45 protein-coding genes are annotated in these 44,179 nt (G+C 65.7%); 22 read left to right on the top strand and 23 right to left on the bottom strand.

All coding sequences use genetic code 11. The annotated features are described in order from the left end of the window. The 3 genes from AAGI46_01880 to AAGI46_01870 all read right to left on the bottom strand — a co-directional run. On the bottom strand, positions 1 to 880 hold an 880-nt coding region (locus AAGI46_01880), incomplete at its 3' end, for a M56 family metallopeptidase (protein MEM1010951.1). Beyond that, a complete protein-coding gene (locus AAGI46_01875) occupies positions 877 to 1,296 on the bottom strand; it encodes a BlaI/MecI/CopY family transcriptional regulator (GenBank protein ID MEM1010950.1) in 420 nt (139 codons plus the stop codon). The genes AAGI46_01875 and AAGI46_01880, both read right to left, overlap by 4 nt. 59 nt (positions 1,297 to 1,355) lie before the next feature. After that, positions 1,356 to 2,411: a substrate-binding domain-containing protein gene (locus tag AAGI46_01870; GenBank protein MEM1010949.1), complete on the bottom strand. Its 1,056-nt coding sequence runs from the start codon at positions 2,409 to 2,411 to the stop codon at positions 1,356 to 1,358. 123 nt (positions 2,412 to 2,534) lie between these two features. Here AAGI46_01870 and AAGI46_01865 point away from each other — a divergent pair, with 123 nt between their 5' ends. Next, a complete protein-coding gene (locus AAGI46_01865; GenBank protein MEM1010948.1) occupies positions 2,535 to 3,506 on the top strand; it encodes a prepilin-type N-terminal cleavage/methylation domain-containing protein in 972 nt (323 codons plus the stop codon). A 50-nt stretch (positions 3,507 to 3,556) separates the two neighbouring features. Here AAGI46_01865 and AAGI46_01860 read toward each other — a convergent pair whose 3' ends face one another. From AAGI46_01860 to miaA, 6 genes are all read right to left on the bottom strand, one after another. Next, the gene (locus AAGI46_01860) at positions 3,557 to 4,957 is read right to left on the bottom strand and encodes a PEP-CTERM sorting domain-containing protein (GenBank protein ID MEM1010947.1); all 1,401 of its coding nucleotides are present in this window, start codon (positions 4,955 to 4,957) and stop codon (positions 3,557 to 3,559) included. A 26-nt stretch (positions 4,958 to 4,983) separates the two neighbouring features. Then, entirely contained in the window at positions 4,984 to 5,745 is a 762-nt protein-coding gene (locus AAGI46_01855) for an alpha/beta hydrolase fold domain-containing protein (GenBank protein ID MEM1010946.1), read from the bottom strand. Positions 5,746 to 5,835: 90 nt separating this feature from the next. Continuing rightward, positions 5,836 to 7,110, bottom strand: coding sequence for a hypothetical protein (locus AAGI46_01850; GenBank protein MEM1010945.1), 1,275 nt, complete (start codon positions 7,108 to 7,110; stop codon positions 5,836 to 5,838). 36 nt (positions 7,111 to 7,146) lie between these two features. Beyond that, positions 7,147 to 7,851, bottom strand: a complete 705-nt coding sequence (locus AAGI46_01845; protein MEM1010944.1) for a hypothetical protein — start codon at positions 7,849 to 7,851, stop codon at positions 7,147 to 7,149. Between the two features lie 99 nt (positions 7,852 to 7,950). Beyond that, a complete protein-coding gene (locus AAGI46_01840) occupies positions 7,951 to 8,694 on the bottom strand; it encodes a hypothetical protein (GenBank protein MEM1010943.1) in 744 nt (247 codons plus the stop codon). Positions 8,695 to 8,759: 65 nt separating this feature from the next. Beyond that, on the bottom strand, positions 8,760 to 9,671 hold the full coding sequence (gene miaA, locus AAGI46_01835) for a tRNA (adenosine(37)-N6)-dimethylallyltransferase MiaA (GenBank protein ID MEM1010942.1): 912 nt from the start codon (positions 9,669 to 9,671) through the stop codon (positions 8,760 to 8,762). A gap of 191 nt (positions 9,672 to 9,862) precedes the next feature. Here miaA and AAGI46_01830 point away from each other — a divergent pair, with 191 nt between their 5' ends. Beyond that, positions 9,863 to 10,315, top strand: coding sequence for an Hsp20/alpha crystallin family protein (locus tag AAGI46_01830; GenBank protein MEM1010941.1), 453 nt, complete (start codon positions 9,863 to 9,865; stop codon positions 10,313 to 10,315). Between the two features lie 21 nt (positions 10,316 to 10,336). On the opposite strand, the gene queG is transcribed toward AAGI46_01830, so the two are convergent. From queG to AAGI46_01810, 4 genes are all read right to left on the bottom strand, one after another. Beyond that, entirely contained in the window at positions 10,337 to 11,332 is a 996-nt protein-coding gene (gene queG / locus AAGI46_01825) for a tRNA epoxyqueuosine(34) reductase QueG (protein ID MEM1010940.1), read from the bottom strand. Further along, complete coding sequence (locus AAGI46_01820; protein MEM1010939.1) at positions 11,329 to 11,574, bottom strand: DnaJ family domain-containing protein; 246 nt, start codon at positions 11,572 to 11,574, stop codon at positions 11,329 to 11,331. The genes queG and AAGI46_01820 overlap by 4 nt, the downstream gene beginning before the upstream one ends. Positions 11,575 to 11,593: 19 nt before the next feature. Next, on the bottom strand, positions 11,594 to 13,027 hold the full coding sequence (locus tag AAGI46_01815) for an MATE family efflux transporter (protein MEM1010938.1): 1,434 nt from the start codon (positions 13,025 to 13,027) through the stop codon (positions 11,594 to 11,596). 90 nt (positions 13,028 to 13,117) lie between these two features. After that, complete coding sequence (locus AAGI46_01810; protein MEM1010937.1) at positions 13,118 to 14,653, bottom strand: hypothetical protein; 1,536 nt, start codon at positions 14,651 to 14,653, stop codon at positions 13,118 to 13,120. A 365-nt stretch (positions 14,654 to 15,018) separates the two neighbouring features. On the opposite strand from AAGI46_01810, the gene AAGI46_01805 reads away from it, so the two are divergent. From AAGI46_01805 to AAGI46_01780, 6 genes are all read left to right on the top strand, one after another. Further along, a complete protein-coding gene (locus AAGI46_01805; protein MEM1010936.1) occupies positions 15,019 to 16,425 on the top strand; it encodes an RtcB family protein in 1,407 nt (468 codons plus the stop codon). A gap of 157 nt (positions 16,426 to 16,582) precedes the next feature. Continuing rightward, positions 16,583 to 16,987: a hypothetical protein gene (locus tag AAGI46_01800; protein MEM1010935.1), complete on the top strand. Its 405-nt coding sequence runs from the start codon at positions 16,583 to 16,585 to the stop codon at positions 16,985 to 16,987. Beyond that, positions 16,984 to 18,672, top strand: coding sequence for a circadian clock protein KaiC (gene kaiC / locus AAGI46_01795; protein ID MEM1010934.1), 1,689 nt, complete (start codon positions 16,984 to 16,986; stop codon positions 18,670 to 18,672). The genes AAGI46_01800 and kaiC overlap by 4 nt, the downstream gene beginning before the upstream one ends. Before the next feature lie 34 nt (positions 18,673 to 18,706). Then, complete coding sequence (locus tag AAGI46_01790) at positions 18,707 to 20,275, top strand: ATP-binding protein (GenBank protein ID MEM1010933.1); 1,569 nt, start codon at positions 18,707 to 18,709, stop codon at positions 20,273 to 20,275. Positions 20,276 to 20,367: 92 nt separating this feature from the next. Beyond that, the gene (locus tag AAGI46_01785) at positions 20,368 to 21,234 is read left to right on the top strand and encodes a hypothetical protein (protein ID MEM1010932.1); all 867 of its coding nucleotides are present in this window, start codon (positions 20,368 to 20,370) and stop codon (positions 21,232 to 21,234) included. Positions 21,235 to 21,305: 71 nt separating this feature from the next. After that, the gene (locus tag AAGI46_01780) at positions 21,306 to 23,054 is read left to right on the top strand and encodes an NAD-binding protein (GenBank protein ID MEM1010931.1); all 1,749 of its coding nucleotides are present in this window, start codon (positions 21,306 to 21,308) and stop codon (positions 23,052 to 23,054) included. Between the two features lie 10 nt (positions 23,055 to 23,064). On the opposite strand, the gene AAGI46_01775 is transcribed toward AAGI46_01780, so the two are convergent. Beyond that, positions 23,065 to 23,589, bottom strand: coding sequence for a flavodoxin (locus AAGI46_01775; protein ID MEM1010930.1), 525 nt, complete (start codon positions 23,587 to 23,589; stop codon positions 23,065 to 23,067). A 190-nt stretch (positions 23,590 to 23,779) separates the two neighbouring features. Here AAGI46_01775 and AAGI46_01770 point away from each other — a divergent pair, with 190 nt between their 5' ends. Genes AAGI46_01770 through AAGI46_01735 form a run of 8 tightly spaced genes read left to right on the top strand, consistent with a single transcriptional unit; the run spans position 23,780 to position 30,365 of the window. Further along, a complete protein-coding gene (locus AAGI46_01770) occupies positions 23,780 to 24,475 on the top strand; it encodes an ATP-dependent Clp protease proteolytic subunit (protein MEM1010929.1) in 696 nt (231 codons plus the stop codon). Beyond that, positions 24,476 to 24,646: a hypothetical protein gene (locus AAGI46_01765; GenBank protein ID MEM1010928.1), complete on the top strand. Its 171-nt coding sequence runs from the start codon at positions 24,476 to 24,478 to the stop codon at positions 24,644 to 24,646. After that, complete coding sequence (locus AAGI46_01760; GenBank protein ID MEM1010927.1) at positions 24,643 to 25,299, top strand: ATP-dependent Clp protease proteolytic subunit; 657 nt, start codon at positions 24,643 to 24,645, stop codon at positions 25,297 to 25,299. Before AAGI46_01765 ends, AAGI46_01760 begins: the two co-directional genes overlap by 4 nt. Beyond that, complete coding sequence (locus AAGI46_01755) at positions 25,299 to 25,877, top strand: hypothetical protein (GenBank protein MEM1010926.1); 579 nt, start codon at positions 25,299 to 25,301, stop codon at positions 25,875 to 25,877. Before AAGI46_01760 ends, AAGI46_01755 begins: the two co-directional genes overlap by 1 nt. Further along, positions 25,878 to 27,050 (top strand): anhydro-N-acetylmuramic acid kinase, encoded by a 1,173-nt coding sequence (locus AAGI46_01750; protein ID MEM1010925.1) that lies wholly within the window; start codon positions 25,878 to 25,880, stop codon positions 27,048 to 27,050. Beyond that, positions 27,032 to 27,946 carry an N-acetylmuramic acid 6-phosphate etherase gene (gene murQ / locus AAGI46_01745; protein ID MEM1010924.1) on the top strand — a complete coding sequence of 305 codons (915 nt, stop codon included), beginning with the start codon at positions 27,032 to 27,034 and terminating at the stop codon, positions 27,944 to 27,946. Before AAGI46_01750 ends, murQ begins: the two co-directional genes overlap by 19 nt. Continuing rightward, positions 27,943 to 29,433 carry a hypothetical protein gene (locus tag AAGI46_01740; GenBank protein ID MEM1010923.1) on the top strand — a complete coding sequence of 497 codons (1,491 nt, stop codon included), beginning with the start codon at positions 27,943 to 27,945 and terminating at the stop codon, positions 29,431 to 29,433. Before murQ ends, AAGI46_01740 begins: the two co-directional genes overlap by 4 nt. After that, entirely contained in the window at positions 29,430 to 30,365 is a 936-nt protein-coding gene (locus AAGI46_01735; GenBank protein ID MEM1010922.1) for a glycoside hydrolase family 3 N-terminal domain-containing protein, read from the top strand. The genes AAGI46_01740 and AAGI46_01735 overlap by 4 nt, the downstream gene beginning before the upstream one ends. Before the next feature lie 16 nt (positions 30,366 to 30,381). Here AAGI46_01735 and AAGI46_01730 read toward each other — a convergent pair whose 3' ends face one another. Together AAGI46_01730 and AAGI46_01725 are read right to left on the bottom strand one after the other, a co-directional pair. Next, the gene (locus AAGI46_01730) at positions 30,382 to 31,734 is read right to left on the bottom strand and encodes a FlxA-like family protein (GenBank protein ID MEM1010921.1); all 1,353 of its coding nucleotides are present in this window, start codon (positions 31,732 to 31,734) and stop codon (positions 30,382 to 30,384) included. Between the two features lie 286 nt (positions 31,735 to 32,020). After that, positions 32,021 to 32,887, bottom strand: coding sequence for a DUF4394 domain-containing protein (locus AAGI46_01725; GenBank protein ID MEM1010920.1), 867 nt, complete (start codon positions 32,885 to 32,887; stop codon positions 32,021 to 32,023). A 106-nt stretch (positions 32,888 to 32,993) separates the two neighbouring features. Between AAGI46_01725 and AAGI46_01720 the strand changes: the two genes are divergently transcribed. Continuing rightward, a complete protein-coding gene (locus tag AAGI46_01720; protein ID MEM1010919.1) occupies positions 32,994 to 33,674 on the top strand; it encodes a sigma-70 family RNA polymerase sigma factor in 681 nt (226 codons plus the stop codon). Continuing rightward, a complete protein-coding gene (locus AAGI46_01715) occupies positions 33,671 to 34,726 on the top strand; it encodes an anti-sigma factor (protein ID MEM1010918.1) in 1,056 nt (351 codons plus the stop codon). Before AAGI46_01720 ends, AAGI46_01715 begins: the two co-directional genes overlap by 4 nt. Positions 34,727 to 34,733: 7 nt before the next feature. Here AAGI46_01715 and AAGI46_01710 read toward each other — a convergent pair whose 3' ends face one another. The 3 genes from AAGI46_01710 to AAGI46_01700 form a co-directional block, all read right to left on the bottom strand. Further along, positions 34,734 to 35,309 carry a CIA30 family protein gene (locus AAGI46_01710; GenBank protein ID MEM1010917.1) on the bottom strand — a complete coding sequence of 192 codons (576 nt, stop codon included), beginning with the start codon at positions 35,307 to 35,309 and terminating at the stop codon, positions 34,734 to 34,736. Between the two features lie 74 nt (positions 35,310 to 35,383). Continuing rightward, positions 35,384 to 35,788, bottom strand: a complete 405-nt coding sequence (locus tag AAGI46_01705) for a type II toxin-antitoxin system death-on-curing family toxin (GenBank protein ID MEM1010916.1) — start codon at positions 35,786 to 35,788, stop codon at positions 35,384 to 35,386. 13 nt (positions 35,789 to 35,801) lie between these two features. Beyond that, positions 35,802 to 36,032: an AbrB/MazE/SpoVT family DNA-binding domain-containing protein gene (locus tag AAGI46_01700; GenBank protein ID MEM1010915.1), complete on the bottom strand. Its 231-nt coding sequence runs from the start codon at positions 36,030 to 36,032 to the stop codon at positions 35,802 to 35,804. Positions 36,033 to 36,100: 68 nt separating this feature from the next. On the opposite strand from AAGI46_01700, the gene sucC reads away from it, so the two are divergent. Genes sucC through AAGI46_01685 form a run of 3 tightly spaced genes read left to right on the top strand, consistent with a single transcriptional unit; the run spans position 36,101 to position 37,842 of the window. Then, entirely contained in the window at positions 36,101 to 37,291 is a 1,191-nt protein-coding gene (sucC, locus tag AAGI46_01695) for an ADP-forming succinate--CoA ligase subunit beta (GenBank protein MEM1010914.1), read from the top strand. Positions 37,292 to 37,316: 25 nt separating this feature from the next. Then, positions 37,317 to 37,595 (top strand): hypothetical protein, encoded by a 279-nt coding sequence (locus tag AAGI46_01690; GenBank protein ID MEM1010913.1) that lies wholly within the window; start codon positions 37,317 to 37,319, stop codon positions 37,593 to 37,595. Next, positions 37,552 to 37,842 carry a Txe/YoeB family addiction module toxin gene (locus tag AAGI46_01685; protein ID MEM1010912.1) on the top strand — a complete coding sequence of 97 codons (291 nt, stop codon included), beginning with the start codon at positions 37,552 to 37,554 and terminating at the stop codon, positions 37,840 to 37,842. The genes AAGI46_01690 and AAGI46_01685 overlap by 44 nt, the downstream gene beginning before the upstream one ends. 51 nt (positions 37,843 to 37,893) lie before the next feature. Here AAGI46_01685 and AAGI46_01680 read toward each other — a convergent pair whose 3' ends face one another. The 3 genes from AAGI46_01680 to AAGI46_01670 all read right to left on the bottom strand — a co-directional run bounded on the left by AAGI46_01680 (position 37,894) and on the right by AAGI46_01670 (position 40,958). Then, positions 37,894 to 38,955, bottom strand: a complete 1,062-nt coding sequence (locus AAGI46_01680) for a hypothetical protein (protein ID MEM1010911.1) — start codon at positions 38,953 to 38,955, stop codon at positions 37,894 to 37,896. Between the two features lie 71 nt (positions 38,956 to 39,026). Next, a complete protein-coding gene (locus AAGI46_01675) occupies positions 39,027 to 40,433 on the bottom strand; it encodes a hypothetical protein (protein MEM1010910.1) in 1,407 nt (468 codons plus the stop codon). Positions 40,434 to 40,580: 147 nt separating this feature from the next. Beyond that, positions 40,581 to 40,958: a hypothetical protein gene (locus AAGI46_01670; GenBank protein MEM1010909.1), complete on the bottom strand. Its 378-nt coding sequence runs from the start codon at positions 40,956 to 40,958 to the stop codon at positions 40,581 to 40,583. A 167-nt stretch (positions 40,959 to 41,125) separates the two neighbouring features. Between AAGI46_01670 and AAGI46_01665 the strand changes: the two genes are divergently transcribed. Then, on the top strand, positions 41,126 to 42,934 hold the full coding sequence (locus AAGI46_01665) for an iron ABC transporter permease (GenBank protein ID MEM1010908.1): 1,809 nt from the start codon (positions 41,126 to 41,128) through the stop codon (positions 42,932 to 42,934). 159 nt (positions 42,935 to 43,093) lie between these two features. Here the strand turns inward: AAGI46_01665 and AAGI46_01660 are convergent, their stop codons facing one another. Next, positions 43,094 to 43,972: a CHAD domain-containing protein gene (locus tag AAGI46_01660; protein MEM1010907.1), complete on the bottom strand. Its 879-nt coding sequence runs from the start codon at positions 43,970 to 43,972 to the stop codon at positions 43,094 to 43,096. Positions 43,973 to 44,179 lie beyond the last annotated feature (207 nt).

Raw genomic sequence — 44,179 nt, 5'->3', positions numbered from 1 at the left:
GTGAAGCCAGACGCAACCGCTGTCGGCGGTAGGTGGGGGGTGTCGATGCGTCGGTGGCGCGGAGCGTCATCGGGTCGCAAGCGAGTTCCTGATCGGCCGACACGTGCTTGGCCGCGAGCCAGACGAGCGGGTTGAACCAGTGTGCCGCACGCAGGCACGCGAAGGCCAAACGTTGCCACGCGTCGCCACGTCGGACGTGCGCGAGCTCGTGGCGAAGCGTCAGCCGAAGCTCTCTGTCCGACATCAGCTCGGCAGCGTCTGGCAGCAGGATGGCGGATCGGCCGAGCAGCGCTGGCCAAAGCGCCGGCGCGGCAAGGTCGCCCGCACGCCGCAACGTCGGCCGCCGAACGCCGATCGCTTGCGACTCGGACGCAAGCACGTCGATCGTGTGTCCGTCGACGATGACGGGCATCTGCCGAACCCGCCGACGAAAACGCAGGACACGCAGAACGCCCCGGAACGCAATCGCCATCGCCCCGATGAGCCAGAGGCCGATCACGATCGCCGAGAGCGGCAACTTGTTCGATGGGTCGGTCGATGGTCGCGCATTAGCCTGGCTGACTGTCGCGTCGAACCGTTCGACGCCGAACACTGGCAAAGGCTCGGCCTCGCGGACATCGACCTGAACGTCAGCAGGAATCGTGGCAATGGGCGTCGGCAATGTCACCGCCGTCGTCTCTTCGGGCGTCGGCAGCACAGCCACCTGCACCGTCACGGGCAGCGCCAGACGAAGGGCGACGAGCCACCACAGCCAGCCTCGCAATCTCGGCGACAGGCGTGGGCCGAGCAGTCGGCTTGCGACCACAATCGCAACGGCCATCAGGCCGCCTTGCCACGACGCGTGAAGCAGTCCGAGCATCGAGGCGTCGACGTCGATCATGACGAGCCTCCCTTGGCACGACGTTCCGCCGACGCGAGCGCGTCGCGAAGCTGGTCGATCTGGTCCTTGGACAGGTCCGCCTGCTCGACAAGGTGCAACGCCCCCGCCGCCGTGTCGCCGGCGAAGATGCGATCGACGAACGACTTGGCGGCGCGTCGTCGTGCCTGCGTGGGCGAGAGCTTGGCCTGGTAGAGGAACCGACGACGGTCCGACGGGTCGGCCGACGCCTCGACGGCTTCCTTTTCGACGAGTCGGCCCAGCAGCGTCTTGACCGTGGCGATCGCCCAGCCCTGCGCCGGCCGAACTTCCGCGGCCACGGCTTGAGCCGTCGCGACGGTGTCGTCCAGACGCCACAGGGCCGAGAGCACGCGCCACTCGGCGTCGCTGATCGTCGGTTCGTCTTGCGAAGCCGTCATCGATTACACTTGTAAACGATCGGGCCATCGCCTGTCAAGCGACGCTGCCGATTGGCGTGCTAGTCGAGCGACACGACCGACTCGCCTTCGAGCAGATTCGGCGTCTCGGGCTCCAGCAGGAACGGCCCTTCCCAAGCATCGCCACTGGCAAACCAGTCGAAGCAGCGCTGCAGCGCAGGCCGCAGATCGGGCATGTCCAGGCCTGTCACGGCAGGCGTCATGTAGCGCGCCGGCGGCTCGATATTGACCGCCGCCACCGACACGTCCTTCCCGACGACGACGCCCGACTCCCATAGCGCTCGCGACGCACCGACGGCCGCAGGGAACGTCATGCCGATGAACGCCGACGGCAGCGTCTGCCCGCCAGCAACGCGACGACGCACGATCTCGCAGGCGATCGGCATCGGGTCGGCAAAGTCGTGAACCGGCTCGTCGAACAGCTCGACATCCAGGCCGTGCTCGTCGGCAAAGTCGTGCCAGAGGCTCAGTCGGCGCAGGATTTCGGGCGTGTGGTCCTCGGTGCTGATGCAGCCGATGTGCCAGTGTCCCGCGCGGACGAGCCGGTCGAAGACGAGGCGAATGTGGTCGTCGGGGAAGAGTCGGATCGACGCGATCGACTCGTCGCTGAGATCGGCATCGAGCAGGGCGGTTTGGCCGGCCTTGAGACGCGACAGCGTCTGGGTGCCGATGGGCTCGGTGCTCGGTATGACGATGGCGCCGCCGTCAAACTCGAGGGCATCGCGGACGATCGGGTCGTCCCAGTGGACGAACTGGACGGGCCGAAGCGTGAGCCCGCTGGCTTCGGCGGCCGCTGCGACGACGTATCGAAGCCGAAGCAGGTGAGGCGACGCCGCAGACGGGTAGAGCAGCGCGACGGCCGAGCTGGCGGTGCCGGCGGCGCGATCGGGGCTGACGTCGAGCGAACCGTTGGGCCGACGAATGAGGACGCCGCGTTCCAGGAGCATGGAGACGGCTTTTCGGGCCGTCATGTGACTCACGCCCGCGTCCTCGGCGATGCGTCGCTCGCCGGGAATGTCGTTGAGGAGGTAGTCGCCTGCCTCGATGCGACGCTCGATCAGCTCGGCGACGCGGGTAAAGACGGGCGGTCGGGGCACGCCCAGACCCTACTGCGGTCGATTTTCCGCTCTGGCTTTTTCAGTTGACGGCCTGAGATTCTCGAAGTAGGTTTCTGTAACAAGATTGTTCCATCTTACCCGTCGCCTTCCTGCGGAGGACCCATGGTCGACTCGAAACTCACCGGACACGCTCGCCGACACAACGGCTTCACGCTCGTGGAGCTGCTGGTGGTCATCGGCATCATCGCCCTGCTGGTCAGCATCCTGCTGCCAACGCTGTCGCGGGCCAGAGGGTCGGCCAACACCGTCGTCTGCCTGTCGAATCAGCGGCAGATCGGCACGGCGATGATCATGTACACCCAGGCCCACGGCGGCCGGCTGCCGATCAAGTTCTGGAACGGTGACACCAGCCCCAACGGCGAAGGCGCGACCGACTGGGCATGGCTCATTTTGCCCTACTTCTCCAAGGACACCGGCGACACTTACGCCTCCACCGCCAACGGTGGCGGGCCGAAGGAACTGTGGGACATCTACACCGACACCGACACCATCCTCGGCGAGGGCGTCAACGGCAACGACATCATCACCTACGGCGTTCACCCGCAGCTCTTTCGATTCGCACCGGGCCCGCTGGAGCCCAATCAGACGTACAACCCCGCCTTTGCCCAGCCGGGCCAGTCGGATGACGGCAGCAAGCCGTACCTGCTGAGCCGCGTGCCTCGACCGACGGAGATGATGTTGCTGGCCGATGCCGTCCAGATCGGCTCGCTGCTCGGGCCCAACGGGTGGGCGTCATACCAGGACCTTTGGCTTCTGCAGGGCAATGGCACCAGCTACAGCCAGAACTGGGCCACCCTCGAGACCGCGTACAACACGTACATCGAAGGCCCCGACGCCGGATTCAACCGCGACTACGCCACCACAGCCGAGATGCTCGCTGACTCCGGCCCAGACGGGAACGCGGCGTCGATGATTCGCTACCGCCACAACAACAACACCCGCGCCAACCTCCTCTTCGCCGACGGCCACGCCGGTGGCATCCAGTGGCGTCAGCCTGGGCTCGGTGGCAGCGAACTGAAGTTCGAGAACTTCGTGCTGGACGACGTGCGGCAGGGTCTGCTGTTCCGCCAGTAAAGACCGGGCAGTTGTGATTGCTTCGGTAGCCGCGGGTCGATGATCCGCGGCTACTTTCGTCGACGCAGAGCCACGCAGCCAGCGGCGAGGACGAGCAGGCTGCTAGTCGGCTCCGGCACAGTTGAGGACCAGGCATCGAGTGCGGCCGCGTCACCGCCGAAGTTCGCACGGAGCAATCCAAAGTCCTGCAGGTCGACAACGCCGTCGGCATTGAAGTCGCCTCGGCTGTAGTCCGCGACGAAGAGCCCAAAGTTGCTTCGCAGGTTGCCGAAGTCGGCGAGGTCGACCACCCCGTCGCGATTCGCATCGCCGGGGAGGCCGACAGCGGCGTCGAGGGCTTGCCGCGCGGCGATCAGGTCGAACGCCGACAGGGCAGTCGACGCGTCGTCGAGCAGCACCGCGACCTCCGGGCGATCGCCGAACGCCACACGCAAGCTGTAGAGCTCGAACGCCATCGCCAGCGCATCCTCGCCCAAGTCAACGCCGGTGAACTGCTGAACTTCGCTGAGGAAGTCGTAGCCGAACTCGACGGTCGGCTCGAACATGGTGCCCTCACCAAAGTCGTTGAAGGTCGCCAGCTGCACGAGATCGACGTCGTCGCCCGCCAGGTCGATGACGTCGAACGTCGCCGCAAGCGTGTCACGCGAGACGGGAATGTCGAAGCCGATGATGTCGCCGACGCCGCCCTCGGCGTAGAAGTCGTTGAAGCCCGCGTAGGCGACGCCCGCCGCAGTCCCGAGCGTCCGGGCGATGTCGTTCAGGAAGGTCTGTTGCTGCTGGAGGTGATCGTCGAGCGATTCGTCCTCGAAGATCCACGCAAACTCGCCGTCTGACAACGGGCCGACGTCCGGCGATTGGTACCAGAGCGGCAATGTCGTAATCGGCTCGCCGGCTGTCGGCAAGATCGACGACCACGCGGCCGGGTCTTCCATGCCGATCGGACCGAAGATCATCAACAGCGGATCGTCGCCCGGCCCGACGCGGAGGTAGTGCGGCTGGTTGAAGTAGTTCTGCCGAAGATAGTTGATGTTCGCCTGAACGTCGGCCGGCGAGCGGGCAAAGCGATCTTCCAGCACCACGCCGACGTCGAGCCCGAACTGAGCCGCCTTGTCGAAGATCGCGTTCGAGTTGGCCAGCAGCGAAGCGATGTCACCGTTGGAGCCGGCGACGCCGTACCAGTCGAGCAGAAGACCCTCGGCACCGGACAGCTTGGTCAGGAGCAGGTGGTACTCCAGCACGTTCGGATCGCCCGACGCGTAAGGCCCGATCTTCGGGTAGTAGTGGGAGGCGATGTCGCGTCGCCCTTGAGCGTCGACCTGGCTGGGGTCGCGATTGAGGAACTGCCAGTGGTAGCCCCACTCGCCGCCGTTGCTGGCGGGCGTTTCGAACCAGGGCATGTAGTGGAAGTAGACCGGCGGCCGGGCGATTGCCGTCGGAGTGGCGACGACCACGGCGCATGCAGCGATGGCAAACCGCCTCACTGCTCGCCGTCCTCAAGCACCAGTCGTCGCATGAGGAAGAGCGCCGGCTGCGTCATCTGCCCGTGGTTGAAGCCGTCGAGCTCGTAGATCGTCGTGTCCTTGTGGCCGACGACTTGCATCATGCGCCACATGTACGCGTTTTCCTCGTATCGGCCGAAGAGTTCGACGTCGCGATCGCCGGTGATGAGGACGAGCGTGGGCGCGTCAGGCTTGACGTGGAACAGCGGCGACATGTCGTCGATGACCGGCTGCGTGCCGGTGACGCCTTGCTCTTTGCGGACGGTGAAGTGCGTGATCATCTGCCCGCTGAGCGAGATGATGCCGGCCAGGTCGCTGGGCGACTTGTCGTGCGCGGCGAGCCAGCGATCGTCGAGGCCGACCATGGTCGCGAGGTAGCCGCCGGCGGAGGCACCGGTGATGTAGACGCGATCCGGATCGCCGCCGAGGGCTTCGATGTTGTCCAGCACCCACGCCGTCGCTGCAGCAGCGTCTTCGAGGTAGGCGGGAGCCTCTGCCTTGGGATTGAGCCGGTAATCAGCGGCGACGATGGCCATGCCGCTCTTGCGGAGCTCGCCGGGGATGAACCGCTCGCCCGCGGTCAGGCCACCCGCGTGGAACCAGATGACGGTCGGAAACGCCTCGCCCCCTTCGGGCCGGTAGACGTCGAGCCGGCAGCGTTCCTCGGCGTAGTCGTCGGGCGCGTCGTCGCCCCAGTAGCCGATGTCGCGGTCGATGGTGTACGTGACGTCGGCAGACACGGATTGGGCTAGGAACAGCTGGCACGCCAGAAGCGCAACCCACGGCAGGGACCAGAGGCGATGGCTCATCGGATGGATACGGGTCGAGGCTCAGTCGGTGTCGAGTCGGTCCAACGCTGCGCGCGCCCCGGCGACGTTGCGATCGGACAGCATCTGCGCGATGGCGTCCAGTTCGCTCGACGCGACGTTGCCGGCCCGTCGCAGATCCAACAGACGCGCTGGCAGTCGAAGGTCGTCATGCGCGCCGCCATCGAGCAGGCGGTCCTGCAGGATCTCGAGGAACAGGTGGTCGAACTCGCGCGTCGGCTCGATCATCGTGCCCTCGCCGTAGTCGTTCCACGTGACCAGCTGCACGACGCGTCCAGGCGCGGCCAGGGCGGCTTCGAGCGAGGCACGCAGCGTGTCGCCGTCACGGTGGTCGAGCGACTCGAACGGCACGTCGTAAATGTCTTTGAAGCCCGTCACGGCCGCCGGAACAAACTCGCCGCCCTCGGCCATGTCGGCAAAGAGGTCGAGCAATCGCTGCTTGACGACGTCGACAGGCGGATCATTGTCCCACGCGCGGTGGTGGACCCACGCAAACCCGCCATCCGCGTCGACGCCGCGCCACAGATGTTGCAGCGGAATGAACATCGGCCTGGGTGAGACGGCCGACAGACCGACCTCCCAGACGTCGCCCGAGGAGACGTAGATCGGCCCGAAGTTCAGGAACAACGGCCGGTCACCCAGGTGCACGTAGACCGGCGAGGCGAACCAGTTCTCCTGCAGCCACACCAGCGTCTCGGCCAGGTGTTCGCCGATGGCTTCGGACTCGACGTGCCCTTCGTTGACGAGGACTTCGACCGTGCGATCTTCGTAGCAGACGGCGAAGTCGATGCCGAGCTTTTCGCACTGCTCGAAGAGCACCTGCGTGCCGACCTGATTTTCCGGATAGTCGGCCGCCTGTCCGATGCCGTACCAGTCGACGATGACGCCGTCCACGCCGGCAAGGCGCATCTGGAGCAGCTGAGCCTCGACCACGTGTGGGTCGGCGGAGTCGTAGACGTCGATGAGCGGGTAGAAGTGCGAGTAGACGTCGCGTCGTCCGGTGTCATCGATCTGCTCCGGGTCGTGCCGGCCCCAGCCGGTCCAGTGCCCGCCCCAGCCGCCACGCCCGCCGAACTCCTCGGGCGTGCGATGCCAGGGCATGTAGTGCATGAGGACGAGCTTGTCCGTTCGTTTGACGGAGGGCGTGACGTCGGGATCGGCCGCGGTGTGCACGGCAGACGTGGGTTCGGCGTCCGTCGAGACGGCCCCGGAATCGCAGCCGCCCAAAGCGACGGCCACCGAGATCAACGCCGCCTTGAATGGAAGAGCAAGTCGCATGGCAATCCTGGCGAATGGAACGCGTGGTGAAGCGTGTCAGTTGCTGCTGGCGAGCCGCTCAAGGTGCTTGTCAATCTCGTAACCGAGTCCGTCGTGCAGCTTGCGCGCTTCGGCGTAGGCGGTCTTGGCGTTGGTTGCGTCACGCAGCACGTATTGGTGCGACAGGCCGATGTTCAGCCAGGCGGTCGCGCGGAATCGATCGTTGAGGTCCGCGTCCTTCGCGATCACCTCGTACGACTCGATCGCCTCAAGGCCCTTGCCATCAAGTCGGCGTGCGTCGCCCCTCAGCATGTGCAACGTCGGATGGGCCCAGTCGACCTCGTCCAGCTTGAAGGCCTGGTCGAGCGTCCGCTGTGCCGCCCGGAAATCCTCATTGTGCTTGAGGTGGTAGACGGCCTTGACCTGGTACGCGTTGACGTGGCCGACGGGGTGGACGTCGGGCATCGACAGCGCTGCGTCCGCCAGTTCGGCCGCCGTCTCGTAGTCGCGAAGGTCGTACGCCTGAACGAGCGCTCGCTTGCTGAGTGCAATCGCCCGATCGGTGTCGGACTTCGCCGCCTCGCCGGCCTTCTGGTACGCGGACAAAGCGTCGGTGTAGCGCTCTTCTTTCCGCGCATCGTCGCCGCGGCTGATCTCACTGCGGAAGTCGCTTGCCAACGCCTGTCCGACGAAGCCGAACACGCCAACCAGCAGGGCGATCACGAGCACGCGAGATGGGTTCGAGGACAGGTGCGTTGTCATGAGATTTCTCCGAAGACGAAAGGGACATCGCGCGGCGCGGCACCGCACGACTCGGCCTGGTGGCCGAAGCGTCTCTCTCCTGGATCGTGGAGGCCGGGCTCAGGCTCGGCGACGCGTGAGCATCGCACCGAGTCCGAGCAGGCCGAGCGTCGCAGCAGCGGGCTCAGGCACAACAGCGACCGACATCGCGTTCAGGTAACCGTTGCCGCCGTTGGCCCCGGTGAAGGCGAAGTAGATGATGCCGCTCGCGTCGGGTGCGACGTTCGTCAGAACCGCAACTTGGTCCTGGTTGTGATTCGAGTTCACGCCGACGACGAGATCGACCGAGTCGACGACGGTGGTGAAGTCCGTGTCGGTGTAGGTCGCGTAGCGGGTCGTGTTGTCGTTGTTGAACTTGTGCGACCCGTAAAACGTGAGCGTGTACGTCAGCGACGGGTCAAGGCCCTGAAGCTGCCAGCCGGCATTTGAGTAGTAGTCGTAGACGGCCTCGTTGGCACCGAGCAGGCCGAGGGCTCCGTCGTCGTAGACGGTTGCGGCCGGGTCTTGCGTTGCGCCGGAGGGACCGTTGAAGTAGTCAGAGCCGAGCGAGCCGCCTCCGACGAAGCTGGAGTCGAAGCCGATGTCGATCGTCGTCGCGTTGCCGTCGGCGTCGGGAAGGTTGGAGTAGAAGTCGCCGGTCCAGACACTCGTCCAGAAGTTGCCGTCGGCATCAGGCGAGGGCGTCGAGACGCCGCGGAAGCTGTCGTCGTTGCCAAAATCGATGAGCACCGGCGAGGCCGAGGCAGCAGAGACGAGCGTCGCCGTGGCGGACGCAGCGAGAAGCAGAAAACGTGGGTTGGACATTGGGTTCCTCCGGAATGCAGCAGGACATCTGCCGCTCCCGCAAGATACTCCAGTTTCTAGCACGGTCAAGCTCTATTTTCAGCGTTTGCGAGCAGCTCACCGACTTTGTCGGCCTGTTCGGCTGCAGAAGCTGCACCATCGAGCCAGAGCGTCTGCTGGAATCGACGGAACCACGTCATCTGCCGCTTGGCGAGCTGACGCGTCTTGATCTTGATCTGCTCCGCCGCGTCGGCCAGCGACATCCGATCCTGAGCCACGAGCGACAGGAGGCGATACCCGGCGGCCTCGCGGGCGGTCGGACCGAGATGGCCGTGACGATCGAGCAGCGCCTCGACTTCAGCGGGCCAGCCGTCGGCGATCATTTGTTTCGTTCGCGCGTTGATCCGGCGGTTGAGTTCCTCGCGCGGCCAGGCCATGCCGAAGCGAACGGTTTCGACGCGGTCCGGGCCCTCTTCCCACTGACGCTGCAATTCGCTGATCGGCCGGCCGGTGAGGCGATGGACTTCCAGCGCTCGCACGACGCGACGACGATTGTGCGGATGCAGCCGGCCGGCGGAGACCGGATCGACCTCGGCGAGCTTCGCGTGGACCTCGTCGTCGCTGAGTGGGTCGAGCTCTCGACGGATCGCCTCGTCGCCCGCGGGACCATCGAACAGGCCGCGGACCAAAGCCTGGTGATAGAGCGGCGTTCCACCGACGGCGATGACGGGTTGGTCTGTCTCTGCCAGCACGCGATCCGCAACATCGAGCCACTGCCGGACCGTGAACGCTTCGGTCGGATCGACGAGGTCCAGTCCCTCGTGCGGGACCGACGCTCGTTCCTCGGCTGACGGCTTGGCGGTGCCGATGTCCATGCCGCGGTAGACGGTCATCGAGTCGACTGCCAGCACGATCCCATCGAGACGTTTGGCCACTTCCATGGCCAGCGCAGACTTCCCGCTTGCGGTGGGGCCGAAGATCTGCACGACGGGCGGCACGCCGCATCGTTGGCCGGCTGCCAACGCGGCAACGCATGCCAAATCTGCAGCCGTTTCTCGCCGCAGACCTCGTTTGCAGCGAGCCAGTGAGGTTCGACGTCTGGCACGACCGTTGTTCACTGACTCGGCGACGATTGATTCGCGGCGGGACAGCCGCACAACGACCCCCTTTTCCAAAGGACCTTTTCACTATGGCACTGCCCACCACCATCCAGCGACATCGCGGCAATGACGTCTTCGTCGACATGCAACGCGAGTTCGACACGATGCTCGGCCGATTCTTCGGCCAAACCCCGCAGACGACCAACGGCCGGCGCAGCGCGCCCTACGCGGTCGACATTCACGAGGACGAGAACGCCCTCTACTTCGAGGCCGAACTTCCCGGCTTTTCCAAGGAGCACATCGACGTCACGGTCGACAACAGCGTGCTGACGGTCACGGCCGAACGTTCGCCCGCGACGAGTGACGACGACAAGCGAGAGACGCTGCTCAACGAGCGTCGGTACACCTATTTCAGCCGCAGCTTCAGCCTGCCGCAAACCGTCGCGACGGACAACGTCGAGGCCAAGCTCGACGCGGGCGTTCTCTACTTGAAGCTTGCGAAGAAGGAAGAGACCAAGCCGCGCAAAATCACGGTCTCGTAAACGAGTTGACAATTCGCTTCTTCACGCCCGGCCATTCGAAAGAACGGCCCGGGCGTTTCTCTGCAGTTGCGGAAGCTTCACGCGTCGCATCGCCGACTTGCGTGTGGCCGAGCGGAAGTCGTCGGGTGTCCAACGCAGCACGGCTTCCGCGTCGAGCGTGCCGGACTCGAAGCCGGGCCGGGGCTGGACGAGCGGGTCCGTCGCCGGGGCGGCCTTGCGGTTCCAGGGGCAGACTTCCTGGCAGATGTCGCAGCCGAAGAGCCAGCCGTGGGGATCGCCCGGCAGGTCATCGCCGCGATGTTCGATGGTCCACGTGCTGATGCAGCGTCGCGGGTCGATCTGGTAGGGCGTGAGCGCGTCGGTCGGGCAGGCGTCGATGCACGCGTTGCAGGTTCCGCAGCGGTTCGTTGCTTGCGCGTCGCCAGCGAGGTCGGCGGTGGTCAGGATTTCGCCGAGGAGCAGGTAGCTGCCGAGCGTCGTACTCAGGGCGAGTCGGTTCTTGCCCTGCCAGGCGATGCCACTTCGCGCGGCCCACTCGCTTTCGAGCACCGGGGCCGTGTCGACGCAGACGCGCGTCTCGCAGGGCGTCTCCGTTCGCAGCCAGTCGGCGAGGGTGAAGAGCCGGTTTTTGAGGTGGTCGTGGTAGTCGATGCCGAGGGCATAGCGGGCGACTTTGCCCTCCGTCATCCCGAGCTTGTCGAGGGACCTCGTCTGATCGTCGGACGGCAGGCGAGGTCCTTCGACTCGCTCCGCTCGCTCAGGATGACGGAGCGGCACGTTGTAGCTGGTGGCGACGACGATGATCGAGCGTGCACCCGGCAGGTACGTGCGTGGGTCGAGGCGTTCGTCGCGCCGATTGGCGAGCCATGCCATGTCGCCGTGGCGGCCTTGCTGGAAGAACTGGTGGACGTAGTCGGCGTGTTGGGTCTCGCCGGCCGAGGCGATGCCGCAGGCGTCGAAACCGAGATCGCTCGCCCGCTCCTTGACCGCGGCCGCGAGTCGGAGCGACGCGATCATTCCGACGTCGTCCGGCGGAGGGCTTCCTTCTTCATCGCGTCGCCCAGCACGTTGTTCTGGCGACACAGCTTCACCGCCCAGTACATCGCCTTGGCCTCTTCGTCGGCCGGTACCGGCTCGAGGTCGAGCGGCTTGCCTTCGCCTTCGAGGTTGTTGAACTTCCCCTCGTCCATTGCCTGCTCGATGCGGCGATCGGCGATGCGACGCAGGGCGGCTCCGAGGTCGACGTTGCGGAGATCCATCGGGAGCGATCGTAACGCGTCAGACCTCGCGAGTGGTCCACTTTCCCGAGTAGAAGCGACCGGCGAGGAGCAGGCCGCGGCTCATCAGGTCGATCGCGAGGACCGCCCAGACGGCGATCAGGCCGAAGCCGAAGACGTTGACGACGAGCAGGGCACCCGTCATTCGCAGGACGATCGCGCTGCCGAGGTTGCGCGTCATGACGGCCGTCGTGTCGCCGGCACCGCGGAGCGCGCCGCCGTAGATCATCATCGCCGCGAAGCCGATCTGGGCGAAGCCGACGACGCGCAGCGCCTTGGCCGATTGCTCGACAATCTCCGGCTCACTGGCGATCAGCCCGCACAGGAAGTGCGGCACGGCCACGAACAACACGCCACACCCGACCATGAACCCGCCGCCGACCACGAAGGCGACGGTGCCGCTCCGCATCGCCTCGGTCGGATTGCGGCGGCCCAGTGCCTGCCCGACCATCGTCGCGGCCGCGGTGCTGATGGCGAAGCCGGTCATGTAACTCAACGCCTCGACGCGGACGACGACGTTGTGGGCGGCACCAGCGACGTCGCCCAGCGTGCCGACGAGGTAGAGGACGACGAAGTTGGCACCCCAGAAGGTGAGCCCCTCGAACATGCTCGGCAGGCCGACCTTCAAGACGCGGCGGATGACCGACACGTGCGGGCGGAGCCGGTGGAGGTAGAGCTTGAGGCCCGTCGAGCTGCCGCGGATCAGAACGGCCGCGACGACAAACGCCCCGCCGGAGTAGGCGATGGCCGTGCCCCAGGCGATGCCGTCGAAGCCCATCGCCGGCAGCGGACCCCAGCCGTAGACCAGGCCGAAGCTGAGCCCGATGTTCACGAGATCGATGACGATCATCGCGATGGCGGGCGTGAGCGTGTCGCCGGCCCCACGCAGGCAGGCGTTGCCGACGAACGTGAAGACCGCCAGCGGCACGCCAAAGCCCAGGATCCAGAGGTACTGCGTGATGTACGCCTGCGTCTGCGGGTTCTCGAGCCCGAACCATCCGCCCGCCGGCCCGGCGAGGACGAGCAGCAGCGTCGCCAGGACGAGCCCGACAGACCCGGCCAGCAGGAACGACTGCCCGGTCGCGGCATTGGCGGTGCGACGGTCGTTTGCACCAGTCGCTCGGCTAATGAGCGCGGTCGAGCCGGTCGCGACGGAGCCGGTCATGAGCCCGATGAACCAGAGCACGTAGGTCGTCGCCCCCACGGCCGCGGCGGCGGGCTTGTCGAGCTGGTTGGCGAGATAGGTGTCGGTGAGGCCGACGAAGATGTGCAGCAGGTTCTCGACCGCGATCGGCAGCCCCAGGACCAGCAGGCGCTTCGTCAGCTGCCCGAACGACGGCGTGGTGTCCGGCGTGCTGCTCGAGATGTTGCTCGCCTCCCGCAGCACGTCGCCAGCGTAGCGCGTGGTGCAGGTCGGGTTTCGGAACCACGACAAGCAATCAATCCGTCATTCCGAGCGCAGCCGAGGGACCTCGCCTGGATTCGCGCAACGGTCAGACGAGGTCCTTCGACTCGCTGCGCTCGCTCAGGATGACGAAGTAGGAACGAATATCAGGTCCGCTCCGCGGCTGCGGGTGGTGCTCGGAAGGAACACATCGTGCTCGGGCTGCTCCGGACGATCGAGTCGCCAGACGACCAGCCGCTCGCGATCGGCGGTGATGGCCGCAACACAACCGGCCGACGCCGCGACTTCTGCGAAGCCGGAGTACGGCGACTGGTACTCGACCACGACGTCGTCCTCGACACCGGCCACCGCGATCGGCCCGTCCTTCAGGCAGGCGGCGATGCGGATGTCGCCGACGAACGGAACCAGACCTGCACTTGCTAAGTCCGTCCCGAACCTTGTGCGCTCCTGCCACCGAACATCCACTTCTTCGAGGTCTTCTGCATCAGACACAACGGCCTCAATCACTTCACCTCGCGCGAGAGTGAGCAACGGGTGCGGACGAAGCGGCACCCGCGTCGAGAAGAACCTGACAGCCTGTGCGGAAGGCCCGCCAACCGGGAGTGTGTAGTGCCCCGAACCTGTGTATGCGATCTCGACGCCGGCGTCGGCGACCAGCATCGCCCAGTCGCCAGCTGGTGCCGCGACGAACTTCGATTCCCGGTGGTGTCCATCGACGAACTGGAGGCGCTTCAGCGGCGGCAGCGGAGCGCTGAGCCCGCGGATGAGCAGGCACTCCGCACCGCGTTCGGTGTGCGTCATCCAGAGCCAGCACGTGCCGTCACCGTTGGCGATCAGGTCGATGCTCCCAAAGCCACGACCGCTTCCCTCGTTGGGCAGGATCGACGGCACTTCACCCGCCGCGTCCGGAACGTCCACCGGCTGGAGCGTCACGCCGTCCCGACACCCGCATGCAACGATCGGCCGGCCTGACACTTCCGCGAACGCCAGCCGGCGGATCGGACCGAGACTCCCGCCGGCGGCGGCGAAGACGGTGAGCTGGTCGCCGTGCAACTCGTACAACGCCGAACCCGCGGCGACGAAGAGGCGGCTCGTGTCACGCTCGGCCTCGCCTTCGATGAGCTTCATCAACGTCGGCCGACGATCCGCCTCGGGCAGGCCCATCAGAAGCTTGCCGGGCGGGACGTCGGGGTGCTTCTGACGCAGCTCGTGGAAGGCCGCCACCAGCGACGCCGCGTGGCCCTCGGCCCGCTTCGCGGCCTCGGCGGCCTCGGCCATGGCAGACTGTTCCTCGAACGCAGGCGACGACGCCTTCACGCGGATCGGTCCGGTCTCCATACCGAAGCGAAACAGGAACGCGCGGATCGCCTTGGCGAACGCCTCGATCGGCGGCTCGGCCTGCCATGCCTCGACGTCGGCTGGTTCCAGCGACTGCGTGACGCTCGCCAGTGCACGCTCGGCGTCTGGCCGAAGGGCTTCGATCGCCTCTTCCGCGCTGTGCATGCCGACGAATGCGCCGGCGAACGCGGCATCGTCGATCTCGCTTCGCCGACGCTGCGGCTGGAGTGAGATGGTGAACCGAACCTCGTACCCGTCCAGACTCGTCGCCGAGCCGGCGTCGATCGACGTCGCGTCGATGTCGGGTGGTGGCGGCACGGCGCTCATCGTATCGCGGGAGTCGCTCGCTGAAACGCAAAGTCGCAAAGGAGCGAAGAACCGCAAAGAGCAGAAGAGAGGAAGACGCGACGAGAAAAAATCTCTGACTTTGCGTTCCTTCGTCTCTTTGCGCCTTTGCGTTTTACAGACTGCCTGCTATGTTTCCCGCCCCGTGTCGCGGATAGCTGTCACAATGTGGAAAGGCTCATGCCAGGAATTACTGGCTGGTGGTCTGTTTCGCAATGACTGCATCGTGATCTGACGGGACCTTTCTCCGCGAGCCTTCCCGGCCGCCTGCGACCCGTCGGACGAATCCGACCCGTCGCAGGCGGCCGATCTCGTTTTAGGAAAAGGAGGCTCTTCCCATGAAGGAGAAGGCCATCATCAAGATGGGCGTGCCGGCCGAGCTGGTGCCCCGTGTTCGGCAGCGGATCAAGCAGCTCGCCCGCGAGGGCGTGTTCGACGGCCGCGATGCCAAGGGCCACGTCTGGCGTCTCGTCAACAAGCCCGACGAGCTGACGGCTGACGCGCACTGGAGCGACCTGGCACCGGTGTTCGTCGAGCTGAAGGAGGCCCACGAGCGGCTCCACCCGTTCACGCCACGCGAGACCCCGGCCGACATCGCCATCTGGGGCGAAGGCCTCGACGCCAACGCTCTGGAGCAGATGGACCGCGCCGCGACGCTGCCCGTGGCCGTGCGTGGTGCGCTCATGCCCGACGCCCACCTCGGCTACGGCCTGCCGATCGGCGGGGTGCTGGCGGTCAAGAACGCGGTCATCCCGTATGCGGTCGGCGTCGACATCGCTTGCCGTATGAGGCTGTCGGTCTACGACCTGCCCGGCGAGCGGCTCGAAGGGCTTCGCGAGAAGCTCAAGAACGCCATCGAGTCCGAGACGCGCTTCGGTACCGGGGCCGTGTTCAAGGAGCCCAACGACCACGACGTCCTTGACGCCGACTGGTCCGTGAGCCCGGTGACGGAGAAGTTCAAGACGAAGGCGCGCAAGCAGCTCGGCACGAGCGGCAGCGGGAACCACTTCGTCGAGTTCGGAACCGTCACCCTCGTCGCACCCGACCTCGGCCTGCCCGCGGGCACGTACCTCGCGCTCCTGTCGCACTCGGGCAGCCGTGGAACCGGGGCCATGGTCTGCGAGCACTACAGCCGCATCGCGATGGATCGGCACCCGGAGCTTCCAAAGCAGCTCAAGCACCTGTCGTGGCTCGACCTCGACAGCGAGGCGGGGGCCGAGTACTTCGCGGCGATGAACCTCATGGGCGACTACGCGGCCGCCAACCACGAGGTCATCCACAAGCGGGTCGCCAAGGCGGCGGGCCTGAAGATCGCGGCGACGGTGGAGAACCACCACAACTTCGCCTGGCTCGAAGAGCACGACGGCGAAGAGGTGGTCGTCCACCGAAAGGGCGCAACCCCGGCCGGCGGGGGCGTTCTGGGCGTCATCCCCGGCTCGATGGCCACGCCCGGCTACGTCGTCCGCGGCCGTGGCAAGCCCGAGTCGCTCACGTCCGCCAGCCACGGTGCCGGCCGGGTGATGAGCCGGCGTCAGGCGCAGTCCAAGTTCCGCTGGAGTCACGTCAAGCCGCAGCTGGACGAGGCGAACGTGGAGCTGATGAGTGCCGGCCTCGACGAGGTGCCGGGCGTCTACAAGGACATCGAAGCGGTCATGGCCGCCCAGACCGACCTTGTGGACGTGGTCGCCCGGTTCGACCCGCGCATCGTGAAGATGGCCCCCGCCGGCGAGAAGGCGGAGGACTGACTGGCCGGGTCGCGACATCTGTCGCGGCCCGGTTTGTCATTGTTTTGCTTTAGACGATGCAAGGCGTTGGCAGTCAGTGCGTCTTTAGTACAGTCGGGACGGCGCTCGCTGAAAATGCCCGTCGGCCTCTGCCTCCCGCACCGAGAGTGTCTTTGGGATGACTCGTAACGCACCCCAACCCGACTCGCTCAGCCCGCCGGGTCGGCTGCGCGTGTTCGTCGCCGGGTCATCGGCAGCGCGGGCGGCATCGGTGGCGGTCGGGCAAGCTTTGAACGGCGACAGCGGTTTTGCCGTTGCTGTTATCGACATTCTCGAACAACCTGCAGTGGCCGACGAGGCGCGAGTCCTCGCCACGCCGCTGCTGGAGCTGACGCTGGTTCAGCCGGGCGGTGCGGTGTTGGGCGTGCGTCGCTTCGTGGGCGGCTTGACGGATCCCGTCAAGCTCCGATCCGCCGTCCAGCACGCCGCCGCCATGGCAGGAGCCGACACCCACGGCGACGCCGGCACTCCGGCCGCTGGCGGCTCCTCCGCACCAAACTCTTCGAGACTGCACTCTCCATGAGCGATCCCGCCGCGACAGCTTCCGACGACAACCCCGCGCGTACCCCGCGCGACGGTGCCGGCGGCGACGCGTCGTACTACCAGGGCTTCTTCTCCACGCCCGGACGCCACCAGGACGGCACCGAACGCACGCCCAGCGGCATCGCCGGCCTCGACGAGCTCCTAGGCGGCGGCATGCCGGTCGGACGGGCGATCCTCATCGCCGGGACGGCCGGCACAGGAAAGACGCTCGCGGCAATCCACTTCGCACTCGACGGCGCAGCCGAGGCCGACTCGGCGGCGGTCTTCGTCAGCTTCGAAGAGTCCAGCGACCAGCTGCGTCGCACCATCGCCAGCCTCGGCCGGGACGCCAAGAAGGCCGAAGACGGCGGAAAGCTCATCCTGCTCGACGTCCTGCCGTCGCACCTCGAAGGCGGCGAGGCGGTCCAGGACATGCCCGACAAGCACGACGGCGGCGGCGACGTCGTGCTGGACGACTCGTTCGACCTAGCCGGTCTGCTCGCGCGCATCGTCAACGCCGCTCAGAAGATCAACGCCGACCGCGTCGTGATCGACTCGCTTGCCGGACTCGCCGCCAACTTCGTCAGCAGCGAGCGACACAGCGGCGACCGCTTCGACCCGAATCTGGCACTTCGTCCGCCGCTCCGGCAGCTCATCGAAGGCCTCAAGCGCGCCGGGCTGACTGTCCTGCTCACCGGCGAACGCTCCGGAGACGACGGCCCCGTCAGCCGATTCGGCCTCGACGAGTTCATCACCGACGGCGTGCTGCTGTTCCGCAACAACCGCTACGGCGAGCGACGTCGACGCAGCGTCGAGATCAAGAAGCTCCGCAGTTGCGCCCACGTCGAGGGCGAGAGTCCCTTCGTCATCCGTGCCGGACGAGGCATCAGCGTGCTGGGCATCTCGACGATGCAGCTGACACAAGGTTCGGGCGTCGAGCGCACGACGACCGGCGTGCCCGAGCTGGACCGCATGACCGACGGCGGACTCTTCCGCGACTCGGTCGTCCTCATCAGCGGCGCGACGGGCCTGGGCAAAACGCTCCTGTGCAACCACTTCGTCATGGGCGGAGCCAACGCCGGCGAGAAGTCGATGTTCCTCGCGTTCGAAGAAAGCCGCGAGCAGGTCTTCCGCAACGCCGCCGCCTTCGGGCTCGACCTCAAAGAGGCCGAGCGGAGCGGCAAGATCGTGCTCGAGAGCCTGTATCCGGAGGCGCTCGGCATGGAGGAACACTTGCTCCGCATCCAGGAAGTCGTCAGGCGAGAACAGCCGCGACGCTTGGTGATCGACTCGCTGTCGGCCCTGGAACGCATCGGGCCACAGTTCGCGTTTCGCCAGTTTCTCATCGGCCTGGCAGCCTTCGTGAAGCAGAACCGCGTGACCACCGTCCTGACGGCCGGCGGTGGAAGCCTGGGCGACGAGGTGAGCATCAGCGAGCAGCACATCAGCACGCTCAACGACACGATCATCATGCTCCGCTACATCGACACGCAGGGTCGCATGGAGCGCGCCCTGACGCTGCTCAAGATGCGCGGCAGCATGCACGCGCGCGAGCACCGCCGCTACCGTATTACCGACTCGGGCATGGTCCTGGCTGGACCCAAGGGTGACATCAACCGGCTTCGTACGGGCGAGGCCATGACCTCAGACGTCTCGGACATCGACCCGACCAGCGACCTCGACTGACGATCGGCGGCAAGACCGCCAGCCGCCGACGCCGATGAGTCACGACGACGACGCCAACCCCGTAACGCCACCGGCGGCGCCACTTCACGCCTCCGCGCCACTCGTCGCGGCGGCCGACCGGCTTCTGGCGGCATCGCTCGATGCGGTTCTCCTGCTCGACCCCGAAGGCGTTGTCAGCTATGCCAACCCCTCTGCCGAACAACTCTTCGGCCGACCCGCAGACTCGCTGCTGGGCGCGTCGCTCGGCATTCCGATCGATGGCGGTGACCTGAGCCGGCTGACGCTGCGTCGACCCGACGGCTCCTCACGCGAGGCCGAACTCCGCGTCGTCGACCTTGGCGACAAGTCGACGCAAACGATCTTCGTCACGCTCCGCGACGTCACCGACAAGCTGGAGCTCGAACAGCGTCTGGCCGGGGCCGAAAAGATGGAAGCGGTCGGCCGGCTCGCCGGCGGCGTCGCGCACGACTTCAACAACCTGCTCACCGCTGTCATCGGCTACGCAAGGCTCGCCGAACGTCGCGTCGACAAGGCCGAGGGTTTCGTCGACGGCCAGAGCGACAGCCTCAAGGGCGACCTCGCCGAGGTGCGCCGCGCTGCGGAGACCGCTCAGGAACTCACGCGTTCGCTGCTGAGTTTCTCCGGTCGGCATCGCCCGCCGTCGGGCCGCAGCGATCTCAACCAGCTGCTCGTCGAGCATCGCCGGATGTACGAAGCGGCGTGCGGCGGGAAGATTCGCCTCGAAATCGACGCCGACAACACGCCACCCGTCAACGCCGAGCCCGACCAGGTCGATCGCATTCTGCTCAACCTGCTCGTCAACGCCCACGACGCCACCGTCGGCAACGGCCCGAGCGAGGAGCCGATTCGCATCGTGCTGCGGCACCACGCCGACCAAGGCGACTACGGCTGGGCGGAGCTGCAGATCATCGACCATGGGACGGGCATCCCAGGCAGCGCCAGGCCGCACGTGTTCGAGCCGTTCTTCACCACCAAGCCCGAAGGACTCGGCACGGGCCTGGGCCTCAGCACCGTTTACGGCTTGGTTCGACGAAGCGGCGGACGCGTCGAGTTCTCCGACACACCCGGCGGCGGAACGACGTTCATCATTCGCCTGCCATGCGTCGATGCCGATGCCACGACCGATCAGACGCCGACCTCCGACGAGACGTCCGAGGCGTTGGAGGCGCTCGTCCACGCCAGTGAGAATCGCGCCCTTCGCGTGCTGCTCGTCGAAGACCAGGACGCGGTCAGGAAGCTCCTGATGCGCATCCTGCGTCGCGCCCACTTCGACGTCGACGCCGCCGCCGACGGCACACAGGCGATCGAACTGCTCGAGGAAGCCGCCGAAGGTCATCGCCTGCCGTACGACGTCATCGCCAGCGACGTCGCGATGCCCGGCCTGACCGGCGTCGACGTCGCCAAGCGTGCCGGCGAGCTCTTCCCCGACCTGCCGGTCCTGCTGATGAGCGGCTACACCAACGGCGAAGTCGCCGCCTCCGCCTCACCGCACTTCGCCAACACGTCGATGCCGTGGCGCTTCCTCCAAAAACCCTTCGAACCCGACGTCCTCGTCCGCGAACTCGTCGTCGCGCTCAAGTGAGCACCGCGACACGGCAAACGGGGCTTTCATGAAACGAATACCGTGCACCGGTGCCTCAAACTGATCACCGGCTTCCCGCTCTGGCGATCCGAGTGACGGCGGGCTGGATCGTCGCAGATCTGTTCATCATCACTGGTGTCGGATTAGCGGCACTCTCAGGAAGTATCGGGCTCGAGCCAACCGGCACCGGTGGACTCGATCTTGTGACTGCGTTCCTCTTCCAGCCTTGGGAACCAGGGGCGGCTGCATGCTTTTTCTTGGCGGCCGTCCTTCGTTGCCTCAGCGATCAGTGGATGATCCGATTTCAAAGTCGTGGGCTGTGGAGGAGCGAGCCGTATCAGACACACCTTGCTCTGTCGACGGTGCACGGCCTCGGTTTGGTTGCGATCGGGCTCGCATTTCTCTACCCGGTCGGCTCGTCTTTTGCGACGTCCTGCTTGATAATCGGGCTGCTACTGGCAGTCGCAGGTGGATGGCGTGGAGTCAACATGCTGGAGCATCTCCAGAACGTCCACCAGAAGTTGCGTCCGCGAAACGCGAAACCAGCACGCACGTTCCAGCCAAGACGTCAGGCGACACCACGGCGCGAAGCGGCCTTTCGTCTCACCTACGCCGACGCGACAACCGACCGTGATCGACATGGTGTGAAAACGATTGATCCCGCGTTTGAAACTCTCCGTAACGCGAGCATCAAGTTCTGGGTGGAAGTGGCCGGGGTATGCGTCGCGATTTTCGTCGCCCCCGTCGCCTTAAACCCGCGGGGAGTTGGTGGAGGCGGGAACATGTATTTCCCAAACCCGGTAGACATCCTGCAGGCGTGTGGGGTGTTTCTGCTCCTCATTCTCGCCGGTGCGACACTCTTCGCGTGCTGGACCGCAGCGTTCTTGAAGCAGGTCCAGGTGCTCGTCGAGGGGCTCGCGGCGGCAAAGCGCCTCCGGACCCGTCACAATGCGGACTGACACAAGGAACCGACGCAGGAGACACTGTCCAAACTCACGGGCACGGCACGATCCGTAGTGTGCGCCCGCGGATGAAGTCGATTGCGGCACAAGTCATCGTCCACCTGCGGAAAGGCCCGACGCGGAGCAACGGGTTGGTGTTGCTGCGCTTCCTCGCTGTGCTGGTCGCGATGGTCGCGGCATACAGCGTGGTGTTTCACTACCTGATGCTCTACGAAGAGCGCCTCGGCTATGGCGATCGAGAGCACTCGTGGGTGACGGCCGTCTACTGGACGCTGACCGTGATGAGCACGCTCGGCTTCGGCGACATCACCTTCGAGAGCGACATTGGCCGGGCGTTCAGCATGCTGGTGCTCGTCAGCGGCACGCTCTTCTTGCTCGTGCTGCTGCCGTTCACGTTCATCCAGTTCTTCTACGCCCCGTGGATGGAGGCCCAGCGTGCTGCACGCGTGCCGAGGCGTTTGCCCGAGGACCTGGCCGACCACGTCGTGATCAGCGGCACCGGGCCGGTCGTGGACGACCTCATCGAACGCTTCGACCAGTTCGGCCAGCGGTATGTCCTGCTCGCGGGCGATGACATCGAGGAGGCACTGCGTCTTCGCGAGATGGGCCTACGCGTCATGCTCGGCGAGCCGGACGAGGTCGAGACTTTCCAGCTCTGTCGAGCATCAGCCGCCGCGGTGTTCGTTGCTTGTGGCGAGGACGTCGCCAACGCGAACGCGGTCTTCGTCGCACGCGAGGCCGCACCGCACACGCCGATCGTCTCCGCCGCGCGAACCGCGTCGGCCGCCAAGATCCAGAAGCTCGCCGGGGCGACACGTGTCGTCGAGTTCAGCGAGCTGATGGGCGAATCGCTCGCCCGTCGCACCATCGGTGGCGACGCCGATGACGTGGCTGACGGCAACGTCACCGAAGAGGGCCGGCCGACGCTCGGCGGGCTCCTCATCGCCGAAGCCAACGCCAGTCGAACGCCGCTCGTCGGCAAAACCCTCCGCGAAAACCGCCTCCGCGACCTCGGCCCGAGCGTGCTGGGCGTCTGGGACCGAGGCCGATTCGAACTCGCGACGCCCGACGTCGTCGTCAGCGAACATGCGGTCCTGCTCATGGCCGGGACACGCGAACAGCTCGAGGCGTACGACGAGTCGTTCGTCATCTACAACGTCTCCGGCGAGCCGGCCGTCGTCATCGGCGGCGGACGCGTCGGGCGTGCGACGGCACGCTCGCTCAAGCGTCGCGGCATCTCGTGCAACATCGTCGAGCAGAGACCCGACCGCATCGACCCGAGCGACGTGCCCGAAGGCACCCGCATCATCACCGGCGACGCTGCTGATCCGAAGGTCTTGCAGGAGGCTGGTCTCGACGACGCGTCGAGCGTGCTGATCACGACCAGCGACGATGCGACCAACATCTACTTGACGCTCCAGATGCGGCACCTGAAGCCCGACGCGCAGATCGTCGCCCGGGCCGAGCGCGATCGGAGCGTCGACGTGCTGCACCGCGCGGGCGCGGACGTGACGATGTCGATGGCGTCGGTTGGCGTGAGCCGGATTCTGAAGTTCGTCGCCCGGGCCGACATCCTGCCGATCGCCGAGGGCCTGAACGTCATTCGCCTGCCCAGCCCGGACAGCATGATCGGCCACAAGATCGAAGAGCTCGACGTGCGACGCGACAGCGGCGCGACCATCGTCGCGGTCGATCAGGGCAACGGCGATATCCGCGTCAACCCGCCCGCCGACCTCGTCCTCGAAGCCGGCAGCGAACTCCTCTTCATCGGCACGGCCGAGACCGAGCAGAAGTTCCTGGAGAAGTACTCCCGCTGACAAACGGCGCTCACGCGGCCGCGACCTCGGCACCTTCCAGCTCCGCCTTGAGCTGCTCGCACCACCGTCGGATGCGCTCTTCGGTCAGCTCCGGCTGGCAATCCTGGTCGCACATGAGCCCGAGGAACTTGCCCTCGCGCACGCCGACCGACGCGTCGTAGTCGTAGCCGTCGGTCGACCAGCGTCCGACGAGCTTCGGCCCGCTGGGTTCGAGCTTGTCCCACAGCAGGCCCAGCGCATCGCCGAACGTGTCCGCGTACGCGCCTTGGTCGCCGCAGCCGAACAGCGCGATCGTCTTGCCCGCAAGATCCGCCCCAGCGAAGTCGTCGGCGACCATGTCCCAGTCGTACTGCATCTCGCCCACGTCCCAGGTCGGGATGCCCAGCAGCAGCGCGTCGTACTCGCCGACGGTGGCGAGATCGAAGTTGTCCACCTCGATCGGGTCGGCTGCGAGATCGCCGAGCTGCTCCTTGATCTGCTGAGCGACGTCGGCAGTCTGCCCGGTGGTGGTTCCGTAGATGATGGCGATGTTCATGGTCGAAGTGACGGGTCGTGCGGTGCGGCAGCCGAGTCCGACTCGGCTGCGTTCGATGAGACTACGTCTCAAACGCAAGCGTTCAGTCTTCAGTTCGAAAATCGCCAAGAATTGATGCGATCCTGCAGGCAACGCACGGGTGCCTCCTGCCGTCACAATCGGACCCGCCGTCGGCGGCATAGTGTGCGGCATGCTCGATCCAGCGACCCTGGCACGGATGCAAGGCCTCGTCGGCGACCGGCCTCACGTGCCCACGACCAACATGCCCATGGCCGCGCCCGGTGGCGGCTACCAGCGCACACGCGAGATGACGCTCGAGGAGATGCTCCTCGAAAACCGCGTCGTCTTCCTCGTCGGCGAGATCAACCACGCCAGCGCCAGCCGCGTCATCATGCAGATGATGTACCTGCAGAGCGTCAAGCGCGACCAGGACATCAACTTCTACATCAACTCGCCCGGCGGCGTCGTGGACGACACGCTGGCGATGTACGACGTCATGAAGTTCCTGACCTGCGACGTCGCCACCTACTGCATCGGCCGGGCCATGAGCGGCGGGGCGATCGCCCTGGCCGCCGGCACCAAGGGCAAGCGGTTCATTCTGCCCAACGCCAAGGTGATGATCCACCAGCCCTACGGCGGCGTGTACGGCCAGACGAGCGACATCGAAATCCAAGCCGAGGAAATCCTCAAGACGAAGCAGACGCTCAACCAGATCCTCGCCAAGGCGACGGGTCAGACCGAAGAGCAGATCGAAAAGGATGCGGAGCGCGACAAGTTCTTCGACGCCCAGGAAGCCAAGGACTACGGCCTCATCGACGAGATCCTCGGCGGCGAAGAGGACAGCGACACCGTCGACGCAGCGACCGATGCGACGAAGGAGAAATAGGTGGCGAAGCGTCAGCGGAAACGCAGATGGCTCAGCTGGCTTGGAAACGGCTTGCAGCTTGCCCACTTCATCGAAGATGAAACCGGCTGCATCATCGGTGGCGTGCTGCTGGTGATTCTGCTGCTGATCGGGGTCGGACTGGTCCTCTTCTTCACCGGCTTGCTCGTTTGACGAGAAAACAAAGGAAAAGCATGGAAAACAACCTCATCCCCATGGTGATCGAGAAGTCCGGCCGCGGTGAGCGGGCGTTCGACATCTTCTCGCGCCTGCTCAAAGACCGCATCATCATGCTCGCCGGGCCCGTCACCGACGACTCGGCCCAGCTGATCATCGCCCAGCTTCTGTTCCTCTCGACCGAGGACCCCGAGGCCGACATCCACTTCTACGTCAACTCGCCAGGCGGATCGGTCAGTGCCGGCTTTGGCATCCTGGACACCATGAAGTTCCTGCGGTGCGACGTCGCCACCTACGGCATCGGCATGTGTGCCTCCATGGGCTCGGCCCTCCTCGCGGCCGGCACGAAGGGCAAGCGGTTCGTCCTTCGCAACGCTCAGGTCATGCTCCACCAACCACTGCTCGGCGGTGTCATGCAGGGCCAAGCGACCGACCTCGGCATCGAGGCCAAACACATGCTCCGGCTTCGCGAGCGTCTCTACCACATGATGGCCGAGTGGACCGGCAAGAGCTACGACGAGATCCTCAGGGATTTCGATCGCAACAAGTGGCTCTTCGCCGAAGAAGCCGTCGACTACGGGTGTGCCGACAAGGTGCTTGAACGAGCGCCCGACACGTTCACCCACCACGCCCCCGAGAACGACGACTGATGCCGTCCAGACTCCCGATCGCGCTCGCGGTGCTTGTCGCCGGCTGCTCGCTCGTCGGGTGCGGCGGTCGTGATCCTGTCACGGTTCAGCTCCGCAAGGACCGCCAGTTCCTCCGCAGCGAGGTGGAGGACCTTCGCGCCAGGAACGCCGAGCTGGAGGCTCGCCTGGCTGCGGTCGAAGTGACGGATGGTGCGACGCTCAGTGCCACGCAGCTCGCCGCGACGCCGACTGCCACCGACCTCGCCTTCGGTCGTCTCACCGGGCTTTCGAGCGAGCAATCTCTCGACGTCTACGTCACGCCCGTCGACGCCGTCGGCGACGTCATCAAGGTCGGCGGCAGCGTGAAGGTCTCCTTATTCGACCTGTCGACCGCCGAGGAGACTGCCCTTGGCGAATGGACCTTCGACGCGGCCGAGCTTCGCGATCGCTGGCGCAGTGGGCGTCTGTTTTCCGGCTACGTCGTGACCTGCCCACTCGACGCACCGCCGGCCGATGATGCGGAGCTGACGGTGCGCGTGCAGTTCGACGACGCGCTCACGGGCCGATCGCTGGTGGGTGTGAAGGTACTGGGTGAGTGAATGCCCGAGCGTCGCCGGCTGGTCGCGGGCTGCATGACAGGCACCAGCCTCGACGGGCTGGACGTTGCGCTCGTCGAGATCGTCGGCAGCGGACTCGACATGACCGCGACGCTCGTCGCGACCGCATCGCGCGACCTCGGCGACTGCGGCCCACGTCTGCGTGATCTGGCGACGAACGTCCCGATGACAGCCGGCGATATCGCGCGTGTTTGCCGTGACTTTGGCCGATTGCACGCTGACGTTCTGCGCGGCCTTGCTGGCGATCGTCGACTCGACCTCGTCGCGATCCACGGCCAGACCGTCTTCCATCGGCCGCCGGTGTCGTGGCAGCTGATCGACCCGTGGCCGGTGGTGCAGGCGTTGAATTGCCCAGTCGTGACCGACCTGCGCGGGGCCGACCTTGTCGCGGATGGCGAAGGCGCACCGATCACGCCGCTGGCGGATTGGGTGTTGTTTCGCGACGCAACGAGGTCGCGGGCGATCGTCAACCTCGGCGGGTTCTGCAACGTCACGCTTCTGCCGGCGGGTGACGACATCGCTGGTATTCGGGGGTTCGACGTCTGCGTCTGCAACCAGCTTCTCGATGCGGCCGCACGACGAGCACTGGGCGAGCCCTTCGACCGCGACGGTGGCGCGGCGGCATTGGGGGAAGTCGACGACACCGCTTCGTCCGAGTTGCAGCAGTTGCTTCTTGCGCAACGTGCCCAGGATCGGTCGCTGGGCACGGACGACGAATCACTCTCGTGGCTCGATGCGCACGTCGACGACCTTGCTCCGAACGACCTCCTCGCAACGACCACCCACGCGATCGGTCGCACGATCCGTGACGTCCTCGAAACGAAGCCGCACGCAGAGCGAAGCGTCGCGTCGGATCCGGAGTCATCGCGCTCGGACGTCAGACCCGGTCCGACGCTGCGCTCTGGACTCGGCTTCGACCGGAGTGAGGTCGAGGTCGTGATCGCTGGGGGTGGTGCCCGGAACGCTGCGCTCGTCGGTGCGATGGGACCGACGAAGACCACCGACACCTTCGGGGTCCCGATCGAGGCGCGAGAAGCGGTCGCGATGGCGATCCTCGGGGCGTTGGCTCACGACAGGGTGCCGATCACGCTCCCGGCTGTGACGCGGCGGCAGGAGGTGGTACCCTTGCCCGGTTCATGGACGTACCCGACATGAACCTGCCGCCGGATCGGTCGCACGTGCCAACCGAAGGCCGACTCCCCGAAGCGACCGGCTCCGACGCCCTGCCGACGGCCGACTTTCTCTTGCTCATGAGCGACCAGGACGCCGTCGCGGCAGCCGCAGTGCGGAAGGCCGTGCCGCAGATCGCGGCGTTCGTCGACGCGATCGTCCGGCGTTTCAAAGACAACGGCCGCGTCTTCTACGCCGGGGCGGGAACGTCGGGCCGGCTCGGCGTGCTCGATGCCAGCGAGTGCCCGCCGACCTTCGACGTCGAGCCCGGCCGCGTCGTCGGCATCATCGCCGGCGGCACGTCGGCCCTGACCGTCTCGTCCGAAGGCCTCGAAGACGACCGCCGCGGCATCGCCGACGTCTTCGGCCGGTTCGACCTGACCGATCGCGACACCGTCCTGGGCATCACCGCCGGCGGCACGACGCCGTACGCACTGGGCGCGATCGAGCTCGGTGCCGAGAAGGGTTGTCTGACGGGCCTGCTCACCTGCGGCATCGTGCCGGACGAGCCAAAGCCCGACCACGTGCTCCACCTGCAGACGGGGCCGGAGGTGCTCGTCGGCTCGACGCGCCTCAAGGCCGGCACCGCGACGAAGCTGGCGCTCAACATGATTTCGACCGGCCTGATGGTGCGGATGAACAAGACGCACGACGACCTCATGGTCGACCTGCGTGCGACCAACGACAAGCTCGAAGACCGCGCCGCCCGCATCCTGATGTGGATGCTCGACCTCAGCCGCGATGACGCGTTCCGCATGCTCGAAGCCGGCGAAGGCCGAGTGAAGACGGCGATCGTCATGGCGACCAAGGGCGTCGACTTCCTCGAGGCCGAGGACCTGCTGGACGAGACCGAGGGCAACCTTCGCAAGGCGATCGCATGACGCTGGTCGATTGGCTCATCCTCGCGGCGTACATGGGCGTCGTGCTCTCGATCGGCCTCTTGGCAGGTCGCGGCAGCAAGTCCGCCGACGATCTCTACCGCGGCGGCCGACGCGTGCCGGCGTGGGCGATCGGCATCTCGGTCCTGGCGACGAGCCTCAGCGGCGTCACCTTCATCGGCGGGCCGCAGCAGGCGTATCTCAGCGACCTGACCTATCTCTCGGCGTCGATCGCGACGGTCATCGCAGCCGTGCTCGTCTCGTGGCTCTTCCTGCCGAAGTTCTTCGCGGCGAACGTGTCGACGGTCTACGAGGTCATCGGCGACCGACGGGGCGTCGTGGCGAGACGCGCTTGTGCGAGCATGTTTTTCCTCGGCCGGCTGCTCGCCAGCGGGGTCCGCGTCTACGTCGCGGCCATCGCGATGAGCATGATCTTCTTTGATGACCTTCAAGAGTGGCAACTCGTGGTTTGCACACTTGCCTTCGCAGTGGCCGCTTTGATCTACACGTCGTGGGGCGGCATCAAAGCGGTCATCTGGACCGACACGCTCCAGGCGATCGTGCTCGTCATCGCCGTCGGCGGGAGCATTCTGGTGCTCACCGGTCAGATCGACATGCCGTTCTCCGCAGCGACCGATTCGCTCGGCGATGCCGGGAAGCTCAAGCTGATCGACCTGACGCCGAGCATGACGTCGACGTTCTCGCTTTGGTCCGTGCTGATCGGCTGGGTGCTGTTCAACGCGGCCTCGCTCGGCACCGACCAGGACATGGCCCAGCGGCTCTTCAGCTCGCGGAGTGCAGGACGGGCGGCAGGTGCACTGATCGGCTCGCAGGTTGCCGCGATCGCCGTGGTGTCGCTGTTCATGACGGTGGGCCTGATGCTCTTCCTTCGCGACTCCAACAGCGCAGAGGGCCTCGCCGATGGAACGCGGCGCGTCTTTTTGAGCTTCATCCTGAGCGACCTGCCAGTCGGCCTGCGAGGCCTGCTCATCGCCGGGCTTTTCGCCGCCGCGATGAGCAGCATGGACTCGACGATGGCGTCGATGTCCAGTGCCCTCGTGCTCGACCTCGGCCTGGGCGGCAAGACCGAGGCAGACTCGGCCAAGGTCGCACGCATCGGCAACCTCGTCGTCGGCGTCGGCCTGTCGACCTTCGCGATCATCTTCGCGATCGTCGCCGCGGGTGAGGAGGAAGGCATCATTCCCTTCGCGCTGGGCGTCATGACCTACGCCTACGCCGGGCTGCTCGCCGTCTTCGTCTGCGTGCTGCTATTGGACCGCGGATCGGGTGCGACGATCATCGCCGCGCTCGTCACGGGTGCCGTCACCGTGCACCTCATGAGAGAGTTCAGCGGCACGTCGATCGGCTGGTGGATGGTCGTCGCCTTCAGTGCGAGCCTGCTGGTTTGCGCGCTGCAGAAGGGCAAGCGCCCGATCCCCGAGTCGCAGCAACGCGGCTTCGAGGTGGTCCTCGCGGAGGAGATCAAGTGAGCCTCGCCGACCGCCTCATCCTCGGCCTGCGCGGTTCGCGGCCGGGTGACGAGCGACTAGAGCGCGACCTCGACGCGTGTGCCGAGGCTGGCGTGGTGGGCGTGGTGCTGTTCGAGAAGGACATCCGCAGCGGCGAGGTCCGCAACGTCGAGTCGCCGACGCAGGTCGCGGAACTGATCGCTCACGTTCGCGAGCGGCTGGGCGACGTCGTCGTCAGCATCGATCAAGAAGGCGGACGCGTTGCGCGGCTCAAGCCGTCGGCCGGGTTCGCGCCGCTGCCGTCGCCGGTGGACCTCGCGACGATGCCAGTCGACGAGCGGCGGGGCGTACTGGACGCGTCGTGTGCCGAGATGGCACGACTCGGCATCACGCTCAACTTCGCGCCCGGCGTCGACGTCGCGGTCAACCCCGACGGCCCGGTCATGGCGGCGCTCGGTCGGTGTTTTTCGGCCGATCCGAGCGTGGTAGCGGAGGTTGCGGGCGACGTCATCGACGCGCACGTCCTTCACGGCATCACGCCGTGCCTCAAGCATTTCCCCGGCCACGGCTCGGCGAACGAAGACTCGCATCACGCACTGCCGGACGTCACAGACGTGTGGCAACGCGACATCGAGCTCGCTCCGTTCAAAGCGTTCGCCCAGCGCGACGACCTGGCCATCATGACAGCTCACCTCGTCCATCGCGACCTCGACCCCGATCGCCCGGCCAGCCTGTCGAAACCCATCACGACCGGGCTCCTTCGCAGCGAGCTGGGCTTCCGCGGGACGATCGTCACCGACAGCCTCGACATGGCCGGGGCGCGCGTAGGCATGACGCTGTCACAAACGCTCCGCCGCGCCGCCGACGCCGGGGCGGACTGGTTGCTGCACGGGTGCAACAGCGCATTGGACGAGTTCGCCGCCGACGTCATCGCCGCGGCGAACGACGCGTGACAGCGATCTTGCGGAATCAGATCAACAGCTGAATCTGCCCGCGGACGGTGAACTCGAGGTCGTTGCCCGAGAAGCCGCGGTAGCCGATGCCAGTGAAGTTGCCCACGCCGCTGCCGTTGGGCAGGACGCCGGCGTCGATGGTCATCTTGACGTTGTGACCTTCCCAGTACTTGTTGATGCCGCCGACGATTTCGGGCATGAACTGCTCGCCGCTGCGAGGGTCGTCGTTCTCCAGGAAGACCGCGGAGATCTGACCGAAGCCTTCGAGGCCTTTGTCTCGATCGATGATCTGGCTGGCCTTGGTGACGAAGCCGAGGTCGATGAACTCGACGCCGCTGTTGTCGAACGCTCGCAGCATGCCGGCCCCGAAGAAGCCGAACCCGCTCGCCGTCTCGTACGAGATGTCGGCCGTCGCGAACAGGTCGTACAGGAAGCTGCCCGGATCGTTGTCGCCGAGGTCGACCAGGAAGCCCGCTCCGGCGCGGAGGCTGTCCTCTTCGGTGTTGAGCGCGGTGAAGTCACGGAAGACGCGGGCGTTCTCACCCTTGAGCAGGATGTCGAATCGGCCGTTGAGTGCGAAGAAGAAGCTCGTACCTGCCGGATCGATGAAGCTCGTCTGGTCGGTGTTGGCCCCGTCGAGGTAGCCGACCTGCCAGGCGATTCGACCGTCGTTGTAAAGGTACTGGATGCCCTGGACGAAGTCCGTCAGACCGCCGGCCAGTCGCTCGTTCGCGTACGAGCGGTCGGCTGCCAGTTGACGCTTCGAACTCGTCTTTTCTTCGAAGAACGTCGGATCTTTGAACTGGCCGACGAGGAAGGAGGTGTGCTCGACGCCGAACAACCCGTCTTCCGGGCTGTATTGGATGTTCGCGTTTTCGAGTGCGATGCTGGTGCTGCCGCGACTGAACCCAAACGTGACGCTGTACTCCAGCTCGGGCGTGTAGATGTGGCCGGAAGCGCCGGCCTTGACGCGCCGCATTTCCCAGCCGAAGTCGGTGTCGTTGCCTGCGTCGCTGTAGTTGGCAACGTGCCGGGCCTGGATCTGCAGGTTCGGATTGAAGAAGAAGTTGCCATCGACGTCGCCCAGGAAGAACTTGCCCTCGGCAAAGCCCGCGAAGGGCCCCGGCGAGTCCGTGCCGACCGCCTGCAGGAACGTCGGCCTCTGCTTTCGATCGTCCTCTTCAGCGAGGACCGTCTCGAGTGCCTCTTGCTTGGTCGAAGGGTTTGTCTCAGCTTGAGACGCGTTGCGATCCTGCGACTCCTGCAGTCGCTCAACCTGAGCCTGCAACGCTTTGATCTGCGCGAGCAACTCTTCCGGCGTCGGCTCGGTCGACGGCGGCGTCGACGCTGAGACGCCTGTGACGGCCACAGTCGTGCAAGCTGCCGTGAGCAGAGCACGGCGGCAGCGGGACGGGCGATGACGACGAGAGGGCATGGACATTCCAGGTTCGGGTTCTTGTGCGTCGCCTGCTGGGGCGATGGACAAGCTGTAGCAGAGACCTGCCGCTGCTTGCAGGAAACCGAGGTGCGGCAATGAGCGCAACCGAACCGATTGACATCGCGAAGCTGCCAGGAACTTCAAAGAAAAACCCGGGTGCCGAGCTTCAAAGCTCGGCACCCGGGCAGTGCTGTGGTGAATTGTCCTACCGCATCAATCAGCGACGACGACGGAGCAGCGTCATCGCGGCGACACCGGCCAGGCCGAGGGTGGTCGGCTCGGGGATCGGGATGACCGTCAGGCTGCGGACCAGGTCGCCCGAACCGAAGTCGCCGACTTCCGTTGCGGCCCCGGTCGCAAGATCGATCGTGAACAGGCCGCTGTTCGGGCCGTCCTGCAGAGCGGCGTAGGCGATGCCGGTGGCACCTGAGATGTCGAAGCCGAGCTCGTTGGTGATCAAGCCAACGCCGAGACTGCCGACGGTGTCGAGCGTGCCGGCGTTGTTGGCGACGGTGACCAGGACGCCCAGGTCACTATCGATGCCGAACTGCTGAGTCGACGTCGGAACGCCGAAGCTATTGGTGTAGGCGATGCCGGCAATGTTCGGATCAGCGCCGAAGTTCGGGTCGCCGGCCGGATAGAAGACATCGGTCTTCTCGACGGGAGCAAGGTACTGACCCGTGTCGCCGCTGATGACGCGGTTGTCGTTCGAGTCGGTGATGATGCGAGCGAACTCGCCGCCCGAGAAGGCCGGGTTGAAGTCGAACGCGTAGCTGACGCCAGGGATGCGGGGGCTGAACGTCCCGACGAGCGTCGCGTCGAACGTGACCGGATCGAACGTGTAGACGTTCTCCATGTCGTCGAGCAGGTAGATCGTCTCGGTCGCAGCGCGATAGTCGATCGCCTGCAGGTCGACGCCAGCCGGCAGGCCGCCGACGGCACCGCCGTCGAGGACGACCGACGGTGCGGCACTGTCAATGAGGAAGACGTCGTTCTGCGTCGTCAGGCCGTAGATGATTTCGGCGGACGCACTGCCGACCAGCGTCGCAAACGCTGCAGCAGCAAGAGTTAGGGTCGTTTTCATGAGCATTTGTCTCCGGTCGGTTCTTGCAGCTCTCTCTCGCCCGGAAGTCGAGGATGCTCCCCACACCTTTCAAACAACGAGAGATCTGCTGATCGGACCGCGCAACATGTCCCATCGCTCTCAGAATCTTGCAGACCGCTGGCATTTTCGGCAGCAGGTTCGCCGGGCGGGCTCGCTGCTTGCCGTGACGCCTGACGACCCGCACGATTCTGAGCTCCTCGCCGGCATTGCCAGGCAAGACCTTGCGTCGCTGGAGCGCCTCTACCAGAGGCACGCGCCGATGCTGTTGGGCCTGGCGCGACGCATGCTGGGCGACCTGCACGAAGCGGAGGATTGCCTGCAGGATGTGCTCATCGAGCTGTGGGAAAAGGGCGATCGTTTTTCGGCGAGTCGGGGTTCTGTGCGGAGCTATTTGTTGCCCCTGACGCGCAGCCGATGCCTCGATCGCCTTCGAAAGCGACGGCTCCGCACGGTGCCCGAGCTGTTCGAGCCCGCAGATCCGGCACAGACCGAGCCACTCGCGGGTGCGCAGCATGACGAGCTGCGGTCAGCCGTCGGCGACGCACTCGACACGCTGCCAGAAGCGCAGCGCCGCTCGCTCGAGCTCGCCTTCTTCGACGGCCTGACGCACGCCGAGATCGCCGAGAAGACCGAAACGCCGCTCGGAACGAACAAGGGCCACATCCGTCGAAGCCTGCAGCGGATTGCCGACGCGTTGCAGAGCCACGCCTCCGAGCCGGCATCGGCCGGGCGGACGTCTTCGAACGACGAGAGGAGGCCGTCATGAACGACGATCGCGACGAGTCGATCGACGTGTTGATGCTCGCCTTCGTGCTGGGCGTCGCGGACGACGAGCAGGCGCGCGACGCGCGTGCCAGGCTCGATGCCGGCGACACCGAGGCCCTCGCAGCCGTCGACCGCGCGCTGGTTGCCGCGAGTGAGATGGCTGGTTCCGTCGAGCCGGTCGCGATCGACGCCGCGGCCTGGCGTCGTCTGAGGGATCGCGTCGACCCGCCGGGCCCGATTTCGATGCCGGTGCCCGAACGCCACTCGCCCAACTGGCCGGTCGCCTTGGTCGCCCCAGCACTGGCGGCCGGTGCGGTCTTTGTCGGATGGACGACGGTCCAACGACAGGACGCCCAGCGGGGCGTTCTCGCAGCAGAAGCACTCGTCGATCAACTGCGTGAAGACGCCGACAAGGCCGATGCGCAGGCGGACGATGCCCAAGTCCAACGGCGGGAACTGCAACAGACGATTGCGACGCTCGAAACCGAGCTGGCGACCGTCGCCGGTGATCTAGCGACGACGCAGGCACGGCGTCAAAAGGCGATGGCCGACCTCGAATCGCTGCAACGCGAAACGTCCACCGTTCGCCAAGAGGCCGCGGGCCTGCGGCTGACTGTGGCACGCCTCGAACAGCGACTCGAAGCTCAGACGCAGTTCGCCCAGCGACTCGACGCACGTCTAGTCGCGGCCCAGGCGACACTGGACCTCGCACTCTCGGCCGATTCGAAACTCGCGTCCCTCGCCGGCACCGAGGCACGCCCCGACGCCGGTGGCGGAGCTGTGCTCAACGCGACGGCGGATCGACTGCGGCTCGACGTCGACGGCCTCGTCCCGCCCACGCCCGCACAGACGTATCAGGCCTGGGCACTGCCTGTCGAGCGTGACCCGATCTCGCTCGGCACGTTCGCCGTCGGCGACGACGGGCGCGGCACGTTTGACTCCGAGCTGCCGGATCTGCCCGACGATCTCAACGCCGTCGCCGTCAGCCTCGAACCCGCCGGCGGCACACCGCAACCGACGGGTCCGATCGTGCTCGTGGGGCCGCTGCGATGATGCGGAGCTAGCTCTTGTCGACCGCGGTCGCAACGATCCTGTCGACCCGAAGCTCGTACGGACCGTCGCGCGTGTCGTTGAGGATCAGACCGATCTGGTAGATCCGCGAGGGCTCGACGCGGCCATAGCGCTCGACCGAAAGCGACCGGCCGCGCCACGACGGAATCATGTCGGCCATGGCGATGGTGACTTCCTGCCACTCACTCAGCTCGCCGGTCGGCTCGAGGTCGATTCGGTAGTTGATGCGACGGTTGTCGGCGTCGTAGGCAATGAATCGCCACGGCCCACGATCGTCGGGCTTGATCCGCAGGGTGACGTGCGTCATCCCGGCCAGGTTTCCCTGGTCAATCGGCAGGCGCACGCTGGTGAACCCGCCGCCGTTGGTATTGATGTCGCCGAAGAGGACCATCGTGTCGTCCTCGAAGCGGTGCTGTCCGTCACTTCGTCCGCCCATGACGTTGTCATTGACGTTTCGCCACCCGGCATTGGCGTCGGTTTCACTGAAGTCTGTGACGAGGAGCGACCGATTCGCGCCTGGCATGGCGGCAAAGAGCAACGCGAAAAAGAACGTGGAGAAGGCCATGCGTCAGCGTGCAGCAAAATCGGGTGCACGCCTGTTTCCAGATTCAACGAAACCGCGGATGGCGAGCGATTGAGCTAGTCAGAATCGAGTTTTCGCACGTTGGCCGAAAGCCAATCGGTGAAGGCCTCTTCGGTGATGTCTCCGGCAGCGAGGGCGAGGAACTTGTCGAAAGCGGCGTCGTTGTCCGCGACAAGCTCGTAGCCGTTTCGATTAAGGAACAGTTCGCAGACGACCGCCGCCGTCCGCTTGTTACCGTCGACGAAGGCGTGGTTGCGTGCGATGGCAAAGGCGTAGCACGCGGCAAGCGTCGGGATGTCCGGTGTTGGGTCGGAGTATGCGAAAAGCTGCCGGGGCCGATTCAGCGCAGAGTCCAGCAGCCCCGCATCTCGCACACCGGACGATCCGCCGTGAAGTTCCAGCTGCTGCTCATGGAGCGCATCAGCGACCGAGCGTTCGATCCAAATCGGGTCGTCCTTCATCGAGGCCCTCCACTCACTCTGCAAGGCGACGCAACATCGACTCGCGGCGCTTCATCACGTCCTGCGCAAGCCGCATCTGCCGGTCGTGCTCCGATTCCTCGACGCGACCCAATGCCACGCCGTCCGTCGTCTCGGAAAGTCGAACGCTGTCACCCGCAGACACGTGCAGACGCTCGAGCACTTCCTGCGGAAGCTCGATCACGGTCTGCTCGCCCACCTTCTTAAGCTTGACTTCGGTCGTCATCGCGTAGCTCCTAGTCCGGCGAAGTGTACGGCGCAAACCGCGACCCCGCTCGCCTAGCCTTGCTTCGCATGAAGGCCCACGAATACCAAGGACGCAAGATTCTCTCCGATTACGGCCTGCCCGTGCCCGACGGCGAGGTCGTGCGGAGCGTCGACGAAGCCGTCGCCGCATACCAGAAGTTCGACGGCGAAGGCAAGGGCGATCTCGTCGTCGTCAAGGCCCAGGTCTACGCGGGCGGCCGGGGCAAGGCGGGCTTCGTCAAGCTCTGCAAGTCGGCCGACGAGGTTCGCGAGGCGGCGGAGTTCATGCTGAGTAACCGCATGACCAACAACCAGACCGGCCCCGAGGGCGTGCCGGTCAGCGTGCTGCTGGTCGCACCAGGCGTCGACATCGAGAAGGAGTACTACGTCGGCGTCACTGTTGACCGCGGCAAGGGAACGCCCGTGCTCATCGCCTCGGCCGAAGGTGGCGTGGAGATCGAAGAGGTCGCGGCGAAGAACCCGGACGCAATCATCAAGGAACCGCTTCATCCGCTCATGGGCCTGCAGCCGTTTCAGGCCCGCGAGGTCGCCTTCAAGCTCGGCTTCGAAGGCAAGATGGTCATGAAGGCGGCCATGCTGATGGTCAACCTCGCTAAGGCCTTTCTCGAGACCGATGCGGAGCTGGCGGAAATCAACCCGCTCGTCATCACGAAGGAAGGCGAGCTGCTCGCCATCGACGCCAAGTTCACCTTCGACGGCAACGCCGCCTTCCGACAGAAGGAGATCGCCGCGATGCAGGACACGAGCCAGGAGAAGGAGCTCGACGTCCGCGCCGCCAAGGCCGACCTCAACTACATCCAGCTCGACGGCACGATCGGCTGCCTTGTCAACGGTGCGGGTCTGGCGATGGCGACGATGGACGTCATCAAGCTCCACGGTGGCGAGCCGGCCAACTTCCTCGACGTCGGCGGCAGCGTCACGAGCGAAGGCGCGATCGAGGCGTTCAAGATCATCCTCGCCGACGACTCGGTGAAAGGCATCATGGTCAACATCTTCGGCGGCATCGCCCGCTGCGACCTCATCGCCGACGCCCTCGTCGAAGCCGGCAAACAGATTGGCTTCCAGGTCCCGGTGGTAGTCCGGCTCGAAGGCACCAACGTCGAAAAAGCCCGCGACATCCTCGCCGGTGCATCGGGTGATCTGCCGACCCTTCAGACGGCCACCGACCTGACCGACGCCGCGGAGAAAGTGACGTCGGCGGTCAAGCAGGCGGCTTGATGGCGCGACCTGTTATAGTCTGAGCATGAGCACCTCCTTGGCCGACGCAAAGGTCCGCTACATCATGAACGAGCAGGGCCACCCGGAGGCGGCGGTCGTGCCCATCGAGACGTGGCGGAGAATGACATCGGACGGCGAGGCCGAGCGGTTGCTGAATCATCCGAAGATGCGTCAGCGACTTGAGGAATCGCTGGCGTCAGACGAGTGGATTCCCATGGAGGAAGTGATGCAACGGCTCGGCATCACGCAGGAGGAGATTGATGCCTTCGACCTCGACGCGGAGGTCGATGATGAGGGTCGTTGAGTTCGAACCCAAAGCACTCCGAGACCTGCAATGGTTGACCTCGAACGAACGCCGGCTGGCGGTCAAGACACTGAAGCTCGCTGACGAAGTCGCACGCACACCACTCGAGGGCACCGGAAAACCCGAGCCGCTGAAGGGAAACCTCACTGGCTGTTGGTCTCGTCGTATCAGCGATGAGCACCGACTCGTCTACAGCGTTACGGAAACGGCTATCCGTGTCATCGCCTGCCGCGGGCACTACGACTGATGACAAACGGCGTCTGTTTCGATCTTGCTCAGCAGTAGCTCCTTCACGACGTCAATCTGACTCGTCGTCGTCCCACTCGCGCTCGACAAAGACCTCGGCACGGAGCAGTTTGTGAGCGGCTCGAATCTCAACCGGGCCGACGTGTTCGAGCTTCTTGTCTGGCGGTAGGGCGTTGTTGGCTTTGACGAACCGTCGGACCATTGTCTCGCCGCCGGGGTTTTCTTCGAACGCGTTGTCGTCGGCATCGTCGCCGTAGAGCGCTTGGCCGAGTTGCTCGGAGTTGGAGAGCGGGTGGACGATCCGCAGGCGATCTTCAATCTCTTCCCAGCGCGCGACCGGCAGCGTGGTCGTCTCACGGAAGGCGGTCGCGAATGCCTCGTCGAGCGCGCTGATCGCCTGCCCGCGGGCCATCATGGCAGCGAAGGCGGCTTGTCCTTCGTCCGTGTCGTCGCCGACAGCTTGGAGGTTCTTCTGCACTTCAGAGTCATCGATGCCACCACGCCACGCGCGAAGCAAACCTTCATCGCGAACAGCGAGCTTTATCGCTTCGACGACGTTCTCCGTTGTCGCCGGCTGGTACTCACCTTCCGGACGCTCGGCGAGATGACGCGAGAGCAGGTTGGCGACGGTTGAGTCGGGCACGCGAACCTTCGTGATGCCGTCGAGCTCCTTGAAACCCAGATCCTTGTTCGACGTGTGCGTCGTCCACTGCCCATCGGCGTGGTGGCTGACAACGTCCTTCACCGGCCCCGTGATTGCCGCGATGGTGACGGCGCCCCAAACGCTGTCGGACGGCCGGGCGAACAGAACGAGCTTCATCATGCCACCGCCGGCGTCGTACACGCCTGCGTGATCGAACCCTTCGCCATGGAACTCGTCGACAGCAGCCTGAGCATCGGCAGAAAGCTCGGCATCGTCGTTTCGCGCAAGGTCGATGTCCGTCTGGATCATCGTTCCAGCGCCGACCTCGCTGAACTTCTTGAACTCATCCAGCGCGTTGGTGACGTTGCGCTTGAGACGCCAGAAGAGAAACTTGATGAGGAAGTATCCAAGCAGGATGAAGATCAGCCCACCCAACACCACACCCGCCACTATCTTCAAAATGAGTTCCATGCTTGAAACCTAACGAGTCGCGTGTGGTTGTTCCACGCGACACGGTGACGCTGCGAACATCGCGTCCCTCGTTAGTACAGCCCGCCGCCCGTGATCGTGACGGGGCGGGCGAGGTGGATTAAGGCATAGCGCAACGCGTCGATCGAGTGGTCGTGCGTGCCATCCTTTTGGGGCAATTCGCCGCCGGTGTCGGGGTAGTGGTAGCTCCGCATCGCCTCGATCAGCCGCTTGCAACGCGGGTCGATCAGCAGTCTCGGCAGACTGCCGTCGGCGGGTTTCAAGTCACGACGGATCAGCTCCAGACCCTCGGCAATCCGGCTCGCGCGGAACCGAACCTTGAACCCCGCACGACGCAAGACCGCCGCGTCGCTCGCACCCGTCTGACCCACCACGGCCGCGCCGGCGGGATCGCAGTAAATCTGCCTCGCCGGCCAATCCCGACTCGACAGCTCAGCCGCGTGCTCCGGCACGGTTCGGCCGGGCTGCACGTACTCGTCGACCACGTGTCGGACGTCGCCGATCGTCGCGATCCACAGCGCGACGAACGGCGCCGCAAAGCCGAAATCCACGCCGATCGCCATGTCCTCTGCGTCGCCATCGAATGGCCGGACGTGCACGTCCTCGTTGAAGCTGCCGAAGACCCGGCCGCGCGTCGACGGCCGACGACACAGCATCTCGGCCTGCCACGTCTCGACCGACACGCGGCCCTTCATCCGCACCGCGTCGTCGATCGAGACGAACCCGCTCGTCCTCTCTTTCGCCCGGCCGCGGCACTCGTCGAAGAGCACGCACTTGTCACAGTCCCGCGTCGCCGGGCACGGCTGCAGCACGTCGAGCAGGCACCACCGAACCACGGCCGCGTCGCGACCGGCGGCGTTGTCGATGACCCGGCCCATGAGCCCGCCCGACTTGTGGTGCGTGCTCGCCGCTTCGATGGCGGCCGTCGCGTGTTCGGTGCTACGCGTCGCGAGCTGCGCGGCTTCCCACACGTTGTCGTCGAACAGCTCGACCTCGTCGCACCGCAGCTTCTGCACACGCAACCCCCGCACGGCCCGCTGGCTCTGCGTCAGCACAGCCGCCGTCGAGCCGTTGGTCAGCTTCACCTTTCGCGTCGACTCGCGCGGCAGCTTGCCGTCGGGCAACAGCAGCCGGCCGACACGGACGAGGTCGGGCAGCAGATAGTCCCACATTTTGAGCGACTGCTCCAGCGACCCGCCCAGCAAGCGGACGGCGGTGCCGGGCTTGTGGAGGAGATCGAGCAGCGTCGCGACGGCGGCGAGCCTGGTCTTCCCGCCACCACGCGGGGCCCAGACGACCAGGTCGCGTGCCGGCTCGAAGTAGGCCCGGACCAGGTAGTCGAACGGCGCGTCATGCTTCGGGCACAACGCCGTCCGCGGCACGTCGAGTCCGCAGAAGAGCTTCACCCACGCGTGCAACTGGTCCGGCGTCGACAGAGGTTTGAGCGCGAGCTTCTTCATGGGCGTTCAAATGCGGACAGATGTGCAAATCCGTCATCCTGAGCGAGCGGAGCGAGTCGAAGGACCTCGCTTGCGACTCGTTGGAAAACCAGACGAGGTCCCTCGGCTGCGCTCGGGATGACGGATGAGGTCACGTTCTGTGATGCGTCACGACTCGATCGTGCGTCGCAGTGCCTCGATCTCGTTCGACGCGACGTCCCCCGCGTGGACCTGTTCTTCCGGACTCGGCTCGCTCTTCGACTCCGTCCCCTCGACGCGTCGTGCCAGCTTCACGAGTTCCACACACGCACGCTGCCTCGCCGGGTCGAGCTTGACCTTCCCGGCCACCGCATCGGACAGCATGATCGCTGCCTCGACGGCCGCCTGGGCCATCGCCTGCTCGCGGCGGATGTCCTTCGCACGCATGATGGTGTCGAGTTGCTCCTTGAAGATCTCGCGACGCGTCCAGCGGAGCAGCGTGTCGTCGCGAATCCGCAGCCGATCCGCCGCCTCGTGCGGGCACGTGCCTTCACGAATGGCCTGCAAGTACAGCCGTTGCGCCTTCGACAGGAGCTGGGACGGGTAAGGGCCACGTTTGCGGGCTGAAGAGGTCGGGGAATCGCTCACGAACGACGCCTCCGCGCTGCGCCGCTGGGGCCGCCGGGGCGAGTTCGTTGACAGTTTGCCCGTTGCCGGTAACCCTCCGGCTCCTGATGACCGCTGCCGACGATCTGCCAGCCATGCCCGTGGTCCGCGAGCCGCTCACCAAACGCTGGAGCCGCGAGCTTGCGACCGTCCCTCGTGGTCATCTGTTGCTGGCCGGGGCACTGCTGCTGTTCTTTGCGATCTTCCTCGTCTGGCCGATCCTGAACGTCGTCGGCGAGGGGTTCCGCTCGCCCACGGGCGGATTCAGCATCGACTACCTCAAGCTCGTCCTGACCGACGCGGCCCTGCTCAAAGGCCTGTGGAATGCGGCCGTCATTGCCGTGGCGACGACGTTCGTCTCGCTGGCGATCGCGCTGCCGCTGGCGATCCTGAGCGTGAAGTTCGACTTTGCCGGGAAAACGCTGCTCGGCGGGCTGCTGCTCGTGCCGCTCGTCCTGCCGCCTCTCGTCGGTGCCGTCGGCCTGAAGACCGTCCTGGGCACCTTCGGCCCGCTGACCACCTTCGTCGGGTACTTCGGCGTGGACACGTCGCTCGGCATCGACTGGCTCGGCAAGTATCGCTTTGCGGGCGTCGTCCTGGTCGAGGCGCTGCACCTCTACCCGATCCTCCTGCTCAACGTCCAGGCCGCTCTGGCCAACGTGGACCCGGCGATGGAGCAGGCGGCGCGAAACCTCGGGGCCAGCCGCATGACGGTCTTCCGCCGCATCACGCTGCCGCTCATCCGGCCCGGCCTGTTCGCCGGGTGCACGCTCGTCCTCATCTGGAGCTTCACCGAGCTCGGCACGCCGCTCGTCTTCAACTATCGCGAGGTCACGCCCGTCCAGATCTTCGAGCGACTCACCGAAGCCCAGGGCAACCCCGTGCCCTACGCACTGGTCGTCGTCATGCTCGCAGCCAGCGTGCTGCTCTACGCGATCGGCAAGATCCTCCTCGGCCGAGGCTTCGACGCAGCGACCACCAAGGCCGGCGTGGTCGCGACCCCGATCAAGCTCCGCGGCCTCAAAGCCGGCCTGGCCGCGCTGCCATTCCTGTTCGTCTTCGGCTTGGCCGTCGTCCCGCACATCGCCGTCATCACGACCAGCGTCACGCAGACGGGCCAGTGGTACCAGAGCATCTGGCCCACCGGTCTGACGGGCAGCCACTACGAGGCCGCCTTGTCGAGCGATCTGGTCATGTCCAGCGTCCGCAACTCACTGATCTTCGCCTCGGCCGCGACGCTCGTGGCGATCGTCGTCGGGCTTGGCGTGGGCGTAATCGTCGTCCGCAGCCGGGTACCCGGACGCGGCTTCATCGACGCGCTGGCCATGCTCCCGCTGGCCGTGCCGGGCCTGGTGCTGGCGTTCGGCTACCTGTCGATCAGCTTCACCTTCGTCCGCTGGTTCCCCGAGCAGACGGGCCCGGGCGGGTGGCTCAGCTGGCTGAACGTCCTGGAAAACCCGGCGATTCTGCTCATCATCGCCTACGCCGCCCGTCGTCTGCCCTATGTGGCCCGAGCGGCCGTGGCTGGCTTGCAACAGACTCCGCGCGACCTGGAGCTGGCAGCGAGCAATCTGGGCGCGAGCAAATGGCGGGTGCTCTCCAAGATCACGATGCCGCTGATCATCGCGAACCTGATCGCGGGCGGCTTGCTGGCATTCAGCTTCGCAATGCTGGAGGTGAGCGACTCGCTCATCCTCGCCCAGCGGGCCGGGTACTACCCAATCACCAAGGCGATCTACGAACTCGTCGGCCGCCTCGGCGACGGTCTCTACGTCGCCAGCGCGCTGGGCGTCTGGACGATGGTGCTGCTCACCCTTACCATCCTCTCCGCCAACGCCTTGCTCGCCAAGAAGATGGGCGCCATCTTCCGAATGTGACCGACGTGCGATCGATCCTTGGAAAAATCGAACGTTCCTGATCTCCGCTCGCTTAGCGGCGAGCGCTAGCGAGCTTTCTGCGAACTGATATCGCGGAGCAATAAAGCCTCACAGGTGACCCGCTACACTCACCGCGACACAGATTGATACAGAGCACTTCTAGCTTGTCGACACGGTCGTCTTGGTCGACCAATATGCCCCGATCCGCTCGACGAATGCCTTTGGCTTTTCTGCCCAGAGCAGCTGCCCCGAGCGTTCGATTGCTCGATGGTCCGCCACCCGCGCCGCCTCGGCGGCGGCGGCGACGTCGTGTTGCCCCTCGACCCACGCAAACTCGGCCAGTTCCGCCAAATCGTGGTCCCGGCCGAGCTGATCCGTTACTGCCTTGGCCATCTGCCGCAGCGGCAACAACAGCTCCGGCGCAGCCGGCTCGAGGAACTCCATCGCATACCGCAGGTCTTTGGCCCGCTTGCGCCAGTCGTGCCAGGCCTCCGGCTCGCCCTCGGCACGAAACGCACGCGCCATCGCCAGCTGCCCTAGGCCGTACAGCCGACGCAGGCCCGGCCTGATCGCAGTGAAGTCGTCGGCCTTGAGGTGCCAACCCGCAGAGGCCGATCGCACGCGCGCGACGGCCGTCGCGGCATCGGTGGCCGCGTCCGGTGCGTCACCCGCAAGCGCTGCCGAATGCCGGTCGGCCGCCCGGTCGACGAGCTCGTTTCCTGAAAGAGACAGAGAGTCCAACGTCTGCCTCGCTACCGCCGCCTCCCGCGCCGGACCCAGCGGCTGGGCGGCCGACCGCAGCAGATCATTCGCCCACGGCCGGACGGGTTCGCCAGCGTCGTCGAGGAGCGACGTGCGGAACAGACGGAGTAGGCCACGCACTTCCTTGATGCGTTTCCGCGACTCGTGGATCGCCTTGTCGAGCCCCGCCTCGCCCGGAAGACGCAGCCGCTCTTCTGCGTCGCCCAGCAACACATCGATCGCCCGGCGGACCGACGATTCGAGTGGCTCCGAAGGTGACAGGGTAACAGCGACCAAGCGGGCATTGTACGCGAAGCGCCGCTGGGCGCCCCTCCGTCATCCCGAGCGCAGCCGAGGGACCTCGCTGCGGTAGCTTCAGCATCGGCAGCCCAGGCGAGGTCCTTCGACTCGCTCCGCTCGCTCAGGATGACGGAGTTGCCGTATGTCGTGCTTCAGCACGACGCGAAAGTCAGACGTCGTGCTGAAGCATGACCTACTTTCGAT

The organism is Planctomycetota bacterium, from assembly GCA_038746835.1.
Lineage (GTDB): Bacteria > Planctomycetota > Phycisphaerae > Tepidisphaerales > Tepidisphaeraceae > JBCDKH01.
This window is presented reverse-complemented; position numbering and strand designations above follow the sequence as displayed.

Bases quoted from the DNA above. Each gene is read 5' to 3' on its own strand.
- AAGI46_01725 (MEM1010920.1), bottom strand. From the start codon at position 32,887: ATGAAAACGACCCTAACTCTTGCTGCTGCAGCGTTTGCGACGCTGGTC.
- AAGI46_01800 (MEM1010935.1), top strand. From the start codon at position 16,583: ATGACTCGTAACGCACCCCAACCCGACTCGCTCAGCCCGCCGGGTCGG.
- queG (MEM1010940.1), bottom strand. From the start codon at position 11,332: ATGATCGCGTCGCTCCGACTCGCGGCCGCGGTCAAGGAGCGGGCGAGC.
- AAGI46_01665 (MEM1010908.1), top strand. From the start codon at position 41,126: ATGACCGCTGCCGACGATCTGCCAGCCATGCCCGTGGTCCGCGAGCCG.
- AAGI46_01840 (MEM1010943.1), bottom strand. From the start codon at position 8,694: ATGTCCAACCCACGTTTTCTGCTTCTCGCTGCGTCCGCCACGGCGACG.
- AAGI46_01780 (MEM1010931.1), top strand. From the start codon at position 21,306: ATGAAGTCGATTGCGGCACAAGTCATCGTCCACCTGCGGAAAGGCCCG.
- AAGI46_01755 (MEM1010926.1), top strand. From the start codon at position 25,299: ATGCCGTCCAGACTCCCGATCGCGCTCGCGGTGCTTGTCGCCGGCTGC.
- AAGI46_01750 (MEM1010925.1), top strand. From the start codon at position 25,878: ATGCCCGAGCGTCGCCGGCTGGTCGCGGGCTGCATGACAGGCACCAGC.
- AAGI46_01770 (MEM1010929.1), top strand. From the start codon at position 23,780: ATGCTCGATCCAGCGACCCTGGCACGGATGCAAGGCCTCGTCGGCGAC.
- AAGI46_01690 (MEM1010913.1), top strand. From the start codon at position 37,317: ATGAGCACCTCCTTGGCCGACGCAAAGGTCCGCTACATCATGAACGAG.
- AAGI46_01830 (MEM1010941.1), top strand. From the start codon at position 9,863: ATGGCACTGCCCACCACCATCCAGCGACATCGCGGCAATGACGTCTTC.
- AAGI46_01875 (MEM1010950.1), bottom strand. From the start codon at position 1,296: ATGACGGCTTCGCAAGACGAACCGACGATCAGCGACGCCGAGTGGCGC.
- AAGI46_01775 (MEM1010930.1), bottom strand. From the start codon at position 23,589: ATGAACATCGCCATCATCTACGGAACCACCACCGGGCAGACTGCCGAC.
- AAGI46_01790 (MEM1010933.1), top strand. From the start codon at position 18,707: ATGAGTCACGACGACGACGCCAACCCCGTAACGCCACCGGCGGCGCCA.
- AAGI46_01715 (MEM1010918.1), top strand. From the start codon at position 33,671: ATGAACGACGATCGCGACGAGTCGATCGACGTGTTGATGCTCGCCTTC.
- murQ (MEM1010924.1), top strand. From the start codon at position 27,032: ATGGACGTACCCGACATGAACCTGCCGCCGGATCGGTCGCACGTGCCA.
- AAGI46_01710 (MEM1010917.1), bottom strand. From the start codon at position 35,309: ATGGCCTTCTCCACGTTCTTTTTCGCGTTGCTCTTTGCCGCCATGCCA.
- kaiC (MEM1010934.1), top strand. From the start codon at position 16,984: ATGAGCGATCCCGCCGCGACAGCTTCCGACGACAACCCCGCGCGTACC.
- AAGI46_01845 (MEM1010944.1), bottom strand. From the start codon at position 7,851: ATGACAACGCACCTGTCCTCGAACCCATCTCGCGTGCTCGTGATCGCC.
- AAGI46_01700 (MEM1010915.1), bottom strand. From the start codon at position 36,032: ATGACGACCGAAGTCAAGCTTAAGAAGGTGGGCGAGCAGACCGTGATC.
- AAGI46_01705 (MEM1010916.1), bottom strand. From the start codon at position 35,788: ATGAAGGACGACCCGATTTGGATCGAACGCTCGGTCGCTGATGCGCTC.
- AAGI46_01675 (MEM1010910.1), bottom strand. From the start codon at position 40,433: ATGAAGAAGCTCGCGCTCAAACCTCTGTCGACGCCGGACCAGTTGCAC.
- sucC (MEM1010914.1), top strand. From the start codon at position 36,101: ATGAAGGCCCACGAATACCAAGGACGCAAGATTCTCTCCGATTACGGC.
- AAGI46_01740 (MEM1010923.1), top strand. From the start codon at position 27,943: ATGACGCTGGTCGATTGGCTCATCCTCGCGGCGTACATGGGCGTCGTG.
- AAGI46_01820 (MEM1010939.1), bottom strand. From the start codon at position 11,574: ATGGATCTCCGCAACGTCGACCTCGGAGCCGCCCTGCGTCGCATCGCC.
- AAGI46_01850 (MEM1010945.1), bottom strand. From the start codon at position 7,110: ATGCGACTTGCTCTTCCATTCAAGGCGGCGTTGATCTCGGTGGCCGTC.
- AAGI46_01720 (MEM1010919.1), top strand. From the start codon at position 32,994: ATGTCCCATCGCTCTCAGAATCTTGCAGACCGCTGGCATTTTCGGCAG.
- AAGI46_01680 (MEM1010911.1), bottom strand. From the start codon at position 38,955: ATGGAACTCATTTTGAAGATAGTGGCGGGTGTGGTGTTGGGTGGGCTG.
- AAGI46_01685 (MEM1010912.1), top strand. From the start codon at position 37,552: ATGCCTTCGACCTCGACGCGGAGGTCGATGATGAGGGTCGTTGAGTTC.
- AAGI46_01865 (MEM1010948.1), top strand. From the start codon at position 2,535: ATGGTCGACTCGAAACTCACCGGACACGCTCGCCGACACAACGGCTTC.
- AAGI46_01805 (MEM1010936.1), top strand. From the start codon at position 15,019: ATGAAGGAGAAGGCCATCATCAAGATGGGCGTGCCGGCCGAGCTGGTG.